Raw genomic sequence first — 47,271 nt, 5'->3', positions numbered from 1 at the left:
GGTTTATTGATCGCTTACAAGAATAGCGGGTACTGCACGATGCAAAACCTGATCCTTAAGTGCTTAAGTTCCTCGCTTTACGTGCCACTTAGCTGAGCGCCATGCTTTTTGACGAGACCTACTAACAGGTGCTATATGTAGGTCTTTAAAGAAAGGCTTTTATCATGAAAACAAAATTTTCCGAAGATATTATTCCGTTGTCTGACCTAAAGGTTAATCCCGGTAAGGTTGTAAATCATGCAAAGGACACGCATAGACCAGTACTAGTCACTAGCCGAGGGCGTGGAGTTGCTGTTGTCCAAGGACTCGATGATTACGAAAGCACCCAAGAAGAACTTGAATTCGTTAAGGCTGTGGCTCAAGGGTTAATAGAGATAAAGGAAGGTGAAGTTACCGATATCATTGATGTGAAAAAACAATTGGGTCTATAGTTCGTGAACATTTCTTTTTCTAAGTCAGCGATTGATGACCTTAAAAGTATCAAAGAGTATTACCAGGAGCAGGGTGTACCGCAAATAGGCCAAAACTTCGGAGAGGCAATTGTTGAGCACATAGAAACGCTTAAGACCCATCCCGATATCGGTAGGGTCGTCCCCGAGTTTAGCGATGACTCTATCCGTGAACTTATTCATTCTCCGTTTCGGATTGTCTATCTTCGTGAAAGTGAATCAATCAATATTATTAGAGTATGGCGTAGTGAACGGTTGCTTAAGTTACTAAGTTAGAAGAGTTAAAAGGGCCAAAGCCCTTTTTTACACGAGCGAGCAGGGACAGGCATGTCTAAACGGACGTTGGCATATCAAGAGATAGTCAGTACAGTCAGTAGGATAAATCTGCACAGTGATTTAACACTACGTAGGTGTTGACTATTAAGGATGCTATTCATGAAAGGAAGTTGTTTGTGTGGGGCCATAGAGTATGAGGTTTCTACACTGGATATGCCCATTATTTTTTGTCACTGCAAAACCTGTCGCAAAGCCCATGCCGCACCTTTCGCACCGAGTGCGGGTGTGCTGAGAGACAATTTTCGATGGGTGTGTGGAGAAAGTAAACTTTCCAGCTTTGAATCTAGCCCCGGAAAAACGAGGCATTTCTGTTCAGTGTGTGGCACTCATTTAGTCGCAGAGAGACCTAGCCAACCCCATGTGATTCTGCGGGTTGCAACCTTGGATGAAGATCCAGGCATAAAACCAGAAGCCCATATCTGGGTGGGGCACGATGTTGAATGGATGGAGCATGAGGGCATCCCCAACTATAACGAGTGGCAAGCAAATAGGTGATTAAGGGGCGAGTAGGGACCGGCGCACTTAAAAATGTCTGACGCCGCGATCGATCGTCGCGCTGGGAATGTCTTAAAGCATTAAGGTGGAATACCATCTTTACCCTGATAAACCACTTGGTTTTCGCTAAGTGAATAACTAAAAGCAATGCTTTGATGTCGAAATTCAGCTTTTTTGTAGGCAACTGACCTGATCGTGAAGCAATCTTCTGCTACAATGCGCGACTTTGAAATTCTGCCTTCTATCCTGCGGCTCTGGGATGAGGGTATGTGACTAACTTTGCAGGAGTGAACATGAGTACTGAACAAGCCCTTCGGGATCGTAGCGAATCAAAATGTGAATTATGCGGCGCGACCGATAATCTAAGTGTTTATGAAGTGCCGCCGAACTCACTTGGCGGTGTTGATGACTCTGTTCTGGTATGCAGCACCTGTAAAGGTCAGATTGAAAATCCTGAAACGACTGATGCTAACCACTGGCGTTGTCTGAATGACAGCATGTGGAGTCAGGTACCTGCCGTGCAAGTCGTTGCTTGGCGCATGCTGAACCGTCTGCGTGGCGAAGGCTGGCCGCAAGATCTGCTGGATATGCTCTATCTGGATGATGAAACCGCATTGTGGGCAAAAGCCTCTGGGGATCATCTAGATGATTCTGAGAAAGTCATTCACCGCGATAGCAACGGCGCAGTCTTGACCGCTGGCGATAACGTTGTATTGATCAAAGATCTGGACGTTAAAGGTGCAGGCTTTACCGCTAAGCGTGGTACTGCTGTACGCGGTATCTCACTGGTGCAAGAAAACGAAGAACACATCGAAGGTCGCGTTAACGGTACCCGCATCGTTATTCTGACTAAATTCGTTAAGAAATCTTAATCTGCATCTGAATACTAAAAACGCGCCTGCTTGGCGCGTTTTTTGGTTTTAGAGGGTCTGATAGACGTAGGAGACACCCATCAACGCCCTCTATCTTCCACTACTTTTAACGTGTCGTACATAATGAAACCACTTAAAAGCACAACGCCACCAATGCTGTCCAATAACTCCCGTACGATCGAATAATCAGTAAAAACAGGCCCCCGTTGCCTTGTCAGCCATTCGGAATACGATAAACTGACAGGTAAATAGACCAAGGGAGTGAGAAAATGGACTTCACAACGGTTAAGGATAAAGCTAAAGCGCTCTTCGCAGAAGCGGGGTTTATTAGTCGTATCGACAGCGATGCCGATTATGTAACAGCCCTTGAACTGATGGACGATCTGATTGACGACTACGACGCCAACCGGCCTCTGATTGACATACTGGCGGCTTCTATCGAACGCTGGGAAGATAGCGCGCTAGAATTTGAACAGTTCAACGCACGTGTGGCTTCCCTCGGTGAGAGCGCGGCTGTCAGTGCTGGATCAGATAATAAGTAGTAACAGATATCCACCACTTGATCTGGATGATGAAATCGCACTTTGGGAAAAGTGACTGAGCATCATTTGGATGACTTGAGAAAGTGGTTCTCTGCTAATCTTGCACTGCCGTATGGGGTATCTCTCTGGTGCAAGCAAACGAAGAACATATCGAAGGCTACATTAGGCGAGTTTCGTCGCTAAACATTTTAGCCAGCCATCACCCTGATTCTTAGCAAAGCGTTATCTGTCTGTGCCGAAAACGGTGAGTAAACGTTAGCACTTGATTTTGAGTGTTATCAGGCTTTATGGGGTGGCAACGTTTAGGGTCACAGAGAAAAAGGGATCAATGTATATGAATGTCTATTTTTCACATGGCAAAGAGAGTGGCCCTTGGGGTAGTAAAATCAAAAGGCTTGCCGATATCGCTAAACAGCATGGTTGCCACGTAGACAGCATCGATTATTCCGATATTTTAGATCCTGACCTGAGAGTAGAGCGGTTACTTGGCATACTCAGCCATGCAGAAGAGGATTTCGTGCTGGTCGGTTCCAGTATGGGTGGCTATGTGTCGTTAGTGGCGTCTGAGCAGGTTAACGCGAAAGGTGTTTTTTTATTGGCGCCGGCGCTTTTTATCGAGGGGTATCAACAACAAACCTATCAGCCTCAAGGGCTGGTTGAAGTTGTCCATGGTTGGTCTGATGACATCATCCCCGTTACCAACTCCATTCGTTTTGCCAAAGAGATGGACTGCTCTTTGCACTTAATTTCTGGCGATCACCGGCTTAATACCTCGATTGAGGTTGTTGAACGGCTGTTTTCACAGTTTATTGTCTCGATTCTTGGTGATAAAACGCTATAGTCAGACAATAGTGAAGTTGGCGCGGCTCTGTATGAGGCTATCGGCGATGGTCGCTATGATCTGAAATATTAAATGGATCATGATGAGGCTTAATGGGTTAAACTGATTATTTGAAGCGACTTTTTGGGGGCTGTTTACTTTGTATCAAGAAGGCGTATGCGCACCTGATAAATGTCCATTGTGCGGTAAAGATAATCATTGCGGGCATCTCCACGGCAGTGATCAGAGTCAAGCTTGCTGGTGCTTCGATAGCCAAATAAGATTTACCGATGGCTTGTTAAGCCGGGTGTCTGCGGCGAATCTAAACGAGGCCTGTATTTGTAAGGCATGCGTCTTGTCTGCGAGCTTTAGCAGTAAGTCCTAATTCGGTCGGTGATGGCGATTTTGTTCTCTGGCCATGTTTTACCGTGTTAGGGTGTTTTTTATATATTTTATGCGGGTGATTTAGCCGCAGTTATCTTTTTGTTATTTGGTGCCTCGGTATCGGCTAGGAGTTAGTCGGTGTGGCTATTGCTGAGGTAGATTGCGCCTTATATGATCTGATAGGTTGGACACAACGTTCTCTTGTGTAAGTTTGCACTTTCATTTTAGGGGCCTTATGAAACGTTATAGAATCATTCATCGTACCTATTACAACTATACGGATACCGTGACGTTGGGGGCGCACCAGTTGCTGTTGCGGCCTCGGGACGATCATGAACTTCGTATTGAATCTTTTTCGCTGCGGATTACTCCGGATGCAAAAATCTATTGGCACCGAGATGTGGAAGGCAACTCGGTGGCGATTGCTAATTTCTGCGATCCTACGCAACAGCTTACGATAGAAAGCGAAGTCATTATTCAGCAATATAATGAGTCACCTTTGGACTTTATCGTGGCTGATTACGCGATTAATTATCCTTTCTTATATACCGATGACGATCAGTTTTTATTGTCGCCTTATCGGGTGCTGCCTGATGAAAAGACCCGAATCTTGTTAAATAACTGGCTCTTTAATGTTTGGAATGCGAATGAGCCGGTGCAAACCTATACCTTATTACAGCGGTTGACGGAGACTATCCATAATACCTTGGTTTACAAAGTGAGAGAGGAGCCGGGGGTTCAGTCAGCGGAGGAAACACTATCGCTTGGTTCGGGGTCTTGTCGTGACTTCGCCTTGCTCTTTATGGAGGCGGTAAAGTGCCTCGGTCTTGCTGCGCGTTTTGTCAGCGGCTATCTGTATGCTCCGTTGATGTCTAGTCAGGTTGGTTCTACCCATGCGTGGGCCGAAGTTTATTTACCAGGTGGCGGTTGGAAGGGGTTTGATCCCACGATCGGCGATATTGTTGGTACGGATCATATACCGGTGGCTGTATCGCGTTTGGCTGAAGCGGTGCCGCCCATATCGGGATCGTATGCGGGTGCAGCTGAGTCAAAAATGGACGTGGGTGTTTGGGTGAGTGAATGCTAAATAAAATATTCAATAAGTCGGCGAATATTAGCGTGGTCTATTAAGGCCTTCGCAATTGACGCGATGGTTTTACACTCACACAACAGCCAGTTTAGGGGTTATTAGCCCTTTTCATCAAGGTCATCTATAGCGCGGCTTGCGTTATGCCATTTCGCTATCGCAGTTGTCACTATTGTTAATATTTCAGTGCTTCCTCTATATTGATTATCTGCGTCGAATTAACCGCCTGAAGGCGGTTTTTTGCTTGAGATGTAACGACGGTTATGTGAGGAACCGGGAATATATAGCGCTGCAGTTTTATGGATAATCATGATCATTTATTGCAGAATACATTGGCTTAGCGGTGCGTTATGATCGCTATCCGCCGAGGGTAACCGACAACTGTAATATCGGATCATCTTATGATTAGTTCATCTGAGGATGACTCCACATTGGCGTAATGGAGTGCGCAAGTCATGGATGAGTCTTTAATATCTGCTACTGCTGACATTCCGACTCAACGTTGGCGTAGCCGACTTTGGCCTTATCGTTGGGTTTTAGCTGCATTGCTGTTGTGTCAGCTGGGGCAGGTTACGGCAGCGCTCTTGCTTCCGAGGTTTAGTGCCGATCTTATTGATGAAGGTATTGTCGCTCAGCAGACGGACAGCATTGTCTTTTACGGCTCTGCGATGGGGGTGGCGGCCTTGGTGCAACTTGTTCTGAGTGCCATCGCTGTTTTTCTCGGGGCGAGTATGGCTTTTCACATTGCCCGCGACCTACGCGCCGATGTATTCGCTAAGGTGCATAATTTATCCCTCGCACAGGTGCAAAGCTTTAGCGTAGGTTCACTGATTACCCGCTGTACTAACGATGTGCTGCAAGTGCAGACGATGTTAACCATGACGCTGACGATGATTGTCATTGCTCCCATCATGGCGGTAGGCGGTGCGGTGATGGCCGTGCGCCAAGATCTACAGTTATCACTCATCTTACTGGTTATTGTGCCGCTACTGGCATTGATTCTTGGTGTGCTGACATACCTTGCTACGCCGCTGTTTCAACAGATGCAGCGTCAGTTAGATGGGGTGAATGCGATTCTGCGTGAGCAGATCACCGGTATTCGGGTGATTCGCGCGTTTCTGCAAGAGCCACGGGAGGCTAAGCGATTTAGGGTTGCCAATATCGATCTGACGGATACCGCCACCCGTGCCGGACGGTTAGGCGCGATGACCATGCCATCTCTCACTGCCATGATGCAGCTTGGCTCGGTAGCGTTGATCTGGTTTGGTTCTGATCGGGTGCTCTCGAGTGATCTATTGGTGGGCGGACTAATCGCCTTTATGTCCTATATGGCGTTGATTTTAATCTCGGTCATGATGATGGGGATGCTCATGGTGATGTTGCCTCGGGCTTTGGTCAGTGCTCGGCGTATCGATACGCTACTGCGTACCCCGGTGACAGTGGCGTCGCCTGTTGAGCCTATGCCGTTACCCGTCTCGCCAGAAGGGTTAACGCTGCGCTTTGAGAATGTTGGTTTTGGCTACCCAGGTGCCGAGTCGATGGTGCTTGAAAATATCAGCTTTGAGGTGGCCCAAGGTGAGGTTTTGGGCATAATTGGCGCTACTGGTTCTGGTAAAACAACCATTGTTAATTTAATCGCGCGGCTTGATGACCCTAGCACGGGGCGAATTACACTGGGCGGTATTGATCTGCGCGATCTGACTTCTGAAGCGTTGGCAAAACAGATCGGTTATGTCCCGCAAAAGGCCTATCTTTTTTCCGGCAGCGTGGCTCAAACACTGCGTCTTGGCGATCCGAGTGCCAGTGAAACCGCACTCTGGCAAGCACTCGAAACGGCTCAGGCTGCTGATTTTATTCGGGCACTGCCGAAGGGGTTACAGGCTCCCGTGGCGCAGGGCGGTGTTAACTTCTCCGGTGGCCAGTGTCAGCGTTTAGCGATTGCGCGTGCGCTGGTGTGTCAGCCGACGATCTTTCTGTTTGATGATAGTTTCTCTGCTCTGGATCAGACGACCGATGCTCGCTTACGCACGGCTTTACGTAACAATACTGAAAACACCACGCGGGTCATTGTCAGTCAGCGGGTAGCTTCCATTCGGGATGCCGACCGTATCCTAGTGTTGAGTCGAGGTCGTATTGCTGGTTTAGGGTCTCACGACGAGTTGATGCGGCATTGTACGATTTATGCGGATATTGTGGCATCTCAGGATAACATGCGAGGCGTTGCATGAGGCCTGTTATTCGTGGATCGGCGGCGGCAAAACCTCGTCATAGTGGTTATGCGTTACGGCGTACCTGGCAAGCCTTTCAAGGTAAACGAGTGGCGCTGTTCACGGCGACTAGCTTCGCGTTGGGCAGTGTTTTTGCTAGCACGATTGGGCCTTGGCAGTTGGGTAAAGCAACAGACCTATTGGTTGATGCTGTCGAGCAAGGCCAGTTCGATCATGGAGCATTCATTGTGCAGTTGGCATTGGTCGCGGCGATCTATCTGATTGCCTCTGGGCTTAATTTAGCACAGGCTTGGTTAATCACTGATTTAGTACAAAGTGTTGGCCGCAAACTTCGCGAAGCCGCCCAGGCTAAACTATCGCGAGTGCCGCTCAGTTGGTATGACGCGCAGCCGCGGGGTGAGGTTTTGTCTCGTTTTACTAACGATATCGACAATATGGTGCAAAGCTTACAACAGGTCGCAAGCCAAGCGATGTTATCGTTGTTAACGATTGTCGGGGTGCTAACCATTATGCTGTTACTTTCGCCGTCCTTAGCGGCGGTGTCGATCCTGTCGATATTAATTTCAGTGAGTCTAACTAAATTTATTGCCGGTCGAGCACGGCCTCATTTTGCTAATCAGTGGCGCGAAACTGGCCACTTAAATGCGACCGTTGAAGAGAGCTTTTCCGGTCAGACGCTGATCCGTGTGTTTGGCGCACGGGAGCGTGTTGAGGCGCGTTTTGCCACTCAAAATGAGGCGCTGGTGAAGGCCAGTCTGACGGCTCAGATCTTTAGCGCCATGATTCAACCTGCCACGATGTTTGTAAGCAACCTAGCCTATATTTCGGTGATCACCTTCGGAGCCTTCCGCGTGCTAGCAGGGCCGCTGTCTTTGGGGGAGTTACAAGCGTTTATGCAGTATATCCGTCAGGTTGGCCAGCCGGTTTCTCAGTTAGGTAATATGGCAGCACAGGTACAATCGGCTTTGGCCTCTGCTGAGCGGGTGTTTGAACTACTTGATGCGCCGGAGATGTCGCTCGATGATGTTCGTAGGCAGTTGCCGGTACCGCTACAGGGGCATGTGGTATTTGAGCATGTACAGTTTCGTTATAAGCCTGATCAGCCACTATTTGAGAATGTCAGCCTTGAGGCTAAGCCGGGCCAAACATTGGCCATCGTCGGCCCAACGGGGGCAGGTAAGACAACACTCGTTAACCTGTTGATGCGGTTTTATGAAATCGACAAAGGGACGATTCGTCTGGATGGCATTGATATACAAGAGTTATCCCGTACAGAGCTACGCAGCGCGATGGGCATGGTGTTGCAAGATACTTGGTTATTCACCGGTACGGTGCATGACAATATCGCCTATGGTTGTGCTAATGCTAGCCGCGATGAGGTTGTTACAGCGGCGAAACGCTGTCAATTTGATGATTTCGTGCGAACTTTGCCGAATGGTTACGATACCGTTTTGGTGAATGCAGGTGAGTCTCTTTCGCAGGGGCAACGACAACTATTGACCATCGCCCGTGCCTTTATGCTGGACGCTCCCGTTTTGATTTTGGATGAGGCCACTAGCTCGGTTGATACCCGTACCGAAGTGTTAATTCAGAATGCGTTAAAGGAATTACGCGTAGGCCGCACCAGTTTCGTGATTGCCCACCGACTATCGACGATCCATGATGCTGATCTGATCATCTATATGGACGCGGGGAATGTCCGCGAGGTCGGCACGCACGCCGAGTTAATGGCGCAAAGAGGTGGTTATTGGCAACTCAATGGCGGTAAGGCCATCGAACACTCCGCCGAAGAAAAGACAGCCTTTGAGGTTTAACTTACTGGCCACTACACCATTCATCGGCAGGGGGCATAAAAAAGGGCAATGTTCTCATTGCCCTAATATCAAGTGACCCCATGTAACGCTGTTAGAAAGTTAAAGGCTACCAGTACCCCAGCACCTTCCACCAAAGCCCGCCAACGACACCCCAAATGGTTAAGTTAACAACACTCATAATAAAGCCCATGACCCACCAGTTTTCCATCGATACATAACCTGAGCCAAACACAATGGGGGAGGTGCCCGTGGCGTAATGGGTTAATGACATCATCAATGAAGAAGCACCGGCTAGCAGTAAACCTAGATACAGTGGCGGTGCGCCCAGTGCTAAACCGGCGGTATAAAAAGCGGCAAACATGGCGGTGATATGGGCGGTTGTACTCGCAAAGAAGTAATGGGCATAAAAGTAAACGGCGACTAAAATGATGGCCGAGGTAATCCAATCAAAACCGAGATGATCAATATTGCTCTCTACCACGCCGGAAAACCAAGAAACCAGCCCTAATTTGTTAAGGAACGTCGCCATCATAACGAGGGCGGAGAACCAGACAACGGTATCCCACGCCGACTTTTCTTGTAGAACGTCTTGCCAGTTCAGTACACCACTGACCAGTAAAACGGATAAACCTAAAAATGCTACGGCGGTGGTATTGACGGCATAATCAGCCCCAAAGATCATCGCGGGTACGCCTGCCCATAAGATCAACAGCAGCACAAACACACTAATCATGACTTTTTCGCCGTAGGACATTGGCCCCATATCGGCCAGCTTAGACTTAGCATAGGTTCTAGCGTCTGGGGTGCTTTTTATCTCAGGCGGATACACCGTATAAACAATGAGAGGTACTAGGGCGATACAGACTAAACCGGGCAGCAGGGCGGCCAGCGCCCAAGTACCCCAAGTAATGCTAATGTTCGCTCCCGTTGCATCCGCAATCAATTTAACGATTAAAGGGTTCGGCGCTGTTGCCGTGATAAACATCGCCGAGGTGATGGGGTTAATATGATAGCTCACCAAAGCGAGATAATGACCGATCTTACGTGATGTGCCATCTTCAGGTGAGGAGCCAAAGCTGGTGGCGATCGATTTCATAATGGGGTGAATAATACCGCCGCCTCGCGCTGTATTACTCGGTGTTACGGGTGCAATCACTAATTCAGATAGCGCTAACGCATAACCGATGCCAATCGTTTTGCGGCCAAATAAAGAGATGAAGTAATAGCCTATACGGTTACCCAAGCCTGTTTTTGCCAGCCCTCGCGAGATGATAATTGCGATACCGATTAACCAGATTAAGGAGTTAGAAAAGCCACTTAAGGCATCTTTAATTGCCCCAGACGGACTGTCATTAGTAACCCCTGTAAGCGCCACTAAGGTAATCGCTAAAATGGCAATCGCGCCAATGGGCATCGCTTTGCCAATAATGGCGATGACGGTACCCACAAATAAGGCTAATAAATGCCATGCATTCGCTGAGACACCTTGTGGCGGAGCCACAGCAAACCAAAGCAATAATATTATCGCTATAGAGACTAAGCCTGGAACAACTCGAATATCCGTGCCTTTCATGAAAGCGTCCTTAATGTTGAGCAAAAAGTATCTCGAAATATTGGCTGTATATTAACGCATAAATAGTTTTTTTATAGCCAATAATGTTGCTATGAATCGGGTCAGAAACAACTAAATGTTGATTTCAAACATGATCGCTTATTTATATCACTATGAGAGGATATTGGTACCGAGCAAAGGGATAGGTTTTTAATGATGCTGCGCCGTTAGATTAGGCTGAAAAGTGTTCAATTTAATCGGTTAGGCTTTGCTTATCTCAGGGCATTAGGGTTGATAAATTTGTTTATGGGCATCGGCTTTTTCTTAAGGGGGGAAGTGCAAAACAAACGGTGCATCATTGTATGGTGTAGCCCGCACCATCGGTAATGGGGTGGGCTAGGCTAGTTTGTGATGGCTTTTCAACATAAAATATCGCGCTTTAAGGCCTGAGGCAGAGCGTTCTATGAGCGAGATTAAATTCACCAAAGATGAGACTGATCGCATCGTTACTAAGGTAAAGCGGTACTTCAATGATGAGTTGGATCAGGATATTGGCGGTTTTGAGGCAGAGTTTTTACTCGATTTCTTCGCCAAGGAGATTGGCCCCTATTTTTATAACCGTGGATTGATCGATGCGCAGAAGGTTTTCACTGAGAAATATATTGAAGCGGGCTATCTGGTGGATGAGCTAGAAAAACCAATAGGTTAACCAACTTGATCGCTGTCGAATCGGCTGGACAGGCTGCCAAAGTTGCCGGTAAAGCTAAATAAATAGCACTTCTGTTTTATAAAACTCTTATAATGTGCGAAATCAGGAAGCCTGAACGATTTGAGCCGCAATATTTGTGCTATTTGAGCACGTAAATGTCGGCGCTATTGAGCGCTTTCTTCGGTATTTAGGAGAGTATAGTGACCTACTGTGTGGGTATAAGAACAAGCGAAGCAACCATCATGATTTCAGATTCCCGCACCAGTGCTGGGGTCGATAACATTAGTAGCTATAGCAAAATGTGGCGCTATGGTGTGCCCGGTAAGCGGCAGTTTGTGTTGTGTAGTGCAGGTAATTTGGCGACGACTCAGGCGGTGATCGCAAATATCGAACGGGATATTAGTAATAGAGCCGAGTCTAGTTTGTTGACGGTGGTCGATATGCATCAGGCGGCGGAGTATATTGGTCGCGTGAGTGTGGCAGTACAAGAAAAAGCTGGCGGTGGCTCGGTGTTTGAGTCGACCTTCCTGTTAGCCGGAGAGATTTTAGGCTCTCAAAGTGCTCTGTATATGATTTATGCGCAGGGTAATTTTATCGTCAGTTCATCACAAGTACCGTTTTTACAGATAGGCGAAACTAAATACGGTAAGCCTATTTTAGATCGGGTGATTCAGGAAAGTACCTCCATCGATAGAGCGGTGGTGTGTGGCCTGATATCGATGGACGCGACATTGAAGAGTAATCTGACGGTTGGACCGCCGATTGAGCTGTATATTCTACAGCATGGTAGTTTGGCTTTAGGACGTTATCGTTCGTTTGGCGAAGATGATGACTATATGCGTGATCTGCGTAAACAGTGGAATATCGCCATGGAAAATGCGGTCGATGCGATGCCGTTTTTAGCATTAAACTAATATTAAATCGAATCAGGTAGTCGCACTGCCTGAATCAAAATCTTCTAATAATAATTCAGCTATAGCGGCGGTTTCTGCTTTAAACCAAGAAAAGTCTGTTTAAGATCAGGGTTTTTAGTCATCAGTTAGGTAAACTGACTCAGTTTCTTAATGAGTGATCGTCGCCATTTTTCAGAAAAATTCAGTAAGTGGATTGAGGTATTCAGATGAAGATAGCAGTGGCCAGTAGAGATGGTGTTACAGTCGCCGAGCATGTCGGTAAATGTAAAAACTGGATCGTGTTTCAGGTTGACACGACGGGGGCTTCTCCATTGGGAAAGCCGCACTTGAAAATGCTTGAACTGATCACGCTGCCAAAAGCGCTGGTGTTTCATCACTATAAAAATGATGCGCCTCATCCATTAGCTAGCTGTGTTGCATTGATTGGTGCCAGTGCCGGTGAGGGTTTTGCCAGTAAGACGGCGCTGTTGGGTATCGAAGCGGTTATAACGGATGAATCTGATCCGGCGCAGGCGGTTAAAGATTATCTTAATCATCAAACCTTAGCGATCGAGCCTCATCTGATCGGTGAGTTGAATGCTAATGACGGCGGTTTCTATTCGTCTGAGCATTAATCTCTATCGTTAGGCAGGGCAGCGAGCTTCTCTTAGCTGCCCTCTATTCCTCTTGTGCAATCCTCGCCTAGTTTTTTCAGTTCTTTGTTTATCTTTATGTTTGCCCTCTTGTTTGCTCTTTTGTTTGTCAGCTTGCTCGGAATTGACGGTTTAGTGTCTGTTTTTCGTCGCGAAGGTGTGTCTTCTATCGCCGTCGGGTAGCGTAAACTGTTGGTCGTATTTAAGCGCCATGGACCTCGTTTATTAGGCTAGAATAACGCTTGATCGTCGTATTTTACGGCTGGATCTTAGTGTTTTAGCGAGGAGGTAAGCATGCGTGCCGAATTTTGCTTGGGTATTATCGGAGCTGGACAATTGGGCCGTGCGATCGCACAGGGTTTACTCAGTAGTCAGTTTATTGCGCCGGAGCAGCTCTGGATTTCCAGCCGATCTCTACGTTCCGACAATGCGTTGTCACTGGCGGATAGCCAGAAAGTACACCGCACGATTCGTAATCAAGATCTAATCGAACATTGCGATATGGTTATTGTCGCGGTGCCGCCTCATCTGTCATCGACGTTAGCCATTAACGCAGCGGATACGGATTGTTTGATTATCTCAGTGATGGCTGGCGTTACGTTGGCGCAGCTACAGCAGCTATCTAACAACCGTCGGGTGGTGCGGGCGATGTCCAGTCCTGCCGCTGAAAAAGGCTTAGCATATTCACCCTGGTTCGCTAGCGAGGCGATAACCGATACAGACCGACTTGCGGTGCGTCGTGTCTTTGAGGCGATTGGCCAGACGGATGAAGTGTTTGACGAAGCCCAAATTGATCAGTTCACCGCCTTAATCGGCCCGGTACCTGGGTTTGTCGCTTACTATGCCGACTGTATGGTGCAGTATGCGGTTAACAACGGCATTGAAGCGCCGATAGCCGAACGGGCAGTACGGCAACTGTTCCATGCCAGTGGTGTACTTTTGGCTGAGTCAGAGGCTTCCCCTAAGGCGCATGTGGATGCAATGGTTGATTATAATGGCACCACGGCTGCCGGGCTAAAAAGTATGCAGGCGTCACCGTTGTCGGCGTCAATCAACGATGGCCTAAAAGCGGCGTTTGATAAAGCTAGAGAGATCGGCTGAGCCTTATCGCGATAAGAGGCAGCGATAGACTTAATCGTGAGCCGTACGGTTTTTTAACAGGATTTTGATAAGGAAGGTGAATCATGGCAGGTGGCTGGGCACGTGATGGTGCGGTACAGGATCAGATTGATGCAAGCGTTGATGACGCAGTGCAGCTGGCCCGCAGTCGTTTAAATTCGGGTGAAAGTTTAACCGAGTGCGAAGAGTGTGATGCGGTGATTCCTGAGAAGCGTCGTTTGGCTATCCCCGGTATCCGTTTGTGCATTCAGTGTCAGACTAAGCTGGAACAGCAAGAGGTGAGTGCGAGTGGTATTAACCGTCGCGGCAGTAAAGACAGCCAGTTAAGGTAGTTAAAAGTAGTTAAGAATAGCTACGAAAGTTAAGAAAGTTAAGAAAGTTAAGCAAGGACAGTAAAGCGGTCAGGTTAATCCAGTCGGAATAACCTGACACGTATGGCCTGCGTTAGAGGTCTTTCACGAGTCGCAGCGCATCATAAATGGCTGCATGGGTGTTGCGGGCCGAAATGGCATCGCCGATACGGAACAGTTGGAACTGGCCTTCATTGTTAGTGGTGAGTGTCTGCGGTTTGTCGTCGATCAGGTCGTTATAGTTCACTTCCCCTTCATTGGATGCTAGGGCACGTAGCTCAAAGTAGAGATCATCGAAGGGCAGGGTACCGTGATTGATGATTACCTGATCAACGCGACGGGTTTGGCTGAAGTCACGGCTACCATCATCATAGTCGCTACCGATAGTGGCCAGCAGTTGATCGCCATCGCGGCTCACGGATTTCAGACGGTAGGTAACGGTAAAGGTGACATCCTGCTGCTGTAGTGTGCGCATATAGGGCACTAGGTTCATCGCCATCACTTCCGGGGCGAAGCTGCGATCCGGAGTAATGATTTCGAGTTTAGCGCCGCTGTTAGCAACCACTTCTGCGGCCTGTAAGGCTGCGTGATCTCCCGCATCGTCAAACAGTAGAACATTGCTGCCGGGTTTGATGCTGCGGGAGAGAATATCCCAGCTAGAAACCACCCATTCGTTGCCGCTGTCGAGCACTTCAGTGTCGGGTAAGCCGCCGGTTGCGATAATCACGACATCGGGATTTTCTGCCTGAATCTGCTCCACTTCAGCGTAGCTGTTGAAATGGAAGGTGACCCCTAACTGTTCGCACTGGCTCATACGCCAGTCGATAATCCCCATCATCTCATGACGGCGAGGGCTTTGGGCGGTCAAGCGAATCTGTCCTCCGGCATGGTTTAATGCTTCGTAAACAACCACTTCATGGCCGCGTTCTGCCGCCACCCGTGCCGCTTCTAATCCGCCTGGGCCAGCACCGACGATAACGATCTTCTTACGCACCTCGGCTTTAGGAATATCGTGGGGCATGGTCAGTTCACGACCGGTGGCCGCGTTATGAATACAGAAGGCGGCACCACCCTGATAGATTCTATCGAGACAGTAGTTCGCGCCGACACAGGGGCGAATATTGTCTTCATCGCCGGCAATAATCTTACGGATGATATGGGGATCGGTCATATGGGCGCGGGTCATGCCGACCATATCAACTTTACCGCTGGCGATGGCATAGCGAGCGGTGGCGACATCAGGAATTTTTGCGGCATGAAAGGTCGGGAACTCGGTGGCCGCGCGGATCTCACCGGCGAAATCTAGATGGGGAGAGTTACGCATCCCCTGAATCGGAATAAGGTCGGTCAGGCCCGAATCGGTATCGATATGACCACGAACAATATTAAGAAAGTCGACCATGCCGCTATCTTTTAGGCGCTGAGATATCGATAAACCATCATCGGGGGTTAAACCACCTGAGAGCATCTCATCACCGGTGTAACGTAAGCCAACGATAAATTCATTACCGACCCGTTGGCGGATCGATTTGAGTAGATCAAAGGTAAAGCGCAGACGGTTATCGAGATCGCCACCGTAGGGGCCGTCAAGGGTGTTGGTCAGTGGTGACCAGAACTGATCCATCAAATGGCCATAGGCCTGTAGTTCGATACCATCTAGACCTGCCGCCACCATCCGTTCAGCCGCATCGGTATAGTCTTTGATGATCCGCTGGATATCCCAATCTTCCATTTTCTTTGGAAATGCACGGTGTGCTGCTTCCCGTTTATGGGAGGGTGAAACGGCCGGTAGCCATTCCCCTTTATCCCAACGGGTACGTCGTCCGAGGTGTGTTAATTGGATCATTACCGCTGCGCCGTGTTCGTGGCATTCGTCGGTAAGCTGTTTCATCCAAGGCACAATTTCGTCTTTATAGACCAGCAGGTTATCGAATACCGGCGGGCTGTCCAATGAGACGGCGGCAGAACCGGCGGTCATGGTTAAAGCGACACCGGCTTTGGCACGTTCGACATGATAGGCGCGATAGCGGTCGGTGGGCATACCGTTTTCGGAGTAGGCAGGCTCATGAGCGGTGACCATAATGCGGTTGCGTAAGCGTAAATGTTTCAGTTGATAGGGTTGCAGCAATGGATCATTGGACATCTGAGTCCTCCGTAGCGGTTATCAATATGATGATGGAATACTCAATTTAGACTGAAATGTACACTTACGTCAATTTAATGTTCAATGGCGTTTAGATTTTATTTCAACGATTCGCTCAAGGTATACTAAGATCAAATCGTGAAGTGGATTCCGGTTGGCCGATTGGCGATGGTCTTATCTGATTCTGCGTGAGGGGTTGAGTCACGATATAACGCTTAGAAGGCACTGATACAAAAAACACTGAGACAAAAGCACTGAGACAGAAGCCGTGATAAAAAATCAGTGATACAAATAGTTCGAGGGGAACCAACTGAATAATATGAACAGTAAACGCAACATCGACGACGCAGTCACTCCCGACAGCGGTTGGCGAGGATCGGCGGATGTCTGGTTGCAGGCCGCTTACGATACCTTGATTGAATCAGGGGTCGAGGCCGTGCGTATTCAGTCATTGGCGCAAAAACTGAAGCTCTCTCGTACTAGTTTTTATTGGTTTTTTAAGGACCGTAAACAGCTGCTCGATGCGCTGATGACCCAATGGCGTAATAAGAATACCGGCAACCTAGTGGCGCAGACCGAGGTGTATTCAGAAAGTATTGCCGAAGCGATTCTTAATCTGTTTGATTGCTGGTTAAAGCCGGAACTGTTTGATTCTCAATTTGAATTTGCCGTGCGCAGTTGGGCGTTACAATCCCCGGCGGTGGCCGAGCAGATCAGCGAGGCAGATAATGCCCGGTTGGACGCCTTGAGTCAGATGTTTATCCGCTTTGGTTATTCCGCGGATAAAGCAGATGTGCGCGCACGGACTATCTATCTTACCCAGATCGGCTACATCTCGATGAAGGCGGATGAAAATCTTGAAATCCGCTTGCAGCGCATCCCCAGCTATGTGGAGATTTTTACCGGTCAGGCCCCAGAGCCACGCGAACTTAAACGCTTCTATGCTCGCTATGAGGCCGTCACGAAAAACTAAGTTCGGGGTCGTCTATAGATCCGTTGGGCTATCATGATAGACCGCGCTTTTGTCCACCAGATTATTACGCTTCCATAACTGTTGCGCCAGCAGTGCGATGGTGATGACTAGACTTAGCACTAAGGCATAGAGCATAGCGCTACCAAGGCAGTAGATAAACACCGCACAGACAATTAGACCGGTCATAATGGCGGGCTTATGGCGATGGGATAATAGTTTCCAGGCTGCCAACATCGCCGCGCTATAGATCAGGATGAATGAGCCATTGACCCAGTGGGCCATCACCGCGAAATCCATATTTTCCAGATAGCTGATGATCAGTATCACCGCCGAGAGGGTGATAAAGGTGATCAGCGATGTCGCCGGTATCTGGTGGCGGTTTAGGGTCTGCAGTGGCTGGGGTAAAATGCCTTCCCGACTGAAGCTCCAAGCTAGGCGGGACAGGCTGGCGAAATAGACATTGATCGTGGCGATGCCACTCACAAAGCCCAATACACCAATGACCCAGCGGCCACTATGACCAAAAAGCATTTCAAACACGGCGACCATCGCTAATGGATGCTCTGGGGCCATCATCGATAACCAGGTACAACCGATAAAAATCAGTCCGACGAGGGTAATGCCAAACAGGGTGGCTGGAATAAAGTCTCGCTGTACATCTTTAAATTCACCCGCGAGGTGGGTGATCGCCTCGATACCGAGAAAGCTCCAAATCGCTAAGCTGATCGCCTGCATTATATGGCTGTAATCATGGGGTGTGGCTAGACTGACGGTCGCGCTTGAGGTTAATACCGGAGGCTGGATAAAAACCGCGGCCATCATCGCTAACACCACCCCTAAAATAAGCAGGGTGAGTGCCATCTGTATCCGGCCCGATAGCTGTAAGCCGCGCCGGTTAATAAAAAATATCAGCAGTAAAACAAGCAGTTCTGCCGTGAGCGTTTGGCTGTCGCTCAGGGTGACAATGGGTTGTAAAAATTTAAAGGTCATCATCAGTGCTGCCGCGATACCAGGGGGCACGGTAAACACAAATAAGAGGCCGATAATGCGGCCCGGCAGTTGGCCAAAAGCACGCTCAACAAAATAGGCAGGTCCGGCCGAATGGGTAAAACGGCGGCCGAGTTCGGCAAAAATATAGGCCAGCGGCAGAATGCCCATGAGGAGAATAACCCAAGCCCAGATCGCTTTATCGCCAGCGGCAACGATGGTGAGTTGTGGCAGGATAAACACACCGGTGCCTAAAAGAGTCGTTGCAATGAGTCCCACCCCTTGCCAGCGGGTGATTGTTTGATTTAGCCTAGGCATCTTTTTTCCAGATCGATATATCTTGTCAGTAGAGTGTACGCTGAGTGCGGGAAATATTACGTCGTGGTTTACCGTCGATCTGCAGCATTTTCCAAATTGCTACTGACGATTTGAATAGCCGAGTTTACGCATGGATAGTTTTGATCAGAAAATAATCGCCGCGCTGCGAGACAATGCCCGTCAGAGTGTTTCGGCGATTGCCGCACAGGTAAATCTGTCGCGACCCGCTGTCTCTGAACGGGTGAAGCGGATGGAGGAGCAGGGGGATATTCTCGGGTATCGGGTGATCACCTCAACAAAGCTGGATCAACAAGGCCCGCTTAAGGCGCATTTTGAGATTAAACATGGCGGTTTTAAGTGTCGCCCCTTAGTGCAGTTTCTCTTGCAGTATCCCGAGGTGAAATATTGTCACGGGATCAGCGGCGAAGTGGATCTGCTGGTGTATTTAGAATTTGCCTCGATGCAGCGCTTACATGACATTCTTGAAGAGGTGGATGAAGAATTGCCCAGTGGGGTGAAAATTGTCACCCATGTGGTGATGCAGGAGTGGGAGTGACTTAGCAGCGGCTTGTTCACCCGTGAAAGCCTAAAAAGCCAGACAGTGTCTGGCTTTTTATGGGCTGTTATAAAGACTTAGCGCGCGCTTAGAATGCGATCATCAGCAGATAGAAGGTGATGGCCGACATGATAGCGGCGGCGGGTAGGGTGATCACCCAAGCCATGCCGATAGGCTTCATCAGCGCCCAGTTGGCATTGCTGTTGACCATACCCACACCGAGCACGGCACCAATGAGGATATGAGTACTGGAAACCGGCAAGCCCATCACCGAGGCAAGCATTACCACACCGGCCGCCGATAATTCCGCCGCAAAACCGGACGCAGGATGCATCTTCGTGAGGTTGTGGCCGACAGTTTGAATCACCTCTTTACCGATAAACCAGAGGCCAACGATCAAGGCGATACCAAAGGTCAGCATGGCAACGGTGGGGACGGCGGCTTCGGAGCCCATTTCACCGGTGCGTAGTACATCCAGAATGGCGGCAAAGGGACCGATCGCATTGGCGATATCGTTGGCGCCGTGGCTGAAAGCGAAGCCGGAGGCGGTAAATACCTGCATCCAACTGAACATCAAAAAGGTCGATTTATCGAGGTCTTTGCCTTTCAGCGTTTTAGCAAATATCGCCATCACCAACCAAACCGCCGCACCAATCATGCCGATAATTAGGTAGTTATCTAGGCTACTTAAACCCAGTTGCATATGCTTTAACCCTTTGAACAGCAGCATGCCGGCAATCAGCATACTACCTAGGGCGGCAAAGATCGGCACATAGGTTTCTAAAGCATGGGTGGCGTTAAGCTCACTTTTCTTTTGTTCAATCTTGTGCAGTTCTTGGTAATACTCGGATTCAAGCTCTTGAGGGTCGAAATCACCATCGCGCACGGTATGGGCATCACGGGCCATAGCTGTGGTATAGGAGATCTGTTGCAGTTCAGCTAAGCGCTCAAAAGCTTTCTTATGTTGCGCTTTATGCCGTTTCTTCTCCTGCTTAATGGTCACCAGTTCTTCGGCAGTCGCTTCGTTATAGCGCAGTACATATTTTTTGATTTGATAGAACAGGGTGTAAGACACCAGTCCACCGAGTACCGGTGAAAGTACCCATGAAACCGCAATGGTGCCGATTTGATCCCATTTAATCAGAGCCAATGCGGTACCGGGTCCATCGACAAAAAAACCTAAGGCGATGGAGCTACCGACAATACCACCGATAATGGAGTGGGTAGTGGATACCGGCCAGCCACGCTTGGTGGCGATTAATAACCATAATGCAGCGGCCAGTAGGGCGGCCATCATGATATAGACGAACTGCATCGGGTCGACATGAATGCTCGACAGGTCCACGATCCCTTTACGGATAGTTTTTGTCACTTCGCCGCCGGCGATAACCGCGCCGCTGACCTCAAAAATGGCGGCAACGATGAGTGCCTGCTTAATCGTTAGGGTGCCAGCACCGACACTGGTGCCGAAGGAGTTGGCGACATCATTACCGCCGATATTGAATGCCATAAAGACACCAAAGGCGGTGGCTAGAATAAAGAGCATGACATGGTTATGTTGGGTGTAATCCAATCCCCAGGCCATAAAATAGCCAATCATGGCGATAAAGCCGATGGCAAAAAATAAGCTGAGTTTAGTATCCCCAGACATTGGTGTCTTACTAGGGCTATAGGTCGTGGATGTTGCCATTTGAGTCCTCCTGAAACGCCTTAAAGGTAAAACTGTTTTGCAGAAAACGGTTTTATTTGCTTATTGCTGGATAATCAAAGCGCTTCAGGAAGGCTTGTCGTATTCCCTAAAGTACTTATCAAAGAGCTGAATAAGTTAAGGGCAATGCGTTGCAGTTTGGTGACAGTATCTGTTTTTTTCGTTGTGCATCAGCCCTGATGAGCGCTGGGCATAGCATGGGGAGCTGCTAGTTTTCTTGTTTAAAACTCTTATAGGACCAAGCACCGACCTGCAGTTTGCGATATTGGGTTGGTGAGATGCCCATCACTTTCTTAAAGATACGAGAGAAATAGTAGGCGTCCTCATAGCCCACCATAAAGGCCACTTCGGCAACGGTGCGGGTGCTGATATCCAGCAGGTGACAGGCCCGTTGGGTTTTAAGCTGGATAAAGTGGTTGATCGGCGTGGTGCCGGTGGCATCTTTATAGCGTTTGATAAAGTGAAATTTCGATAGGTTGACGCTGTTTGCCAGGGTATCGATATCCAGTTGTTCATGGATATGCGCTTGCATCAGGCTGTGGATCTTCTCTAGATCGAAACTATCTGCGTCCTGGCTGCGCACCAGTGGTTGCAGCAGTGCGATATGGGTGAGGATCTGGCGCAATTGATTGGCGGCATTAATAAAAGCATTCAGGTGATAGCTGCTATGGCGGGCTTCAAGCAGCGCCTCGAATTCACTCACGAGATTGCTGTGTAGCCCCAGATGAACCACCGGTTTGTGGCTGGGAATCTCTAGATGCGCGATAAAGTCATCGGCCAGCCCCCCTTCAAAATGACACCAGTAGATAGTCCAGGGGAAATTAGGGCTTGAGGCATACTGGTGTGCTGCGCCGCGGGGAAGAACCACTAAATCACCGCTATTTACCGCAATATTCTTCTGGTTTACACGGATTTTACCTTTCCCTTCAAGGCAATATATCAATAAGTAGTCATCATGTTTTAGGCGTTCCATACGGTGCCCGACCGCGTGTTTGTAATAGCCCGCCCCTAACGGATAAAGATCCCTTGAAAGCCTATTATTACTGAGTTTCTGGATGATTTTATGAGGCAAAACAAAGCGAATGCTCTGGGCCGGCAGAGGCCAGTTTGATGGGGTGCTCACAGTGGCTACTCGACTAAGGTATAAAGGGTTAATTAGGGTATTCATGTATTCAATAGCAATATAGTCCATTAATATAGCAACATTATCAATCATGTGCAGCCGCAAGCTATGTTTTAATGTGACCCCATACAAGCAGCGAGATCCTGTTTTTAACGGGGTCTGACAACAACAATAATCAGAACGTTACAATAAATACGAAGGTGCAAAACATGACGCAACAAGTTCCTTTACTGATCAACGGTGAGCTGGTTCAGAGCCGTAGTGATAACTGGATTCCGGTAACTAACCCTGCCACTCAAGAAGTGATTGCACAGGTGCCTTGCGCAACCGCTGATGAAGTAGAACTGGCCGTCGAGAGCGCAAAAGCCGCGTTTGAAACATGGAAAGAGATGCCGGTTGGCGAACGTGCTCGTTTGATGCTGCGTTATCAGGCATTGCTAAAAGAACATCACGATGAGATTGCTGAACTGCTATCTCTAGAAACCGGCAAAACCTTTGATGATGCTAAAGGCGATGTATGGCGTGGTATTGAAGTGGTTGAACATGCGGCCAATATCGCCTCTCTGAGCATGGGTGAAACGGTTGAAAACGTTGCCCGTAAAATCGATTGCTACAGCATCACCCAGCCACTGGGTGTGTGTGTCGGTATTACCCCATTTAACTTCCCAGCCATGATTCCGCTGTGGATGTTCCCAATGGCGATCGCTTGCGGTAACACCTTTGTATTGAAACCTTCTGAACAAGATCCACTGACGCCGATGCGTCTAGCGGCACTGTTTCAAGAAGCCGGTGCACCTGCAGGTTTGCTGCAAGTTGTGCATGGCGCTAAAGATGTCGTTGATCAACTGTTAACGCACAAAGATACTCCAGCGATCTCTTTTGTGGGTTCTGTTGCGGTAGGTGAGCATATCTATCGTACCGGTACTGATCATATGAAACGGGTACAGGCGTTTGCCGGTGCTAAAAACCATATGGTCATTATGCCGGATGCCGCTAAAAATCAGGTTGTTAACAGTATTGCCGGTGCTTCTGTCGGTGCTGCTGGTCAGCGCTGTATGGCAATTTCGGTGGCTGTGTTTGTTGGTAAATCCCGTGAGTGGATTCCTGAAGTACGTGATGCACTGGCTAAAGTACGTCCCGGTGTGTGGAATGATCCAGAGGCCGGTTATGGTCCACAGATTAATCCGCATGCTAAAGCCAAAGTACTGAACTTTATCCAAGAGGGTAAAGATGCCGGTGCTAACTGTATTCTCGACGGCTCTGAGTGCGTGGTTGAAGGCTACCCTGATGGTAACTGGATAGGACCAACCATGTTCACCGGTGTTACCCGCGATATGTCGATCTATCAGGAAGAGATCTTCGGACCGGTTCTGATTACCATAGAAGTGGATACTATTGAAGAAGCGATTCAGCTGATCAATGAAAACCCATACGGTAACGGTACCTCTATCTTCACCTCTTCGGGTGCAGCGGCGCGTAAGTATCAGCATGAAATCAAAGTCGGTCAGGTTGGTATCAACGTGCCAGTACCTGTGCCACTGCCTATGTTCTCTTTCACTGGTTGGAGAAAGTCGTTTTACGGTGACCAGCATGCTTATGGTAAGCAGGCGGTTAAGTTCTACACCGAAACTAAGACAGTGACTGCCCGTTGGTTTGAGGATGATATTGATAATGGTGTAAACACCACGATCACCCTTAAGTAACGCCAATCGTTTAGCGTCTGATTATCAGGCGCTTACGACTGATGATGCCTGCTAAGCCGGACGCGAGTCTGCTTGGCGGGCTTCGTCAGTAGACGCACAACGAAAAAGATTCAGCTGTTATAAAAATAAGAATCTACCAGTATGTTAAGTACGGAGTATCTATGGATTTTGAACTGAACGAAGAGCAGATAGCGTTTGCCGATATGGCCCGCGCGTTCGCTCAGAATGAGCTGGCCCCGAATGCCGGCGAATGGGATCTGCATCAAACGTTTCCTGTCGATGTGTTAAAAGCGGCAGGTGAGCTGGGATTCTGCGGTTTGTACTCCCATGAGGATGTCGGTGGCTTAGGGCTGAGCCGACTAGACGCCAGTATTATCTTTGAACAGCTCGCGATGGGCTGTACTTCCACCACGGCTTTTATCACCATTCACAATATGGCTACCTGGATGATCTCCGAGTTTGGTGGCGAGTCTGTGCGACAGCAGTGGTGCCCTGAATTGACCGCCGGTGAAAAGTTAGCCTCTTACTGTTTGACCGAGCCGAATGCCGGTTCCGATGCGGGGGCGCTGAAAACCACCGCTCGCCGTGATGGCGATGACTACCTGCTGAATGGTAGCAAGATCTTTATTTCCGGTGCGGGCGCGACCGATTGCTTAGTGGTGATGGCGCGTACCGGTCAAGATGGCCCTAAAGGTATCTCCGCTTTTGCTGTGGATGCGAAACTGCCCGGCATTACCTATGGCCGTAAAGAAGAAAAAATGGGTTGGAATAGCCAGCCTACCCGCATGATTACCTTTGAAGATGTACGTATTCCGGCCTCAGCAATCTTAGGGCAGGAAGGGGATGGCTTTAAGATCGCCATGCGTGGTCTCGATGGTGGGCGTATTAATATCGCCACCTGTTCGGTAGGCACCGCTCAGCAAGCACTAAATAATGCCACCGAGTATATGCACGAACGCAAACAGTTCGGCCAAAGTCTGGCTAACTTTCAAGCACTACAGTTTAAATTAGCCACCGCCGCCACCGAGTTGGTGGCCGCCCGTCAAATGGTGCGCATGGCCGCTTCCCGTCTCGATAATAATCATCCAGATAAAACCACTTACTGTGCCATGGCTAAACGCTTTGCCACCGATGTCGGTTTCAGCGTGGCCGATGAAGCGCTACAAATTTTTGGTGGCAATGGTTATATCAAAGAGTATCCGATGGAGCGCTTCCTGAGAGATAACCGGGTACACCGGATTCTGGAAGGCACCAACGAAATTATGAATGTTATTATTGCCCGTCGACTGTTACTGGAAAATGCTGCTGAACTGCTATAACAGCGGCATTAACGGACAAGCATAAACGCTTAGATAAAATAAAAGGTGTGACAAACACCCGCTAAGACTGCAAAGGAAGATCAATATGACCGATAAGCTGATCGTTGAAAAACGGGGCAATATTGCGCTGCTGACCATGAATAATCCGCCAGCCAATACCTGGACTGAAGAGAGCCTTAAAGGGCTTAAAGCACTGGTAGAAGAGCTAAATGCAGATCGTTCGATTTATAGTCTGGTGATTACCGGCCAAGGCGAAAAGTTTTTCTCCGCCGGTGCTGATTTAAACCTATTTGCCGATGGTGATCGTAGCGTCGCGCGGGATATGGCGCGCTATTTTGGTGAAGCATTTGAAGCCCTGAGCCAGTTCCGCGGTGTCTCTATCGCGGCGATTAATGGTTTTGCCATGGGCGGTGGTCTGGAAGTGGCATTAGCCTGTGATATTCGCATCGCGGAAGAACAGTCCCAGATGGCTCTGCCTGAAGCGAAAGTAGGGTTATTACCCTGCGCCGGTGGTACTCAGAACCTGACCATGCTGGTGGGTGAAGGTTGGACGAAACGCATGATCCTCTGCGGCGAGCGTATTAAAGCCGCTAAAGCGCAGGAGATTGGTCTAGTGGAAGAGGTTGTTCCCCAAGGGCAAGCATTAGAGAAAGCACTTGAGCTAGCCGCCAATGTCGCACAGCAAAGCCCAACTTCCGTGGCCTCTTGTAAGCAACTGATTCAGAACAACCGTACCCATCATTGGGATGCGGGCTATATTCTGGAACGTGAGCTGTTTGTTGATCTGTTCTTTACCGAAGATCAGAAAGAGGGTGTTAATGCCTTTTTGGGCAAACGTGCCCCCGAATGGAAAAACCGCTAAGCGGTATACAGGAGACAAAAATATGAGCTGTGTACTGTTTAATGAATATCCGACCCAAGACGGCAAAAAGATTGTTGAGATTCAGCTGAACGCTGAACGTACCCTCAATGCCCTAACGCTCGAGATGATCGATCTGATTCAACCGAAGCTCGATAGCTGGAAAGACGATGATTCTGTGGTCGCCATCCTGTTTGATAGCGCGGGTGAGAAAGCCTTCTGCGCCGGCGGCGATGTGGTCAATCTATACAAATCGATGACCGGCGATGCCGATCCTGATTTCCCTACCGATTTCTTCACCCGAGAATATACCCTCGATTACAGCATCCATACCTACCCTAAGCCAATTATCTGTTGGGGCCACGGTATCGTGATGGGCGGCGGTATGGGGCTGATGAACGGTTGTAGCCATCGGGTTGTAACCGAACGCACCCATATGGCGATGCCTGAGGTGACGATTGGGCTGTACCCTGATGTCGGCGGCAGCTGGTTTTTGAATCATATGCCGGGCCGTACAGGACTGTTCTTGGGGCTGACCGGTAATCCGATGAATGCGGCCGATGCACTGTTTTTAGGGCTGGCGGATCGATTTATCGCGTCGGATCGTCGCGCTGATCTGGTTGAAAAACTGCAATCGGAACAGTGGGATGGCTGTGCTTATGGCGCGACTAATCGCGTGTTGCGTCAATTAGAGTCGGAATCTCAAGCAGCCTTCAATCCTGACTCGCCGGTGCAGAACCATTACCGCTTTATTCAACAGATCACCGATACCGATTCGTTGTCTGATTTGGTCGAGGGGCTGATGGCCGTTGAAAGCGACGATAAATGGATCTCGCGGGCGAAAAAAGCGATCAGTCACGGTAGCCCACTGGCGGTTCACCTGATTAAGAAACAGCTTGAAGTGACTCAGCATATGTCCCTTAAAGAGGTGTTTGAGAGCGAACTGGTACTGTCAGTGCAGAGCTGTAAGCACCGTGAGTTCCCCGAAGGTGTGCGGGCGTTGTTGGTCGATAAAGACGGCGCACCTCAATGGACTTACAAAACGGTACAAGAGGTTGATCCGGCATTTGTCGATCAGTTCTTTGTTGCCCCTTGGGCGGTTAATCCTTTGGCGACGCTGTCAGCATAAAAGCGCAGCGTGACGTCATCGAGTTAAAAAACGATTTATAACAATTTTTTGCAATCCAAGGACGTCGATAACGCCCGACTGACGTGCGCCGCTGTGATGACAACCTGAGAGGGGTGTCGAACGGCGAGTTCAGTCAGCGGCGGTTGAGGTCCAGAATAAATATAAGAGGCAAAGTGATATGGCTACGATAGGATTTATCGGACTGGGCAACATGGGTGGCCCAATGGCAATTAACCTGCTGAAAGCAGGGCATGAAGTTAACGCGTTTGATCTGTCTCAGGCAGCGCTCGATACCGTTGCGGCTGAGGGCGGTCATGCGGCAACCTCTGCTGTTGAAGCGGCGACCGGCGCTGATTTTATTGTTTCTATGTTGCCAGCCGGTGTACATGTTAAAGGGTTGTATCAAACCGGTGATGCGCCTTTGTTTGATGTGATCTCCAAAGATGCGCTGATTATTGACTCTTCAACCATTGATGCAGCGACGGCTCAAAGTGTGTCTGCCGCAGCCAATGAGCGTGGTTTGAGCTTTATCGATGCGCCGGTATCGGGTGGTGTTGGTGGTGCGGTGGCAGGAACCTTGGCTTTCATGGTGGGGGCGACTGATGCACAGTTTGCCAAAGCTAAGCCGATTCTTGATTGCATGGGTAAGAATATCTTCCATGCGGGTCAAAGCGGTGCAGGGCAGATCGCCAAAGCCTGTAATAATATGATGCTGTCGATTCTGATGGCGGGCACCAGTGAAGCGCTGAATATGGGCATGAAAAATGGACTCGATCCAGCGGTGTTATCTGAAATTATGAAGCAAAGCTCTGGTAATAACTGGGCGCTGCAAGTGTACAACCCAGTACCAGGTGTGATGGCGGGTGTCCCTTCCTCCAATGATTATAAAGGTGGTTTCCAAGTCGACCTGATGTTTAAAGATCTCGGTTTGGCGATGGAGCTGAGTCAGCAGAGTAATTCACCGGTACCAATGGGCTCTGCCGCCCGTTCTTTGTTCAGCCTGCACAAATCAAAAGGCAATGGTGGTCTCGATTTCTCGAGCGTCATCAAGCTCTATCAAGACAGTTAATTTAATACTGATAATCTAGCACCGCTGCCGGTGTCAATCGCCGGCAGACTCCCCCTATAAAAACAATCCGGAGTCGGTAATGGGATATAACGAAGAATATCTGGCTGCGCAACAGAATCCAGAAGCCTATTGGGCTGAACAAGCAAAGCGTATTAACTGGTTTAAAGCGCCAGAAACAATTCTGAGCAAAACCGAGAATGGCACCTTTAGTTGGTATGCTGATGGCGAAATGAATAGCTGCTATCTCGCACTGGATCAACACCTCGAAACCCGTGGCGATCAGGTTGCCCTGTATTACGATTCACCAGCAACTGACACGAAACAACAAATTACCTATAAACAGTTACACACCAAAGTGGCTCGCTTCGCGGGTGGCTTAAAACGGTTAGGCGTTGGCAAAGGCGATACGGTCGTTATCTATATGCCAATGATTCCCGAAGCGGCGGTGGCAATGTTGGCCTGTGCCCGCTTAGGGGCAATTCATTCGGTCGTCTTTGGTGGCTTCGCACCTCATGAGATGGCTATTCGGATAGATGATGCTAAGCCTAAGGTGATTTTGACCGCTTCCTGCGGTATCGAATTTGATAAGACCATTGCTTATAAGCCTTTGGTTGATAAAGCGATTGAGCTGGCGAGTCACAAACCTGAGCATACCATCGTCTGTCAGCGTCCGATGCTGGTGGCTGAGATGAATGCCGAGCGGGATCTGGATTGGTATGACTGTCAGCATGGTGCAGAGCCTGCCGATTGTGTGCCCGTAAAAGGCAGTGATCCGCTGTATATTCTTTATACCTCAGGCACCACCGGCGCGCCTAAAGGCATTGTCCGTGATAACGGCGGCCATGCGGTGGCGCTGAACTACGCACTGCATAATGTCTATGGTATGAATCCTGGCGATGTGTGGTGGGGTGCTTCCGATATTGGTTGGGTCGTGGGCCACTCCTTTATTGTCTACGGGCCGCTGATGGGCGGCTGTAGCGCCATCTTCTTTGAAGGTAAGCCGATTAGAACCCCTGATGCGGGTACTTTCTGGCGTGTCATTGATGAATATAAGGTTAACTCGATGTTCTGTGCGCCCACCGCGTTTAGAGCCATTCGTAAAGAAGACCCTGAGGGGGCGTTGGCCAAGAAGTATGATCTATCCAGTCTGAACTGGGTGTTCGTCGCCGGTGAAAAACTCGATTCGTCCACCTATCAATGGCTCGATACCTTGCTGCAGGTGCCGGTGATCGATCACTGGTGGCAAACCGAAACCGGCTGGCCAATGACCTCGCCGATGATGGGCTGGGATAATCCATCCGAAGCGCGCTTGGGTTCCACCAATAAAGCGATTCCTGGTTATGATATTCGGGTTGTCGATGGCGAAGGGCAGCCGGTTGAAGCGAACGAAACCGGTAATATTGTCGTTACTCTGCCGATGCCGCCGGGTGTTGCTTGGGATATCTGGAATCAACCGCAACGGTTTACCGATTCCTACCTCACGGCTTTCCCTGGGTATTATCACACCGGAGACGGTGGCTTTATCGATGAGGATGGTTATGTCTACATTACAGGCCGCACCGACGATGTGATCAATGTATCTGGGCATCGTCTTTCAACCGGCGAGATGGAAGAGGTGGTTTCCTCCCATCCGGCGGTGGCTGAATGTGCGGTCATCGGTGCGAATGATGCGCTTAAAGGGCAGGTGCCGGTAGGGTTGATTGTACTGAAAGCCGGTGAAGAAGTTGATGAAGCTCAGCTTGAAGCTGAGCTGGTGAAAATGGTGCGTGATCAGGTCGGTGCGCTGGCCTGTTTCCGTCGAGCCATCATCGTCCAGCGGTTGCCGAAAACTCGCTCCGGTAAAATTTTGCGGGCTATTCTGCGTAAAATTGCTGCCAACGATGACTATAAGATGCCATCGACTATTGATGACGAGAGCATTCTGACAGAAATTACCGAGCTCATGGATCAGGCGGGTATGCGATAAAGACTCGCTACTAGCACCTCACCCTATAGGGTTGTTGTGTCATAACCTTTGATCGGTAGACTGAGCAAGCGCCTCAGTTTATGTGGCTGTTGGAAATAGATGTGATGCACGACCCTTTTTGATAATAGAAAAGCAAAGGCGATAGACAGATGAAAGTGCTGGTAACTGTCAAACGCGTTATCGACTACAACGTAAAAGTACGGGTTAAGTCTGATAACAGCGATGTTGATTTGAATAATGTAAAAATGGCGATGAATCCGTTCTGTGAAATCGCCGTCGAAGAAGCGGTACGCCTCAAAGAGGCAGGCGTTGCATCTGAGGTGGTAGTGGTTTCATTGGGACCACAGGCCGCTCAGGAACAGATTAGAACCGCGTTGGCGCTGGGCGCTGATCGAGGCATGCTGATTCAGTCCGACGAGCATCTGGAATCTTTAACTGTGGCTAAGTTACTCGCCAAAGTGGTTGAAGAGGAACAGCCAGGCTTGGTCATTATGGGTAAGCAGGCCATCGATTCTGATAATAATCAGACCGGTCAGATGTTGGCCGCGCTGACGAAAATGCCACAGGGTACCTTTGCCTCTGAAGTAAAGGTCGATGGTGACAAGGTTCAGGTAACGCGTGAAGTCGATGGTGGTTTGCAAACCGTTGAGCTGGCGATGCCGGCCATTGTGACCACCGATCTACGCTTGAACGAACCGCGTTATGCGTCGTTACCGAATATCATGAAAGCGAAGCGCAAACCACTGGACACTAAAACACCGGCAGATCTCGGTGTCGAGGTTAAAGCCCATACCCAGCTGTTGAAAGTGGCACCACCTGCTGCTCGTCAAGCGGGTATTAAGGTGGCCTCGGTGGAAGAGTTGGTGGATAAACTCAAGAATGAAGCGAAGGTGATCTGATGGCTATTCTGATTATTGCAGAGCATGATAACCAGTCCCTCAAAGGCGCTACTTTGAATGCCGTAACGGCGGCGACTCAACTATCTGGTGATATCCATGTGTTGGTGGCCGGTGGCGGTTGTCAGGCAGTCGCTGATGAAGCCGCTGCCGTGGCCGGTGTTTCTCAGGTGTTACTGTCGGATAATCCCGTTTATGAACATCAGTTGGCTGAGAACGTTAGCCTCTTGGTGGCTGAGTTGGGTGCTAATTATTCTCATATTATTGCGCCGGCGACTACCGGTGGTAAAAATCTACTGCCTCGGGTCGCGGCATTACTCGATGTCGTGCAATTGTCTGATGTGATGGCGGTTGAGAGTGATGATACCTTTGCCCGACCTATCTATGCAGGTAATGCGATCGCGACGGTTAAATCCCTTGATCCGATCAAAGTCATCACCGTGCGTACTACGGGTTTCGATGCGGCAGCCGCTGAAGGTGGCAGTGCTTCTATAGAAGCGGTGACGGCCGTTCATGATGCGGGTACTTCAAGTTTTATCGGTGAAACCATGGCCAAGAGTGACCGTCCTGAGTTAACGGCGGCTAAGGTGATTGTGTCTGGTGGCCGAGGCATGGGCAATGGTGAAAACTTCGCCTTACTGGAATCGCTCGCGGATAAATTAGGCGCGGCTGTCGGTGCGTCTCGGGCCGCGGTTGATGCGGGCTTTGTACCTAATGATATGCAGGTCGGTCAGACCGGTAAAATCGTTGCCCCTGATCTCTATATTGCGGTGGGTATCTCCGGTGCCATTCAGCATCTAGCGGGGATGAAAGACTCTAAAGTCATTGTTGCGATTAACAAAGACGAAGAAGCGCCTATTTTCTCAGTCGCAGATTATGGCCTCGTGGCAGACCTGTTTGATGCCGTGCCTGAGTTGGACGCTAAGCTGTAATTCGTTGCGTTAAAGTACGGTACATAAAACACCATTCTATCGATGCCTAGGCACTCAATCGTGGTTTACGATAGTATAAAAGCTCACCTTTATGAGTGAAGGTGGGCTTTTTTTGTACCAGTTTGTACGGCTTTAACTGTATTAGACGGTTAAAATCGGTTATCTTTACCGGCTGTTTCAGGTGCCAATTTAAACAACGATTTCAAAACGTCTCGCGCGGACAGCACGACAGGTTCGTCAGCGGGAATGACAAGTAAAGTGGATCCATAATGATTATCAAACCGAAGATTCGTGGCTTTATCTGTACCACAACCCATCCAGTAGGGTGTGAGCGTAATATTCAGGAACAGATCGACTACACCAAGGCGCAAGGTCCGATTGAAAACGGCCCTAAGCGTGTATTGGTGATCGGTTCGTCTAGTGGTTACGGTATGTCGTCACGTATCTCCGCTGCGTTCGGCTGTGGTGCTGCCACTATCGGGGTGTTTTTCGAAAAGCCAGCGACGGAAAGAAAAACCGGTACTGCCGGTTGGTACAATGCCGCGGCATTTGATAAGAAAGCCCATGAAGCGGGCCTGTACGCAAAAAGCCTGAACGGCGATGCGTTCTCTAATGAAGCGAAACAAAAAACCATTGATCTGATTAAAGAAGATTTAGGTCAGATTGATCTGGTGGTTTATTCCCTCGCATCTCCAGTCCGTAAGATGCCGGATACCGGTGAAGTCATTCGTTCATGCTTAAAACCTATCGGTGAAACGTATCGTTCAACGGCGATTGATACCAATAAAGATATTATTATCGAAGCGGAAGTCGAACCTGCGACCGAGCAGGAGATCGCCGATACGGTCACTGTGATGGGCGGCCAAGATTGGGAATTATGGGTCAATATGCTGGATGAAGCCGGTGTGCTGGCCGAAGGCTGTAAGTCGGTTGCCTATAGCTACATTGGTACGGATATTACTTGGCCTATTTACTGGGACGGCGCACTAGGTCAGGCGAAAAAAGATGTTGATCGTGCCGCAGGCGAGCTGAATACTAAGTTAGCGGCTAAGGGCGGTAGCGCGAATGTTGCGGTATTGAAATCCGTCGTTACCCAAGCCAGTTCAGCGATTCCGGTGATGCCACTGTATCTCTCCATGGTATTTAAAATTATGCGCGCTGAAGGTGTTCATGAAGGCTGCATGGAGCAGGTGTACCGTTTATTCAGCACCGGTATTGCGGGTGATAGCGGTAAAGTGGATGAGGAAAATCGGTTGCGCATGGATGACTGGGAGCTGCGTGATGATATCCAGCAAAAGTGTAGCGAGCTATGGCCACAGGTCACCAGTGAAAACCTCTTTGAATTGACCGACTATCAACTTTATAAGGATGAGTTCTTGAAGCTGTTTGGTTTTGGCTTAGAGGGTGTTGATTATGATGAAGATGTCAGCCCTTTGGTTGAATTTGATGTCATTGATATCTAAGCTTTAATGAGTTCGATTAAAAGCGGCATATGGCCGCTTTTTTTATACCTGTTATTTCCCCGCTGTTGTCAATGTGTAGCCTCGTAATGGGGACACTTGGTTTGATAAAAGTCAGGGTTACGTATGTAATCAACCCACATTAGTTAAAAGAGAGTCAGCCGATGACCCTATCGATCAGTAAGCGCCTCACGATAATGAGTGCCGCTCCCGTTGTTTTGTTAGCAATCATACTGTTTTTGCTAACTTTATTTGAAAGCGAGCAGCTAAGACAGGAGCAACTTGATCTAGCTAATATCAAGTTTGTCGAGATGAAACGCGAAGAACTGAAGTTTATGAACGAGATGGCGTATAGCGCTGTCCGCCAGTTATATGAGAATGGTGGTTCATTGGAAGAGGCTTTGCCGACGCTGCGGACTTTAAAGTTTGGTGATAATGGCTATTTTTTTGGTTACACCGGGAAGGGTGATCGGGTCTTTCTAGGGAATAGTGATAAAGGGATCGGCGAAAATTATTGGGATCTAAAGGATGCGAATGGCGTTTATTTAGTACGTGAACTGGTTAAAGCGGGACAAAACGGTGGCGGGATCGTCAGTTATCATTTTCCAAAACCTAATCAGAAGGTGGCAGAAGAGAAGCTCTCTTATGCCTTCTATCTGGAACGCTGGGATTTGATGATCGGTACAGGGTTCTATCTTGATGATGTGAATGCAGTACTCAGTGATCTGGACCAAGCCTCTTCTGAAAACCAATCGACTCTGTTGCTCTATTTTGGTCTTGCCAGCATGGTGTTACTACTGTTGGCCATCATTTTCAGTTCTCTGGTTAAGCGTTCGGTGATGCTACCGTTATTGAGCATTTCTGCTTCGATGAAAGAGTTGGTGTCGGGTGACGCTGACCTGAGCGTTAGATTGCATGTGGAAGGCGATCATGAGTTAGCCGAGCTGGCGCATAACTTTAATGGTTTTATCGCAACTTTAGAAAGTATGATCACCGATTTAGTTGGGTTATCAGCGAGTGTGACAAAGCGAGCTCGTTTTATTAGCGATAGAATTTATGCGGTGAGTGAGCAGCAAGGTAAGTTGCAGGTTCAGATTGAACACTCAGCCTCGGCTATGTCAGAGATGTCAGCGACGGCAGCTGATATCGCCCATAATACCGCTGAGACAGCAACCTCGACTAATGAATCCCGTGAAAATATCGGTCGAGCGGGGACGAGCGTGACAGAGTTAACCTCTGCGGTAAAAGTGTTGGCTGAAGATGTGTCGGGCTCTAATAAAGCGATCTCTACACTGGAGAATAATGTGCAGGATATTATCTCCGTGGTGAGTGTGATTCAGGAGATTGCCGCCCAGACTAACCTGTTGGCATTGAATGCTGCCATAGAAGCGGCCCGAGCCGGAGAGCAAGGACGTGGCTTTGCAGTGGTTGCCGATGAAGTCCGTACTTTAGCGACTCGGACGCAGGCCAGTACATTGCAGGTGCATGAGAGTATTGAGCAGCTGAAAAAAGCCTCTGGTGAGGCGGTGCGAAGTATGCAACATAGTTTTCAGCAGACCGATCTGGCGGTTCATCAGTCAGAGCAGGGGATGTGTGAACTGAATAAAGTCGTTGAGCATATGAATCAGATCCAGGATATGTCGGTGGTGATTGCGACGGCGGCCGAGCAGCAGAGTCAGGTGTGTGATAACCTGAATCAAACGGTGACCGAGATAGCCGGCTATTCTGAAAACTCGTCGGCGATTGCCGGTGAAAACAAGCTGGAAGTTAAGAAATTGTCTGATGATGCCGATAGGCTGCAAACATTAGTGGAACGCTTTAAAGTTTCTTGAGTCTATAAAAACGTAAATAATGAAAAGGGCTGCGGCCCTTTTTGATTATCCGATATGGGTTGCTGCGGGCTCATATCGGTGCATTTACGTTGGTGAGTTAATACGTATCTCTAAATCTATCTTTTTGCAATTATCTTTCAGTTAAAATTACGTCTTACGCTTACTACTTTAGGATAAGAATAAGCCTAAGGGATGATGATATTTTACTGCAATGCACAAGATTTTTTCCTTGGAATGCGTATAATCAGCAGCACAGCATAAGCCTGATACACTGTTAGCCTGCTTATTCGATCTAGCAGTAGCATATCAATCGGGCTGCCAGGGATTGTTTCAGTTATATCAAGCGGTTATAACATATTTTTTTTGTTGATATTCTCTTGTTCGGCCAAAAGCTTCCTTTCTGAAAGGGTCTCTGCATCCATTATCTATAGTCAAATGGCGAAGTTTGTATGACCTCAAAATCTGTTGATGTACTGCTGGTTGGTGCAGGTGCAATGAGCACCACTTTGGGGGTTCTGCTTAAACAGCTGGATCCCTCCATGACAATCGCAATGGTCGAACGTCTTGATCATGTCGCTGAAGAAAGTACCGATGCAATGAACAATGCGGGTACGGGCCACGCGGCTTATTGTGAACTCAATTATACCCCTCAGAATGAGGACGGAAGTATCAATACCGATAAGGCTTTTGATATTAACGTCGCATTTGAAAAAAGCTTACAGTTTTGGTCCTATCTGGTTGAGCACCAATATCTGCCAGAGCCTCATAATTTTATCAATAATGTGCCCCATCAGAGTTTTGTGATGGGCGCTGAGAATGTGGCCTTTTTACGGACACGTTATGAAACCCTGAGTGCATCACCACAGTTTGCGGAAATGGAATTTTCGGATGACCCTGAGGTTTTGCGTCAGTGGATGCCATTGATTATGCAGAATCGTCAGCTTGACGAGCCGGTAGCGGCAACTCGAGTTGCTCATGGGTCAGATGTTAACTTTGGTGCCTTGGCGCGTAATATGGTGAAGTATCTCGAGCAGCAGGAAGGCTTCGATCTACTGCTGAGTCACTCTGTTGAAGATATGTCCCAATATAGTGATGGCGACTGGCGGGTTGGCGTTAAAAACGGCCATACCGGTAAAACAGAACATATTCGTACTAAGTTTCTGTTTTTCGGTGCCGGTGGTGGCGCACTGCCATTGTTGCAGATGTCCGGTATCCCTGAAGGCGATGGTTACGGCGGCTTCCCAGTGAGTGGCCAGTGGTTGGTTTGTAAGAAGCCTGAAATCGTTGAACGGCATATGTCTAAGGTGTATGGCCAAGCGCCTATTGGTGCACCACCGATGTCGGTTCCTCATTTAGATAGTCGGGTAATCGATGGTAAGCGTGCATTGTTGTTTGGCCCATTTGCGGGTTTCACAACCAAGTTCTTGAAGAAGGGCTCCGCACTGGATATGCCACTGAGTATGCGTCTGAACAACCTTAAGCCAATCATGCAGGTTGGGGTTAAGAACATGGATTTGACCCGTTATCTCATCAGTGAGGTGATGCAATCACACGCTGACCGCGTGGAATCGCTGCGTCGTTTCTTCCCCGATGCGCAAGATGATGATTGGGATCTGTCTTACGCGGGTCAGCGAGTTCAGATTATTAAGAAAAATGAGAAAGGTAAGGGTAAGCTCGAGTTTGGTACTGAGGTAATCTCATCCTCAGACAAGCGTCTGGCTGCCTTGCTGGGTGCGTCTCCTGGTGCATCAACGGCAACACCTACCATGATTAATGTGATTGAGCGTTGCTTCCCTGAACGTATGGCGACTCCTGAGTGGCAGGCGAAGATGAAAGAGATGGTGCCATCTTATGGTCAGTCACTGATTGAAGATGGTCAGTTGCTGCGCACCATTCGTCAGCGCACTCTGTCAACATTGGAACTTTCTAAGGACTATCAAGCTTAAACATAGATAGCTTTATCGATCTAAAGCAGTACAGGCAAACCACTCTTCGGAGTGGTTTTTTTTTGCTTGTGGCACTAATTAAGGCTTTCATTAATTAGCATCTTCTAATATATTGTTTTCAGCAATGGGGAAAACCCTCTGGAGACGAAAATGAAAAAAACAGTGATTGCCGCAAGCATATTAAGTTGTCTGTTGGCAGCGACCTCGTTTGCTGCCGATAAGCCAGCAAAAGAAACAGCGCAAACCCGCCTTGATCTTTACGTTACCGCATCAGAGGCTTGGACTATGATGCAGCAAAATGATGCCGCTATTCTTGTGGATGTGCGGGATCCGATCGAAATTAAATTTACCGGTTTCGCCACGCCGACGCGTATTCATGTGCCGTGGATGGTTGCTGATGCAAGCATCTGGAGTGATAAGCAGGGTGGCTGGGCGATGGTGAAAAATCCTAACTTTGTTCAGCAAGTCACCGAAAAACTTAAGCAGCTCGGCGCGACGGCAGATACACCGATTATTATGATGTGCCGCTCGGGATCAACCCGCAGCGCGCCGGCCGTGAATGTATTGGCTGAGCAAGGTTATAAAAACGTCTGGACTGTAGTCGATGGTTTTGAAGGCAGTAAGCTGAAAGAGGGTGACTCTAAAGGTGTACGTGCGGTGAATGGCTGGCGTAACTCAGGTCTGCCTTGGAGCTATAAGGTTGATCCTGCGGTTGCATGGCTTCCCGCTAAATAATCAGATTAATGTTTTATGTTATCAAAGAGGCTAACGGGTCTCTTTGTCTTATGGAGATGACATGATGAAGAAAGTAATATCCTCTGCAGTGGTAGCCGCCTCACTAATGTCGCCTGTAGCTGCTACTGCCGACAATACCGTCGATAAAGTTGTTATTACGCTGACCAGTGCGGAACAGCAGACCCGCGGTATGGCGATGGTGCTCGGTAATGCAATGCAGGCGAAGGGCGCACGGGTGAGTGTGCTGTTATGTGATAGTGCGGGTGATATGGCATTGAAAGGGCATCAGTCAACGCCCTTGAAACCTAAAAATGTGACCCCTGAACAGCTGATGCAAAAGCTTATGTCGGGTGGTGCGAAGGTTGATGTCTGTGCGCTGTATCTGCCGAATAAAGGTGTCGGGATGGATGCGTTGCTGGAGGGTGTTGGTGCGGCTAAGCCGGCAGCAATGGCCGATGCACTGATGGATGAAGAGGCGCGGGTATTTAACTTCTAACACCTTACCGCTACAGAATAAAACGCATCGCTGCTATAACAGCCGATGCGTTTTTGCTTTTCTGGCGATACACAGGTTGCCGTGATGTCTCTTTAGATTGTTGCGATGGATAAGGAGACGGGGATCGCTAATATAACCCTCTATAATAAAGCGATGAAAACACTTTCCTTATTTCCGTTGCCCGTGGTGCTGTTTCCCAGTACGCTTCTTCCGTTGCAAATATTTGAGTTACGCTACCGACGTATGGTTAAAGAGTGCCTTGCTGATAATGCTCCCTTTGTGCTTCTTCAAGCGCGAGATGCTACCAAGCCGGATGTCGATTTTTACCCTATCGGTACCTGCGCTATGATTACTGACTGGCAGCCACTACCAAACCAGATGATCGGTATTCAGGTAGAAGGAATAGAGCGTGTTAGGGTGAGTAATGTTACTCAGGGAAATGATGGTTTGCTGCAGGCGAATGTCGAGCCGTTAGCCGCCTTTCAGTATCTGAATTTAGATCAAGCGTTAGCGCGGCTCTGCGCGATTTCTACGCATCTCGAACAGCATTCTCTGTTATCATTCGACGCTTCTCGGATTAATATCGATACGGCTGATGCTTTTAGCTTTCAGTTAGCATCGTTATTACCTTTTTCAGGCGCCAACCAACAGCGCTTATTAGAAATAGACAGCCCAATAGAGCGGCTGGAATTGATAGCGACTCTGCTTGAGGAATTTTAATGCTTGATCTGATTCAAACGGCACTGACCCATCGCGGTTCATTACTGGAAACATTGCACGCTGAAAACAGTGATTGTTATCGTTTATTTCATGGGGTCAACGAGGGCTGTGCGGGTCTAACGGTGGATCGCTATGGTCCGCAGTTATTAATTCAGACATTTCATGAGCCGATTAGCGAAGAGCAGGCGGCCGCAATTCATCAGCAGGTTGAAGGTTATCTCGGTTGTAAACTCGAAAGTGTTTATAACGATCGAAGTTCCCCAAACTCCCGTCGGCGGGATGATTTTCGGGTGGATCATTGGGAAGGTATTGCCCATGAGCTAGGGGTGAGTTATCGCGTCAAAGGCAAGCATGAAGGGCAGGACCCTCTGCTGTTTTTAGATATGCGCGCGGGACGTCGTTGGATACAGCAACATGCGGCAGGTAAATCGGTATTGAATCTATTTTCATATACTTGCGGTGTGGGGGTGGTGGCCGCTGTGGCGGGGGCCAGCCGGGTGCTAAATGTGGATTTTTCCACGCGATCGTTGGATGTTGGTCGACAGAATGCGGAACTGAATAATCTAAATGAATCACAGATTAGCTTTTTTCAGAGTGACTTTTTTACTGCCGCCAAACAGTTGGCAGGCATCCCGATTAAACAGCGGGTGGGCCGTGGGCGAAAACCCAAACCTTTTCCTAAAATCGGGGAAGAGCAGTTTGATTTGGTGTTTCTTGACCCACCTCGGTGGGCGAAAAGTGCGTTTGGCACGGTGGATCTGATTCGGGATTATCCCAGTGTCTTGAAGCCTGCTTTATTAGCGACTAAGCCCGGTGGTCAGTTAATTTGTGCCAACAATGTTGCCAGTGTGAACTATGAGGACTGGCTGGATACGGTGCAGCGTTGTGCCACTAAAGCGGGCTGTCCGGTCAAGCAGGTGACCCGTTTGGAGCCTGAAGCCGACTTTCCTTCGCCAGATGGTCAGTTCCCGCTTAAACTGGTGGTGTTACAGCTCTGATCACTCGGGTTATGCTGTGGGATAACTAAACCGTTTAATTTCGCCGTTTAACTTCCTGCTGCAGACTATGCCCATCTAAATACGGTGGGCATCCAGTGTAATGCCGGTTACCTCTAAGCCGAGTAGGGCGATGCGCCCTTTCGCTCGGTCATCGCCCGTAGCGGTGAAATCAAACAGATAAGATCGCCAGATTTTTATCTTGCCTTGATCATTCCGCTTTAACCAAATGCCCCGTAAATAAACACTTTGATCCAAGAGTTGTAGATCCAGTCCTTCACAGTGCCGGCTGGCGGCTTTCAAGGCGACCTCTTTCACCTTCAGCGATTGCCACCAATGCCAGAGCAATAAAACAATCAGCGTTAGCCAAAATAGATCAGATAGAGCTAGATACATCAATTTTTCTCCCGTCCCAGCCAAACTGAGCCTATGCCACCGCCGATTATCAGCACTGCACCAATGATCGACATCATATCAGGAACTTGCTGCCAAAAAAGCCAGCCGAGCAAACCGGCAAACAGAACACCACAATAACTGATGGGGGCAATCACGGAGGCTTTCGCATAACTGTAAGCTTTGGTGTAGAGCCACATGATGCACCAGATCGATAAGCTGATGGCTAAGATTAACGGTACGCTGACGGGGTTGATGGGTTGCCAGTCGACTAAGGCTAACGGTAGCGAAAACAGAGCGGATAGACTGAAATAGTAAAATAAAATACGATTGGTGGGCTCGGTGAGCGTAAGTTCTCGGGTCGTGACGATCGATACCGCCAGTAACATCGCCGAGGCAACACCGACAAGGTGCCATGGATTAAATTGGTTACCCTCGGGTTTTAGTACCAAGGCAATGCCAATAAAACCGATGATAACCGGCAGCCAGTTGATCAGCGGCATACGGTCTTTTAACCAAACCAATACCAGTAAGGGCACCACTAGAGGGGCTGCATTGCGTAGTAGGGAAGCTTCACCCAGCGGGATCTCATTGAGCGCGAGATAGTAGGCATAAAAGCAGAGCCAGCCCGATAACCCTCTGGCTAGATGTAAACCTGGCTTTTGAGTTTTCAGCGCTTTAATGCCCTTGCGGCCCAGCCAAGGCAGCATGATGAGTGTACAGATAAGGTACTGAAACAGCACGATCTGCTCGATCGAGATAAACTCGGCGGTGTACTTCGTTGCGGCGGCGGCCAGACTCATCACCAATGTGGTGGCAAAGGCAAAAGCAGCGCCTAAAAGAAGGTTAGAATATTGGCTGAGCAAGGTTGTCTATCCTGTTGTTTTATTTACAATGTCGATATGTTTTTATCTTTCGGGAATATGCATGGAACAGCTGCTTGGCTTTCTTTCTTCAAACTGGCTTAACCTTTTAGCGTTGAGCTGGTTTTTGCTCTGTTTTAAAGGCTATAACACATACTCTCGCCGCCGGGCTCGAGACAGTCACTGTTTGGCGAGTGTGATGCATAATTACCGTCTGGAGTGGATGACTCGCATGTTGCGTCGCGAGGTACGTATTGCTGATACCGCCGCTGTGGCTAATTTGGAGCGTAGCGTATCATTTTTTGCGTCCTCCACCATGCTTATTTTAGCGGGCTTAATGACTGTATTAGGTTCAACCGATAAAGCGATTGATGTTGTCGGTGACTTTCCCTTCGCGAGTCATGCCACCAAAGCGGAATGGGAGCTCAAGCTGCTGGTGCTAATTAGCATGTTTGTTTATGCGTTTTTAAAGTTTACTTGGAGTTTGCGCCAGTATGGCTTTACCTCGGTGATGATCGGTGGCGCCCCTCAACCCAATGATGGCACCGAAACTGAAATGCAGGCCCATGCTACGCGACTGGCGATTATGAGTTCCATGGCGGCCAATAATTTCAACTTAGGTTTGCGCACCTACTATTTTAGCTTGTCGGTACTGGCGTGGTTTATTAATCCTTGGTTGTTCATGCTGATGGCCAGCGGGGTGGTGGTTATCCTCTATCGTCGGGAATTTAATTCCAGTACTTTACGTCAGTTGGTGATCAGTCGGACGGAATAATTTGTACGCCATTTCACTTTCGGCCCCTTGAAAAGAAAGGGGCTGGCCCCATCTTTAGGTTCAACGGTTTTCGTTTTAACAGTAAATCTTTGTAACAGTAAGATTGGGAATTGATAGATGAGCACAGAAACTCAGCAGGAAACACTAGGCTTTCAAACTGAAGTGAAGCAACTGCTTCACCTGATGATTCATTCTTTGTATTCAAACAAAGAGATCTTTCTTCGTGAGCTGATCTCGAATGCGTCGGATGCCGCTGATAAGCTGCGCTTTGAAGCATTATCAAATAATGATTTGTACGAAGGCGATGGCGATCTGCGTATTCGTGTCGAATTCGATAAAGAAGCCAACACCGTTACCATCGATGATAACGGTTTGGGGATGAACCGCCAGGATGTTATCGAGCACCTGGGGACAATTGCTAAATCAGGTACTTCTCAATTCCTGTCAGAATTGAGCGGCGATCAAAAGAAAGACTCTCAGTTGATCGGTCAGTTCGGGGTAGGTTTCTATTCAGCGTTTATCGTCGCTAAAGAAGTCGAAGTGATTACCCGTAAAGCGGGTGAGCCTGCTAGCAATGGTGTGCGTTGGGTTTCTCAAGGTGAAGGTGACTTTACCGTTGAAACCGTTGAAAAAGCACAGCGCGGTACCACCATTATTCTGCACCTGAAAGATGAAGAGTCAGAGTTTGCGGATGGCTTCCGTCTGCGTACGTTAGTGCGTAAATACTCTGATCATATTTCACTGCCAGTGATTATGCAGAAAGAACCTGAACCGGTTGAAGAGGGTGAAGAGCCTAAGGCACCGGAAGATGAAACCGTTAACTCTGCTACTGCGCTTTGGACTCGTTCTAAAAGCGATATCAGCGATGACGAGTTTAAAGAGTTCTACAAACATATCTCCCATGACTTCCAAGATCCTATGAAGTGGAGCCATAACCGGGTTGAAGGTAAACTGGATTACACCAGCTTGCTGTATGTACCGGCCCATGCGCCTTATGACTTGTGGAATCGTGATACCCCGCGCGGCTTGAAGCTATACGTTCAGCGGGTCTTTATTATGGACCAAGCTGACCAGTTCCTACCGATGTACCTACGCTTTATTAAAGGTGTGGTTGATACGAGCGATCTGTCACTCAACGTATCCCGTGAAATCCTGCAGAAAGATCCTGTGGTCGATAAGCTGAAAACTCAGCTGACAAAACGCTCACTGGATATGCTGGGTAAACTGGCTAAAAATGATCCTGAGCAATACGCTAAGTTCTGGACTGAGTTCGGCGAAGTGCTAAAAGAAGGTCCGGCTGAAGATCCAGCTAACCGCGAAACCGTGTTGAAGCTGCTGCGTTTTGCATCGACCCATAATGATTCGTCTGAACAGAGTGTATCGCTGGAAGATTACGTTTCACGGATGCAGGAAGGTCAGGATAAGATCTACTACGCCGTCGCTGAAAACTACAATACTGCTAAGCACAGCCCACATCTCGAAATCTTCCGTAAGAAGGGTATCGAAGTATTGCTGATGTCTGATCGGGTTGATGAGTGGTTGATGAGCCAACTGTTCGACTTCGACGGTAAGTCATTCCAAGATGTCAGCAAGGGCGAGCTGGATCTCGGCGAAACTGAGAACGAAGAAGAGAAAAAAGCGCAGGAAGAAACTGCTAAAGAGATGGAAGGTCTGACCGAACGTCTTAAAAACAGTCTTGAACAGCAAGTCAGTGAAGTACGTGTGACTCACCGTCTGACAGACTCGCCTGCCTGTGTCGTACTGGGGGCCTATGATATGGGCTTACAGATGCGTAAGATCATGGAAGCGGCGGGTCAGGCTGTGCCTGAGAGCAAGCCAATCTTTGAGATTAACCCAGAGCATCCGCTGATCAGCAAGCTGGACAACGAAGCAGATGAAGATCGTTTCGGTGAACTGGCATTGGTTATCTTTGAGCAGGCTCAATTAGCGGCCGGTGGTCAGTTGGATGATCCAGCAGCCTACGTTAGCCGTCTGAATAAGCTATTGCTTAATCTGATTAACTAAACGGTTATTCTCGCTATGACTAAAGGCGGCCCTAGGGTCGCCTTTTTTATGCCTGCAATACTGATATAATCAAAGCTTCTCGTATGGATTAGTACGGAAAACAACAATAAAATTAATAACTTGTCTGCCCTAATCAGGATTCAATATGAGTAATGATATCGCTAATCTGCGTAAATTTGTGGCGCCTGAAATCGTTTTTGGCGCAGGGGCTAGAAAGACAGTGGCTAATTTTGCACGCTCTTTTGGCGCTCGTAAAATTCTACTGGTGTCGGATCCTGGTGTGTTGGCCGCCGGTTGGGTTGATGATGTGGCACAGGACCTTCGGTTGGCCGGTTTTGAATATGAACTGTTTACTGCGGTTTCGCCCAACCCCCGTGCAGAAGAGGTGATGAAAGGGGCTGAGATCTATCAGCAGCAGGGCTGTAATTTAATTGTTGCTGTGGGCGGTGGTAGCCCCATGGATTGTGCCAAAGGGATCGGGATTGTCGCCACCCATAACCGCCATATTCTAGAATTTGAAGGGGTTGATACCATTGAAGTGGCGATCCCACCATTGATCTTTATCCCCACCACGGCAGGCACCTCCGCCGATGTTTCTCAGTTCGCCATCATCTCCGATCAGCAGGAGAAGATGAAAATCTCGATCGTCAGTAAAGCGGTGGTACCGGATGTTTCACTGATTGATCCGGAAACGACAATCACGATGGACCCCTTTCTGACCGCTTGTACTGGCGTCGATGCCTTGGTGCACGCGATCGAGGCATTTGTTTCGACCGGTTCTGGCCCGCTCACTGATATGCATGCTCTAGATGCCGTTAAACTGGTGAACGATAATCTGGTGGCATTGGTGAAAGAGCCAACGGATCTGAAGCTACGTGAACAGGTGATGCTCGGTAGTATGAAAGCGGGGTTAGCTTTTTCTAATGCGATTCTCGGTGCTGTACATGCGATGTCACATAGTTTGGGCGGATTTCTGGATCTACCCCATGGTATGTGCAATGCGATGCTGCTAGAGCATGTGATCGGCTTTAACTTTAAATCCGCCGAGGATAAATTTCGCGTGATTGCCGAGACGATGGGGATTGATACCCGCGGCATGAACAACCAAATGGTGCATAAACGGCTGCAGGACCGAGTGATTCAACTGAAACGGGATGTTGGCTTAATTGATGGTCTGGCCGAGCGAGGGGTGAACCTCAGTGATATTCCTATTCTGTCAGCGAAAGCGATTCAAGACCCCTGTATTTTGACCAATCCGCGTAAATCCAGTAAGCGGGATGTCGAGGTGGTCTATGAAGAAGCGCTCTGAGGTGACTTATTCTCCCAGTGATCGCCTCACCGTCGAGCGCTTGATGGGGCTGGGCGGTCAATCAGCCCGAAAGAGTCATTATCCTGAGCTGCTAGCTAAAATTGAAGAGCTGGAAGCTGAGAAGAATCGTTATAAATTGATCTTTGATCATGCTCAGCACGGTATCTTTCAGGCGCGGCTGAACCAAGGTTTAATCACCGCTAACTCTGCCTTGGCGAGAATCTGTGGCTATACCGACGCCGAGCAATTATGTGGTCGAGTGGAGTCTTTTGCCGCTGACCTGCTGTTTGATGCTGATGAATATCCTTTGTTCCTAGAAAGATTACAGCTATATGGCAAGTTGTTGAGCTATGAAACCCGCTTGAAACGTCAAGATGGTAGTGCGGTCGATGTCTCTCTCAACGTCTTGTTAAAGCAAGATGCTAGAGGGGATCTGCTTGAGGTGTTTGTAGCCGATATCACCGAGCGTAAAAAAGCCCAGAATAAACTTAAGAAACTAAACGAAGAGTTAGAGGTGCGGGTCGATGATCGCACCCAAGAGCTGGTCTCGCTGAATGATAAGTTGGTGCGTGAGATCAGCGAACGTAGTGTGATTGAGCAGGCGTTAAAAGTGGCGCGGGATGCCGCAGAACAGGCTAATAAGAGTAAAGATAAATACCTCGCGGCGGCGAGTCATGATTTACTACAACCTTTGAATGCTGCGCGCTTGCTGGTGTCCACTCTACAAGAGCGGGAGTTAGAACAAGACAATAATCATCTTGTTGAACGTATTCATATTGCTCTGGAAGGTGCTGAAGAGTTATTGAGCGACCTTTTGGATATCTCGCGACTAGATCAGAATGCTGTACAGCCTGATCTGATCAGTATTCCTCTAAACTATCTATTTCGGATGCTGCAAGTAGAGTTTCAGCCAGTAGCCGAACAGCGCCGGGTTAAATTTAGTGTGAGTGGCAATCGGCTGAATGTTCATAGTGATACTCGTCTACTGATGCGGGTGTTACGTAATTTTCTGAGCAATGCATTTCGTTATACCCCTGAGGGGCGCGTGTTACTCGGTGCCCGTCGCCGTGGAGATTGGCTAGAAATTCAGGTGTGGGATACCGGCCCCGGCATTCCCGAAGATCGATTGGATGATATCTTTAGAGAGTTTCAGCAGATCGACCATCAGTATCAAACCGGACGTAAGGGGGTCGGCTTGGGGCTGGCGATTGTTGAGCGTATTGCGGGCATGTTAGATCATCCAGTGGGGGTTCGTTCTCAGTTAGGGCAAGGCACGATGTTCAGTGTATCGGTGCCTCTCAGTGGTGAAGTGATTGAGCCTATTTTACAGCCACAACAGCTGCCGCAGCACGATTTGAGTGGCCGGGCGATTCTGGTAATTGATAACGAGCAAGATATTTTGGTGAGTATGAAAGCGCTGTTAGAACAGTGGCGCTGTTATGTTTATGTCGCCATCGATTCGGCTGAGGCCATTGAGAACTATCTGAGCGAAGGGTTAATACCAGAGCTGATTCTGGCTGATTTCCACCTAAATAATGATACCACGGGGGTTGAGGCGGTAGCGCAGGTGCGTGAATATGCAGGCGTTAGCATTCCTGCGGCGATTATTACCGCCGACCGCTCGCCTGAGGGACGCAAACTGTTTCGGGCACAGGGTCTACCTGTGTTAAACAAACCGGTGAAAGCAGGCAAATTGCGGGCCTTGGTGAGTCATCTTTTGCAGCCAGGGAGTGCTGTT

Annotated in this window: 43 protein-coding genes (1 of these 43 cut by a window edge); 36 read left to right on the top strand and 7 right to left on the bottom strand. The window is 48.7% G+C overall.

Annotation, left to right across the window (positions count from 1 at the left end; genetic code table 11):
- The first annotated feature begins 164 nt into the window (after positions 1-164).
- From KO512_RS04070 to KO512_RS04025, 10 genes are all read left to right on the top strand, one after another.
- A complete protein-coding gene (locus tag KO512_RS04070; protein ID WP_215951059.1) occupies positions 165-431 on the top strand; it encodes a type II toxin-antitoxin system Phd/YefM family antitoxin in 267 nt (88 codons plus the stop codon).
- Between the two features lie 3 nt (positions 432-434).
- Positions 435-725, top strand: a complete 291-nt coding sequence (locus KO512_RS04065) for a type II toxin-antitoxin system RelE/ParE family toxin (RefSeq protein ID WP_215951058.1) — start codon at positions 435-437, stop codon at positions 723-725.
- A 159-nt stretch (positions 726-884) separates the two neighbouring features.
- The gene (locus KO512_RS04060) at positions 885-1,280 is read left to right on the top strand and encodes a GFA family protein (protein ID WP_215951057.1); all 396 of its coding nucleotides are present in this window, start codon (positions 885-887) and stop codon (positions 1,278-1,280) included.
- A 293-nt stretch (positions 1,281-1,573) separates the two neighbouring features.
- Positions 1,574-2,152, top strand: coding sequence for a PhnA domain-containing protein (locus KO512_RS04055; RefSeq protein ID WP_215951056.1), 579 nt, complete (start codon positions 1,574-1,576; stop codon positions 2,150-2,152).
- Positions 2,153-2,421: 269 nt separating this feature from the next.
- Positions 2,422-2,694: a hypothetical protein gene (locus tag KO512_RS04050; RefSeq protein WP_215951055.1), complete on the top strand. Its 273-nt coding sequence runs from the start codon at positions 2,422-2,424 to the stop codon at positions 2,692-2,694.
- Positions 2,695-3,028: 334 nt separating this feature from the next.
- A complete protein-coding gene (locus KO512_RS04045) occupies positions 3,029-3,535 on the top strand; it encodes an alpha/beta hydrolase (RefSeq protein ID WP_215951054.1) in 507 nt (168 codons plus the stop codon).
- 139 nt (positions 3,536-3,674) lie between these two features.
- Entirely contained in the window at positions 3,675-3,899 is a 225-nt protein-coding gene (locus KO512_RS20430) for a cysteine-rich CWC family protein (protein WP_215951053.1), read from the top strand.
- Between the two features lie 234 nt (positions 3,900-4,133).
- Positions 4,134-4,985, top strand: coding sequence for a transglutaminase family protein (locus tag KO512_RS04035; protein ID WP_215951052.1), 852 nt, complete (start codon positions 4,134-4,136; stop codon positions 4,983-4,985).
- Positions 4,986-5,440: 455 nt separating this feature from the next.
- Positions 5,441-7,213: an ABC transporter ATP-binding protein gene (locus KO512_RS04030; RefSeq protein ID WP_215951051.1), complete on the top strand. Its 1,773-nt coding sequence runs from the start codon at positions 5,441-5,443 to the stop codon at positions 7,211-7,213.
- Positions 7,210-9,027, top strand: coding sequence for an ABC transporter ATP-binding protein (locus KO512_RS04025; RefSeq protein WP_215951050.1), 1,818 nt, complete (start codon positions 7,210-7,212; stop codon positions 9,025-9,027). The genes KO512_RS04030 and KO512_RS04025 overlap by 4 nt, the downstream gene beginning before the upstream one ends.
- Positions 9,028-9,133: 106 nt before the next feature.
- Here KO512_RS04025 and KO512_RS04020 read toward each other — a convergent pair whose 3' ends face one another.
- A complete protein-coding gene (locus KO512_RS04020) occupies positions 9,134-10,600 on the bottom strand; it encodes a DASS family sodium-coupled anion symporter (RefSeq protein ID WP_215951049.1) in 1,467 nt (488 codons plus the stop codon).
- Between the two features lie 442 nt (positions 10,601-11,042).
- Between KO512_RS04020 and KO512_RS04015 the strand changes: the two genes are divergently transcribed.
- The 5 genes from KO512_RS04015 (at position 11,043) to KO512_RS03995 (ending at position 14,285) form a co-directional block, all read left to right on the top strand.
- A complete protein-coding gene (locus tag KO512_RS04015; protein WP_215951048.1) occupies positions 11,043-11,288 on the top strand; it encodes a DUF2164 domain-containing protein in 246 nt (81 codons plus the stop codon).
- A gap of 200 nt (positions 11,289-11,488) precedes the next feature.
- Positions 11,489-12,202: a peptidase gene (locus KO512_RS04010; protein WP_215951047.1), complete on the top strand. Its 714-nt coding sequence runs from the start codon at positions 11,489-11,491 to the stop codon at positions 12,200-12,202.
- Between the two features lie 206 nt (positions 12,203-12,408).
- A complete protein-coding gene (locus tag KO512_RS04005; protein ID WP_215951046.1) occupies positions 12,409-12,816 on the top strand; it encodes a NifB/NifX family molybdenum-iron cluster-binding protein in 408 nt (135 codons plus the stop codon).
- A gap of 312 nt (positions 12,817-13,128) precedes the next feature.
- Complete coding sequence (locus KO512_RS04000; RefSeq protein ID WP_215951045.1) at positions 13,129-13,935, top strand: pyrroline-5-carboxylate reductase family protein; 807 nt, start codon at positions 13,129-13,131, stop codon at positions 13,933-13,935.
- An 83-nt stretch (positions 13,936-14,018) separates the two neighbouring features.
- Complete coding sequence (locus tag KO512_RS03995; protein ID WP_215951044.1) at positions 14,019-14,285, top strand: DksA/TraR family C4-type zinc finger protein; 267 nt, start codon at positions 14,019-14,021, stop codon at positions 14,283-14,285.
- Positions 14,286-14,397: 112 nt separating this feature from the next.
- Here the strand turns inward: KO512_RS03995 and KO512_RS03990 are convergent, their stop codons facing one another.
- Positions 14,398-16,446 (bottom strand): NADH:flavin oxidoreductase, encoded by a 2,049-nt coding sequence (locus KO512_RS03990; RefSeq protein WP_215951043.1) that lies wholly within the window; start codon positions 16,444-16,446, stop codon positions 14,398-14,400.
- 319 nt (positions 16,447-16,765) lie between these two features.
- Between KO512_RS03990 and KO512_RS03985 the strand changes: the two genes are divergently transcribed.
- The gene (locus KO512_RS03985) at positions 16,766-17,419 is read left to right on the top strand and encodes a TetR/AcrR family transcriptional regulator (protein WP_215951042.1); all 654 of its coding nucleotides are present in this window, start codon (positions 16,766-16,768) and stop codon (positions 17,417-17,419) included.
- 12 nt (positions 17,420-17,431) lie between these two features.
- Here KO512_RS03985 and yjeH read toward each other — a convergent pair whose 3' ends face one another.
- On the bottom strand, positions 17,432-18,724 hold the full coding sequence (gene yjeH / locus KO512_RS03980; protein ID WP_215951041.1) for an L-methionine/branched-chain amino acid transporter: 1,293 nt from the start codon (positions 18,722-18,724) through the stop codon (positions 17,432-17,434).
- 130 nt (positions 18,725-18,854) lie between these two features.
- Between yjeH and KO512_RS03975 the strand changes: the two genes are divergently transcribed.
- Positions 18,855-19,280 carry an Lrp/AsnC family transcriptional regulator gene (locus KO512_RS03975; protein ID WP_215951040.1) on the top strand — a complete coding sequence of 142 codons (426 nt, stop codon included), beginning with the start codon at positions 18,855-18,857 and terminating at the stop codon, positions 19,278-19,280.
- An 88-nt stretch (positions 19,281-19,368) separates the two neighbouring features.
- On the opposite strand, the gene KO512_RS03970 is transcribed toward KO512_RS03975, so the two are convergent.
- Positions 19,369-20,970: an inorganic phosphate transporter gene (locus KO512_RS03970; protein ID WP_215951039.1), complete on the bottom strand. Its 1,602-nt coding sequence runs from the start codon at positions 20,968-20,970 to the stop codon at positions 19,369-19,371.
- A gap of 226 nt (positions 20,971-21,196) precedes the next feature.
- Entirely contained in the window at positions 21,197-22,204 is a 1,008-nt protein-coding gene (locus KO512_RS03965) for an AraC family transcriptional regulator (RefSeq protein WP_354667729.1), read from the bottom strand.
- A gap of 116 nt (positions 22,205-22,320) precedes the next feature.
- Here KO512_RS03965 and KO512_RS03960 point away from each other — a divergent pair, with 116 nt between their 5' ends.
- From KO512_RS03960 to KO512_RS03890, 15 genes are all read left to right on the top strand, one after another.
- On the top strand, positions 22,321-23,814 hold the full coding sequence (locus KO512_RS03960; RefSeq protein WP_215951038.1) for a CoA-acylating methylmalonate-semialdehyde dehydrogenase: 1,494 nt from the start codon (positions 22,321-22,323) through the stop codon (positions 23,812-23,814).
- A gap of 161 nt (positions 23,815-23,975) precedes the next feature.
- On the top strand, positions 23,976-25,133 hold the full coding sequence (locus KO512_RS03955; protein WP_215951037.1) for an acyl-CoA dehydrogenase family protein: 1,158 nt from the start codon (positions 23,976-23,978) through the stop codon (positions 25,131-25,133).
- An 85-nt stretch (positions 25,134-25,218) separates the two neighbouring features.
- Positions 25,219-25,995, top strand: a complete 777-nt coding sequence (locus tag KO512_RS03950) for an enoyl-CoA hydratase (RefSeq protein WP_215951036.1) — start codon at positions 25,219-25,221, stop codon at positions 25,993-25,995.
- Between the two features lie 22 nt (positions 25,996-26,017).
- Entirely contained in the window at positions 26,018-27,121 is a 1,104-nt protein-coding gene (locus KO512_RS03945) for an enoyl-CoA hydratase/isomerase family protein (RefSeq protein ID WP_215951035.1), read from the top strand.
- Positions 27,122-27,299: 178 nt separating this feature from the next.
- Positions 27,300-28,190, top strand: a complete 891-nt coding sequence (gene mmsB / locus KO512_RS03940) for a 3-hydroxyisobutyrate dehydrogenase (protein ID WP_215951034.1) — start codon at positions 27,300-27,302, stop codon at positions 28,188-28,190.
- Positions 28,191-28,269: 79 nt separating this feature from the next.
- Positions 28,270-30,156, top strand: coding sequence for a propionyl-CoA synthetase (locus KO512_RS03935; protein WP_215951033.1), 1,887 nt, complete (start codon positions 28,270-28,272; stop codon positions 30,154-30,156).
- A 149-nt stretch (positions 30,157-30,305) separates the two neighbouring features.
- Positions 30,306-31,055 carry an electron transfer flavoprotein subunit beta/FixA family protein gene (locus KO512_RS03930; RefSeq protein WP_215951032.1) on the top strand — a complete coding sequence of 250 codons (750 nt, stop codon included), beginning with the start codon at positions 30,306-30,308 and terminating at the stop codon, positions 31,053-31,055.
- Positions 31,055-31,984 carry an electron transfer flavoprotein subunit alpha/FixB family protein gene (locus KO512_RS03925; RefSeq protein WP_215951031.1) on the top strand — a complete coding sequence of 310 codons (930 nt, stop codon included), beginning with the start codon at positions 31,055-31,057 and terminating at the stop codon, positions 31,982-31,984. The genes KO512_RS03930 and KO512_RS03925 overlap by 1 nt, the downstream gene beginning before the upstream one ends.
- A gap of 269 nt (positions 31,985-32,253) precedes the next feature.
- Positions 32,254-33,447: an enoyl-ACP reductase FabV gene (gene fabV / locus KO512_RS03920; RefSeq protein ID WP_215951030.1), complete on the top strand. Its 1,194-nt coding sequence runs from the start codon at positions 32,254-32,256 to the stop codon at positions 33,445-33,447.
- Positions 33,448-33,608: 161 nt separating this feature from the next.
- Positions 33,609-35,276, top strand: a complete 1,668-nt coding sequence (locus KO512_RS03915) for a methyl-accepting chemotaxis protein (protein ID WP_215951029.1) — start codon at positions 33,609-33,611, stop codon at positions 35,274-35,276.
- Positions 35,277-35,725: 449 nt separating this feature from the next.
- Positions 35,726-37,222, top strand: a complete 1,497-nt coding sequence (gene mqo / locus KO512_RS03910; protein ID WP_215951028.1) for a malate dehydrogenase (quinone) — start codon at positions 35,726-35,728, stop codon at positions 37,220-37,222.
- A gap of 150 nt (positions 37,223-37,372) precedes the next feature.
- Positions 37,373-37,957, top strand: a complete 585-nt coding sequence (locus KO512_RS03905) for a rhodanese-like domain-containing protein (RefSeq protein WP_215951027.1) — start codon at positions 37,373-37,375, stop codon at positions 37,955-37,957.
- 61 nt (positions 37,958-38,018) lie between these two features.
- Entirely contained in the window at positions 38,019-38,453 is a 435-nt protein-coding gene (locus KO512_RS03900) for a DsrE family protein (RefSeq protein ID WP_252734788.1), read from the top strand.
- Between the two features lie 105 nt (positions 38,454-38,558).
- On the top strand, positions 38,559-39,173 hold the full coding sequence (locus KO512_RS03895) for an LON peptidase substrate-binding domain-containing protein (RefSeq protein ID WP_215951026.1): 615 nt from the start codon (positions 38,559-38,561) through the stop codon (positions 39,171-39,173).
- Complete coding sequence (locus KO512_RS03890) at positions 39,173-40,171, top strand: class I SAM-dependent rRNA methyltransferase (RefSeq protein WP_215951025.1); 999 nt, start codon at positions 39,173-39,175, stop codon at positions 40,169-40,171. Before KO512_RS03895 ends, KO512_RS03890 begins: the two co-directional genes overlap by 1 nt.
- Positions 40,172-40,246: 75 nt before the next feature.
- Here the strand turns inward: KO512_RS03890 and KO512_RS03885 are convergent, their stop codons facing one another.
- Both KO512_RS03885 and KO512_RS03880 read right to left on the bottom strand, forming a co-directional pair.
- Positions 40,247-40,564: a DUF3301 domain-containing protein gene (locus tag KO512_RS03885; RefSeq protein WP_215951024.1), complete on the bottom strand. Its 318-nt coding sequence runs from the start codon at positions 40,562-40,564 to the stop codon at positions 40,247-40,249.
- Positions 40,564-41,427: a DMT family transporter gene (locus KO512_RS03880; protein ID WP_215951023.1), complete on the bottom strand. Its 864-nt coding sequence runs from the start codon at positions 41,425-41,427 to the stop codon at positions 40,564-40,566. The genes KO512_RS03885 and KO512_RS03880 overlap by 1 nt, the downstream gene beginning before the upstream one ends.
- 61 nt (positions 41,428-41,488) lie before the next feature.
- On the opposite strand from KO512_RS03880, the gene KO512_RS03875 reads away from it, so the two are divergent.
- From KO512_RS03875 to KO512_RS03860, 4 genes are all read left to right on the top strand, one after another.
- A complete protein-coding gene (locus KO512_RS03875) occupies positions 41,489-42,199 on the top strand; it encodes a DUF599 domain-containing protein (RefSeq protein ID WP_215951022.1) in 711 nt (236 codons plus the stop codon).
- Positions 42,200-42,316: 117 nt separating this feature from the next.
- Complete coding sequence (gene htpG, locus KO512_RS03870) at positions 42,317-44,224, top strand: molecular chaperone HtpG (RefSeq protein WP_215951021.1); 1,908 nt, start codon at positions 42,317-42,319, stop codon at positions 44,222-44,224.
- Positions 44,225-44,369: 145 nt separating this feature from the next.
- Positions 44,370-45,533, top strand: coding sequence for an alcohol dehydrogenase-like regulatory protein ErcA (gene ercA / locus KO512_RS03865; protein ID WP_215951020.1), 1,164 nt, complete (start codon positions 44,370-44,372; stop codon positions 45,531-45,533).
- Positions 45,517-47,271, top strand: the 5' portion of a protein-coding gene (locus KO512_RS03860) for a PAS domain-containing hybrid sensor histidine kinase/response regulator (protein WP_215951019.1). It continues 9 nt past the right edge of the window; 1,755 of the gene's 1,764 nt are visible here — the first part of the coding sequence; it begins with the start codon at positions 45,517-45,519; the stop codon falls past the right edge of the window. The genes ercA and KO512_RS03860 overlap by 17 nt, the downstream gene beginning before the upstream one ends.

This window comes from Amphritea atlantica (assembly GCF_018860855.1).
In the GTDB taxonomy this organism is placed as follows: Bacteria; Pseudomonadota; Gammaproteobacteria; order Pseudomonadales; family Balneatricaceae; genus Amphritea; species Amphritea atlantica_A.
Note: the sequence above shows the minus strand (reverse complement) of the source record. Positions and strands in the feature narration are given on the sequence as shown.

Coding starts and splice junctions, on each gene's coding strand:
- KO512_RS04050 (WP_215951055.1), top strand. CDS start 2,422: ATGGACTTCACAACGGTTAAGGATAAAGCTAAAGCGCTCTTCGCAGAA.
- KO512_RS03900 (WP_252734788.1), top strand. CDS start 38,019: ATGATGAAGAAAGTAATATCCTCTGCAGTGGTAGCCGCCTCACTAATG.
- KO512_RS04005 (WP_215951046.1), top strand. CDS start 12,409: ATGAAGATAGCAGTGGCCAGTAGAGATGGTGTTACAGTCGCCGAGCAT.
- KO512_RS03930 (WP_215951032.1), top strand. CDS start 30,306: ATGAAAGTGCTGGTAACTGTCAAACGCGTTATCGACTACAACGTAAAA.
- KO512_RS04055 (WP_215951056.1), top strand. CDS start 1,574: ATGAGTACTGAACAAGCCCTTCGGGATCGTAGCGAATCAAAATGTGAA.
- KO512_RS03975 (WP_215951040.1), top strand. CDS start 18,855: ATGGATAGTTTTGATCAGAAAATAATCGCCGCGCTGCGAGACAATGCC.
- KO512_RS03925 (WP_215951031.1), top strand. CDS start 31,055: ATGGCTATTCTGATTATTGCAGAGCATGATAACCAGTCCCTCAAAGGC.
- KO512_RS03890 (WP_215951025.1), top strand. CDS start 39,173: ATGCTTGATCTGATTCAAACGGCACTGACCCATCGCGGTTCATTACTG.
- KO512_RS03990 (WP_215951043.1), bottom strand. CDS start 16,446: ATGTCCAATGATCCATTGCTGCAACCCTATCAACTGAAACATTTACGC.
- KO512_RS03965 (WP_354667729.1), bottom strand. CDS start 22,204: ATGATTGATAATGTTGCTATATTAATGGACTATATTGCTATTGAATAC.
- KO512_RS03970 (WP_215951039.1), bottom strand. CDS start 20,970: ATGGCAACATCCACGACCTATAGCCCTAGTAAGACACCAATGTCTGGG.
- htpG (WP_215951021.1), top strand. CDS start 42,317: ATGAGCACAGAAACTCAGCAGGAAACACTAGGCTTTCAAACTGAAGTG.
- KO512_RS03915 (WP_215951029.1), top strand. CDS start 33,609: ATGACCCTATCGATCAGTAAGCGCCTCACGATAATGAGTGCCGCTCCC.
- KO512_RS03875 (WP_215951022.1), top strand. CDS start 41,489: ATGGAACAGCTGCTTGGCTTTCTTTCTTCAAACTGGCTTAACCTTTTA.
- KO512_RS04025 (WP_215951050.1), top strand. CDS start 7,210: ATGAGGCCTGTTATTCGTGGATCGGCGGCGGCAAAACCTCGTCATAGT.
- KO512_RS03985 (WP_215951042.1), top strand. CDS start 16,766: ATGAACAGTAAACGCAACATCGACGACGCAGTCACTCCCGACAGCGGT.
- KO512_RS04030 (WP_215951051.1), top strand. CDS start 5,441: ATGGATGAGTCTTTAATATCTGCTACTGCTGACATTCCGACTCAACGT.
- KO512_RS03955 (WP_215951037.1), top strand. CDS start 23,976: ATGGATTTTGAACTGAACGAAGAGCAGATAGCGTTTGCCGATATGGCC.
- KO512_RS03935 (WP_215951033.1), top strand. CDS start 28,270: ATGGGATATAACGAAGAATATCTGGCTGCGCAACAGAATCCAGAAGCC.
- mqo (WP_215951028.1), top strand. CDS start 35,726: ATGACCTCAAAATCTGTTGATGTACTGCTGGTTGGTGCAGGTGCAATG.
- KO512_RS03945 (WP_215951035.1), top strand. CDS start 26,018: ATGAGCTGTGTACTGTTTAATGAATATCCGACCCAAGACGGCAAAAAG.
- KO512_RS03895 (WP_215951026.1), top strand. CDS start 38,559: ATGGATAAGGAGACGGGGATCGCTAATATAACCCTCTATAATAAAGCG.
- fabV (WP_215951030.1), top strand. CDS start 32,254: ATGATTATCAAACCGAAGATTCGTGGCTTTATCTGTACCACAACCCAT.
- yjeH (WP_215951041.1), bottom strand. CDS start 18,724: ATGCCTAGGCTAAATCAAACAATCACCCGCTGGCAAGGGGTGGGACTC.
- KO512_RS03905 (WP_215951027.1), top strand. CDS start 37,373: ATGAAAAAAACAGTGATTGCCGCAAGCATATTAAGTTGTCTGTTGGCA.
- KO512_RS04020 (WP_215951049.1), bottom strand. CDS start 10,600: ATGAAAGGCACGGATATTCGAGTTGTTCCAGGCTTAGTCTCTATAGCG.
- KO512_RS04035 (WP_215951052.1), top strand. CDS start 4,134: ATGAAACGTTATAGAATCATTCATCGTACCTATTACAACTATACGGAT.
- KO512_RS04070 (WP_215951059.1), top strand. CDS start 165: ATGAAAACAAAATTTTCCGAAGATATTATTCCGTTGTCTGACCTAAAG.
- KO512_RS04045 (WP_215951054.1), top strand. CDS start 3,029: ATGAATGTCTATTTTTCACATGGCAAAGAGAGTGGCCCTTGGGGTAGT.
- KO512_RS04000 (WP_215951045.1), top strand. CDS start 13,129: ATGCGTGCCGAATTTTGCTTGGGTATTATCGGAGCTGGACAATTGGGC.
- KO512_RS03885 (WP_215951024.1), bottom strand. CDS start 40,564: ATGTATCTAGCTCTATCTGATCTATTTTGGCTAACGCTGATTGTTTTA.
- ercA (WP_215951020.1), top strand. CDS start 44,370: ATGAGTAATGATATCGCTAATCTGCGTAAATTTGTGGCGCCTGAAATC.
- mmsB (WP_215951034.1), top strand. CDS start 27,300: ATGGCTACGATAGGATTTATCGGACTGGGCAACATGGGTGGCCCAATG.
- KO512_RS03995 (WP_215951044.1), top strand. CDS start 14,019: ATGGCAGGTGGCTGGGCACGTGATGGTGCGGTACAGGATCAGATTGAT.
- KO512_RS04060 (WP_215951057.1), top strand. CDS start 885: ATGAAAGGAAGTTGTTTGTGTGGGGCCATAGAGTATGAGGTTTCTACA.
- KO512_RS03950 (WP_215951036.1), top strand. CDS start 25,219: ATGACCGATAAGCTGATCGTTGAAAAACGGGGCAATATTGCGCTGCTG.
- KO512_RS03960 (WP_215951038.1), top strand. CDS start 22,321: ATGACGCAACAAGTTCCTTTACTGATCAACGGTGAGCTGGTTCAGAGC.
- KO512_RS04015 (WP_215951048.1), top strand. CDS start 11,043: ATGAGCGAGATTAAATTCACCAAAGATGAGACTGATCGCATCGTTACT.